General features: G+C 70.4%; 42 protein-coding genes (2 of these 42 cut by a window edge). 23 read left to right on the top strand and 19 right to left on the bottom strand.

What is annotated here, in order from left to right; translation table 11 throughout:
- Positions 1 to 761: the 5' portion of an exodeoxyribonuclease VII large subunit gene (gene xseA, locus JX575_RS14950; protein WP_241005188.1), read on the bottom strand. It extends 493 nt beyond the left edge of the window; only the first 761 of its 1,254 coding nucleotides appear in the window; its start codon is at positions 759 to 761; the stop codon falls past the left edge of the window.
- Between the two features lie 70 nt (positions 762 to 831).
- Between xseA and JX575_RS14945 the strand changes: the two genes are divergently transcribed.
- Positions 832 to 1,830, top strand: a complete 999-nt coding sequence (locus JX575_RS14945; RefSeq protein ID WP_186340535.1) for a 4-hydroxy-3-methylbut-2-enyl diphosphate reductase — start codon at positions 832 to 834, stop codon at positions 1,828 to 1,830.
- A 13-nt stretch (positions 1,831 to 1,843) separates the two neighbouring features.
- On the top strand, positions 1,844 to 2,467 hold the full coding sequence (locus tag JX575_RS14940) for an L-threonylcarbamoyladenylate synthase (protein WP_186340536.1): 624 nt from the start codon (positions 1,844 to 1,846) through the stop codon (positions 2,465 to 2,467).
- Between the two features lie 15 nt (positions 2,468 to 2,482).
- On the opposite strand, the gene JX575_RS14935 is transcribed toward JX575_RS14940, so the two are convergent.
- From JX575_RS14935 to JX575_RS14925, 3 genes are read right to left on the bottom strand one after another with little or no spacing between them, the layout of a single operon-like run.
- Positions 2,483 to 2,923: a DUF6542 domain-containing protein gene (locus tag JX575_RS14935; protein WP_186340537.1), complete on the bottom strand. Its 441-nt coding sequence runs from the start codon at positions 2,921 to 2,923 to the stop codon at positions 2,483 to 2,485.
- Between the two features lie 22 nt (positions 2,924 to 2,945).
- Positions 2,946 to 4,124: a DNA recombination protein RmuC gene (locus JX575_RS14930; RefSeq protein ID WP_186340538.1), complete on the bottom strand. Its 1,179-nt coding sequence runs from the start codon at positions 4,122 to 4,124 to the stop codon at positions 2,946 to 2,948.
- Between the two features lie 52 nt (positions 4,125 to 4,176).
- Positions 4,177 to 5,175, bottom strand: a complete 999-nt coding sequence (locus JX575_RS14925) for a helix-turn-helix domain-containing protein (RefSeq protein ID WP_186340539.1) — start codon at positions 5,173 to 5,175, stop codon at positions 4,177 to 4,179.
- Positions 5,176 to 5,247: 72 nt separating this feature from the next.
- Between JX575_RS14925 and JX575_RS14920 the strand changes: the two genes are divergently transcribed.
- The gene (locus tag JX575_RS14920) at positions 5,248 to 6,561 is read left to right on the top strand and encodes an MFS transporter (protein WP_241005187.1); all 1,314 of its coding nucleotides are present in this window, start codon (positions 5,248 to 5,250) and stop codon (positions 6,559 to 6,561) included.
- Positions 6,562 to 6,574: 13 nt separating this feature from the next.
- On the opposite strand, the gene JX575_RS14915 is transcribed toward JX575_RS14920, so the two are convergent.
- Positions 6,575 to 7,354, bottom strand: coding sequence for an exodeoxyribonuclease III (locus JX575_RS14915; RefSeq protein WP_186340541.1), 780 nt, complete (start codon positions 7,352 to 7,354; stop codon positions 6,575 to 6,577).
- 397 nt (positions 7,355 to 7,751) lie between these two features.
- On the opposite strand from JX575_RS14915, the gene JX575_RS14910 reads away from it, so the two are divergent.
- On the top strand, positions 7,752 to 9,557 hold the full coding sequence (locus JX575_RS14910) for an acyl-CoA dehydrogenase (RefSeq protein WP_222129516.1): 1,806 nt from the start codon (positions 7,752 to 7,754) through the stop codon (positions 9,555 to 9,557).
- Here the strand turns inward: JX575_RS14910 and JX575_RS14905 are convergent.
- Together JX575_RS14905 and JX575_RS14900 are read right to left on the bottom strand one after the other, a co-directional pair.
- On the bottom strand, positions 9,554 to 11,152 hold the full coding sequence (locus tag JX575_RS14905) for a PH domain-containing protein (protein WP_186340542.1): 1,599 nt from the start codon (positions 11,150 to 11,152) through the stop codon (positions 9,554 to 9,556). The genes JX575_RS14910 and JX575_RS14905 overlap by 4 nt on opposite strands.
- The gene (locus JX575_RS14900; protein ID WP_186340543.1) at positions 11,149 to 11,652 is read right to left on the bottom strand and encodes a PH domain-containing protein; all 504 of its coding nucleotides are present in this window, start codon (positions 11,650 to 11,652) and stop codon (positions 11,149 to 11,151) included. Before JX575_RS14900 ends, JX575_RS14905 begins: the two co-directional genes overlap by 4 nt.
- A 186-nt stretch (positions 11,653 to 11,838) precedes the next feature.
- Here JX575_RS14900 and JX575_RS14895 point away from each other — a divergent pair, with 186 nt between their 5' ends.
- The 3 genes from JX575_RS14895 to JX575_RS14885 all read left to right on the top strand — a co-directional run bounded on the left by JX575_RS14895 (position 11,839) and on the right by JX575_RS14885 (position 16,909).
- Positions 11,839 to 12,675 (top strand): M57 family metalloprotease, encoded by an 837-nt coding sequence (locus tag JX575_RS14895; RefSeq protein WP_186340544.1) that lies wholly within the window; start codon positions 11,839 to 11,841, stop codon positions 12,673 to 12,675.
- A 109-nt stretch (positions 12,676 to 12,784) separates the two neighbouring features.
- On the top strand, positions 12,785 to 13,861 hold the full coding sequence (ychF, locus tag JX575_RS14890) for a redox-regulated ATPase YchF (protein WP_186340545.1): 1,077 nt from the start codon (positions 12,785 to 12,787) through the stop codon (positions 13,859 to 13,861).
- A 255-nt stretch (positions 13,862 to 14,116) separates the two neighbouring features.
- The gene (locus tag JX575_RS14885) at positions 14,117 to 16,909 is read left to right on the top strand and encodes a DUF4365 domain-containing protein (RefSeq protein ID WP_241005455.1); all 2,793 of its coding nucleotides are present in this window, start codon (positions 14,117 to 14,119) and stop codon (positions 16,907 to 16,909) included.
- An 89-nt stretch (positions 16,910 to 16,998) separates the two neighbouring features.
- Here the strand turns inward: JX575_RS14885 and JX575_RS19700 are convergent, their stop codons facing one another.
- The 7 genes from JX575_RS19700 to JX575_RS14850 all read right to left on the bottom strand — a co-directional run bounded on the left by JX575_RS19700 (position 16,999) and on the right by JX575_RS14850 (position 25,885).
- Positions 16,999 to 17,613 carry a site-specific integrase gene (locus JX575_RS19700; protein WP_241005186.1) on the bottom strand — a complete coding sequence of 205 codons (615 nt, stop codon included), beginning with the start codon at positions 17,611 to 17,613 and terminating at the stop codon, positions 16,999 to 17,001.
- 564 nt (positions 17,614 to 18,177) lie between these two features.
- A complete protein-coding gene (locus JX575_RS14875; RefSeq protein ID WP_186340547.1) occupies positions 18,178 to 18,408 on the bottom strand; it encodes a helix-turn-helix domain-containing protein in 231 nt (76 codons plus the stop codon).
- Between the two features lie 1,353 nt (positions 18,409 to 19,761).
- Positions 19,762 to 21,579: a MobF family relaxase gene (mobF, locus tag JX575_RS14870; RefSeq protein WP_241005185.1), complete on the bottom strand. Its 1,818-nt coding sequence runs from the start codon at positions 21,577 to 21,579 to the stop codon at positions 19,762 to 19,764.
- A gap of 550 nt (positions 21,580 to 22,129) precedes the next feature.
- Complete coding sequence (locus JX575_RS14865) at positions 22,130 to 23,503, bottom strand: hypothetical protein (RefSeq protein WP_186340548.1); 1,374 nt, start codon at positions 23,501 to 23,503, stop codon at positions 22,130 to 22,132.
- Between the two features lie 506 nt (positions 23,504 to 24,009).
- Positions 24,010 to 24,285 (bottom strand): hypothetical protein, encoded by a 276-nt coding sequence (locus tag JX575_RS14860; protein WP_186340549.1) that lies wholly within the window; start codon positions 24,283 to 24,285, stop codon positions 24,010 to 24,012.
- 161 nt (positions 24,286 to 24,446) lie between these two features.
- Complete coding sequence (locus tag JX575_RS14855; RefSeq protein WP_186340550.1) at positions 24,447 to 25,304, bottom strand: nucleotidyl transferase AbiEii/AbiGii toxin family protein; 858 nt, start codon at positions 25,302 to 25,304, stop codon at positions 24,447 to 24,449.
- Positions 25,301 to 25,885 (bottom strand): type IV toxin-antitoxin system AbiEi family antitoxin domain-containing protein, encoded by a 585-nt coding sequence (locus tag JX575_RS14850; RefSeq protein WP_186340551.1) that lies wholly within the window; start codon positions 25,883 to 25,885, stop codon positions 25,301 to 25,303. Before JX575_RS14850 ends, JX575_RS14855 begins: the two co-directional genes overlap by 4 nt.
- A 394-nt stretch (positions 25,886 to 26,279) precedes the next feature.
- Here JX575_RS14850 and JX575_RS14845 point away from each other — a divergent pair, with 394 nt between their 5' ends.
- The 3 genes from JX575_RS14845 to JX575_RS14835 all read left to right on the top strand — a co-directional run bounded on the left by JX575_RS14845 (position 26,280) and on the right by JX575_RS14835 (position 28,458).
- A complete protein-coding gene (locus JX575_RS14845) occupies positions 26,280 to 26,780 on the top strand; it encodes a hypothetical protein (RefSeq protein WP_186340552.1) in 501 nt (166 codons plus the stop codon).
- A gap of 426 nt (positions 26,781 to 27,206) precedes the next feature.
- On the top strand, positions 27,207 to 27,812 hold the full coding sequence (locus JX575_RS14840) for an ATP-binding protein (protein WP_206054411.1): 606 nt from the start codon (positions 27,207 to 27,209) through the stop codon (positions 27,810 to 27,812).
- Between the two features lie 124 nt (positions 27,813 to 27,936).
- Positions 27,937 to 28,458: a hypothetical protein gene (locus JX575_RS14835; RefSeq protein WP_206054410.1), complete on the top strand. Its 522-nt coding sequence runs from the start codon at positions 27,937 to 27,939 to the stop codon at positions 28,456 to 28,458.
- Between the two features lie 697 nt (positions 28,459 to 29,155).
- Here the strand turns inward: JX575_RS14835 and JX575_RS14830 are convergent.
- Positions 29,156 to 29,839 (bottom strand): GntR family transcriptional regulator, encoded by a 684-nt coding sequence (locus JX575_RS14830; protein ID WP_186340553.1) that lies wholly within the window; start codon positions 29,837 to 29,839, stop codon positions 29,156 to 29,158.
- Between the two features lie 114 nt (positions 29,840 to 29,953).
- Between JX575_RS14830 and JX575_RS14825 the strand changes: the two genes are divergently transcribed.
- The 6 genes from JX575_RS14825 to JX575_RS14800 all read left to right on the top strand — a co-directional run bounded on the left by JX575_RS14825 (position 29,954) and on the right by JX575_RS14800 (position 38,547).
- Complete coding sequence (locus JX575_RS14825; RefSeq protein ID WP_186340554.1) at positions 29,954 to 30,946, top strand: tripartite tricarboxylate transporter substrate-binding protein; 993 nt, start codon at positions 29,954 to 29,956, stop codon at positions 30,944 to 30,946.
- Positions 30,943 to 31,467: a tripartite tricarboxylate transporter TctB family protein gene (locus JX575_RS14820; protein ID WP_186340555.1), complete on the top strand. Its 525-nt coding sequence runs from the start codon at positions 30,943 to 30,945 to the stop codon at positions 31,465 to 31,467. The genes JX575_RS14825 and JX575_RS14820 overlap by 4 nt, the downstream gene beginning before the upstream one ends.
- 1 nt (position 31,468) lies before the next feature.
- Positions 31,469 to 32,968, top strand: coding sequence for a tripartite tricarboxylate transporter permease (locus JX575_RS14815; RefSeq protein ID WP_186340556.1), 1,500 nt, complete (start codon positions 31,469 to 31,471; stop codon positions 32,966 to 32,968).
- 90 nt (positions 32,969 to 33,058) lie between these two features.
- Complete coding sequence (locus JX575_RS14810; protein WP_186340557.1) at positions 33,059 to 34,225, top strand: mandelate racemase/muconate lactonizing enzyme family protein; 1,167 nt, start codon at positions 33,059 to 33,061, stop codon at positions 34,223 to 34,225.
- A 256-nt stretch (positions 34,226 to 34,481) separates the two neighbouring features.
- Positions 34,482 to 35,495 (top strand): LacI family DNA-binding transcriptional regulator, encoded by a 1,014-nt coding sequence (locus tag JX575_RS14805; RefSeq protein ID WP_206054409.1) that lies wholly within the window; start codon positions 34,482 to 34,484, stop codon positions 35,493 to 35,495.
- A gap of 445 nt (positions 35,496 to 35,940) precedes the next feature.
- On the top strand, positions 35,941 to 38,547 hold the full coding sequence (locus JX575_RS14800; RefSeq protein ID WP_186340558.1) for a family 43 glycosylhydrolase: 2,607 nt from the start codon (positions 35,941 to 35,943) through the stop codon (positions 38,545 to 38,547).
- Positions 38,548 to 38,635: 88 nt separating this feature from the next.
- Here JX575_RS14800 and JX575_RS14795 read toward each other — a convergent pair whose 3' ends face one another.
- The 4 genes from JX575_RS14795 to JX575_RS14780 all read right to left on the bottom strand — a co-directional run bounded on the left by JX575_RS14795 (position 38,636) and on the right by JX575_RS14780 (position 50,473).
- Complete coding sequence (locus JX575_RS14795; RefSeq protein ID WP_241005184.1) at positions 38,636 to 40,696, bottom strand: MDR family MFS transporter; 2,061 nt, start codon at positions 40,694 to 40,696, stop codon at positions 38,636 to 38,638.
- 360 nt (positions 40,697 to 41,056) lie between these two features.
- Positions 41,057 to 46,192 (bottom strand): hypothetical protein, encoded by a 5,136-nt coding sequence (locus tag JX575_RS14790; RefSeq protein WP_186340559.1) that lies wholly within the window; start codon positions 46,190 to 46,192, stop codon positions 41,057 to 41,059.
- 4 nt (positions 46,193 to 46,196) lie between these two features.
- Entirely contained in the window at positions 46,197 to 49,103 is a 2,907-nt protein-coding gene (locus JX575_RS14785; RefSeq protein ID WP_186340560.1) for a hypothetical protein, read from the bottom strand.
- 215 nt (positions 49,104 to 49,318) lie between these two features.
- Entirely contained in the window at positions 49,319 to 50,473 is a 1,155-nt protein-coding gene (locus JX575_RS14780) for an ROK family transcriptional regulator (RefSeq protein ID WP_241005183.1), read from the bottom strand.
- A 155-nt stretch (positions 50,474 to 50,628) separates the two neighbouring features.
- Between JX575_RS14780 and JX575_RS14775 the strand changes: the two genes are divergently transcribed.
- The 7 genes in view from JX575_RS14775 to JX575_RS14745 are tightly spaced (at most 7 nt apart) and all read left to right on the top strand, a layout consistent with a single transcriptional unit that may run on beyond the window.
- A complete protein-coding gene (locus tag JX575_RS14775) occupies positions 50,629 to 52,023 on the top strand; it encodes an extracellular solute-binding protein (protein WP_186340561.1) in 1,395 nt (464 codons plus the stop codon).
- A gap of 2 nt (positions 52,024 to 52,025) precedes the next feature.
- Positions 52,026 to 53,039 carry a sugar ABC transporter permease gene (locus JX575_RS14770; RefSeq protein ID WP_186340562.1) on the top strand — a complete coding sequence of 338 codons (1,014 nt, stop codon included), beginning with the start codon at positions 52,026 to 52,028 and terminating at the stop codon, positions 53,037 to 53,039.
- The gene (locus JX575_RS14765; protein WP_186340563.1) at positions 53,036 to 53,911 is read left to right on the top strand and encodes a carbohydrate ABC transporter permease; all 876 of its coding nucleotides are present in this window, start codon (positions 53,036 to 53,038) and stop codon (positions 53,909 to 53,911) included. The genes JX575_RS14770 and JX575_RS14765 overlap by 4 nt, the downstream gene beginning before the upstream one ends.
- 7 nt (positions 53,912 to 53,918) lie before the next feature.
- Positions 53,919 to 54,983: a zinc-binding alcohol dehydrogenase gene (locus JX575_RS14760; protein WP_186340564.1), complete on the top strand. Its 1,065-nt coding sequence runs from the start codon at positions 53,919 to 53,921 to the stop codon at positions 54,981 to 54,983.
- Positions 54,980 to 56,068 carry a Gfo/Idh/MocA family oxidoreductase gene (locus JX575_RS14755; protein ID WP_186340565.1) on the top strand — a complete coding sequence of 363 codons (1,089 nt, stop codon included), beginning with the start codon at positions 54,980 to 54,982 and terminating at the stop codon, positions 56,066 to 56,068. Before JX575_RS14760 ends, JX575_RS14755 begins: the two co-directional genes overlap by 4 nt.
- A complete protein-coding gene (locus JX575_RS14750) occupies positions 56,065 to 57,426 on the top strand; it encodes a glycoside hydrolase family 36 protein (RefSeq protein ID WP_186340566.1) in 1,362 nt (453 codons plus the stop codon). The genes JX575_RS14755 and JX575_RS14750 overlap by 4 nt, the downstream gene beginning before the upstream one ends.
- Positions 57,423 to 57,671: the start of a sugar phosphorylase gene (locus tag JX575_RS14745; protein WP_186340567.1), read on the top strand. It continues 1,443 nt past the right edge of the window; only the first 249 of its 1,692 coding nucleotides appear in the window; its start codon is at positions 57,423 to 57,425; the stop codon falls past the right edge of the window. The genes JX575_RS14750 and JX575_RS14745 overlap by 4 nt, the downstream gene beginning before the upstream one ends.

Below are 57,671 nucleotides of genomic sequence, written 5' to 3'. Positions count from 1 at the left end.
GCGACGAGGTCGAGGAGCGGCTGGTCGGGCTCGTGGCCGATGGCGGACACCACCGGCGTACGCATGCGGTGGACCGCGCGGAGGACCGCCTCGTCGGAGAAGGGGAGCAGGTCCTCGATGGAGCCGCCGCCGCGGGCGACGACGACCACGTCGACGTCGGGATGGCGCTCGAGCCGCTCCAGCGCCTCGATGACCTCGGTGGCGGAGCGGGTGCCTTGCATGGCGGCGTGGACCACCTCGAACCGCACCGCCGGCCACCGGCGCCGCGCGTTGTCGAGGACGTCGCGCTCGGCGGCGCTGTTGGGCGCGGTGACCAGGCCGACGCAGCCCGGCAGGAACGGCAGGTCGCGCTTGAGCTCGGGCGCGAAGAGGCCCTCGGCGGCCAGGAGCTGGCGGCGCCGCTCGAGGCGGGCCAGCAGCTCGCCGATGCCGACCATGCGGATCTCGCGGGCGGCCAGGGAGAACGAGCCGCGGTTGGCGTAGAAGGTGGGCCGGGCGTGCACGACGACGCTCGCGCCCTCGACGAGGGGCGGGTTCATCGAGTCGAACAGCGAGCGCGCGCACGTGAGGGTGACCGAGATGTCGGCGACGGTGTCGCGAAGCGTCATGAAGACGGTGTTGACGCCCGGGCGCCGGTTGACCTGCGCGATCTGGCCCTCGACCCACACGCCGCCGAGCCGGTCGATCCACTGGGCGACGGCGTTGGCGACGGCCCGCACGGGGGCCGGTGACTCGGCCGTGGCGTCGCGGAGTGAGGGCACGCGGCGAGGATAGGGGAGGGCCCGGACACGGCCGGGCGGGCGGGCCTCGCGCGGCCCGTAGACTCGGCGCATGACGACCGACCTCGGCCTTCCTCCCGTCCTCGATCCCGAGACCGCGAAGAACGTGCTGCTCGCTGCGCCCCGCGGCTACTGCGCCGGCGTCGACCGGGCCGTCATCACCGTCGAGAAGGCGCTCGACCTCTACGGCGCCCCGGTCTACGTCCGCAAGCAGATCGTGCACAACAAGCACGTGGTGGCCAACCTGGAGGCGCGCGGCGCGATCTTCGTCGAGGAGCTCGACGAGGTCCCCGAGGGCCGCACGGTCGTCTTCTCCGCCCACGGCGTCTCGCCCGCCGTGCACACCCAGGCGGCCGAGCGCGGCCTCAAGACCATCGACGCGACCTGCCCGCTGGTGACGAAGGTGCACCACGAGGCCAAGCGGTTCGCCTCCGACGACTACGACATCCTGCTGATCGGCCACGCCGGCCACGAGGAGGTCGAGGGCACCGCCGGGGAGGCGCCCGACCACATCCAGCTGGTCGAGAGCCCCGCCGACGTGGCCCGCATCGAGGTCCGTGACCCGGCACGGGTCGCCTGGCTCTCGCAGACCACGCTCAGCGTCGACGAGACCCTCGAGACGGTCGCCGCCATCCGCGAGCGGTTCCCGCTGCTGCTCGACCCGCCGAGCGACGACATCTGCTACGCCACCCAGAACCGCCAGCTCGCCATCAAGGAGATCTCCGCGGCCGCCGACCTGGTGATCGTGGTCGGCTCGCGCAACTCCTCCAACTCCGTGCGGCTCGTCGAGGTCGCGCTCGAGGCCGGCGCCAAGGCCTCCTACCTCGTCGACGACCACACCGAGATCGACGAGGCGTGGCTCGACGGGGTCGAGACCGTGTCGGTCACCTCCGGCGCCTCGGTGCCCGAGGACCTCGTCGAGGGCGTGCTCGCCTTCCTCTCCGAGCGGGGCTTCCCCGACGCGCGGGCGGTCCACTCGGCCGAGGAGTCGCTGATCTTCGCGCTGCCCCCCGAGCTGCGGCGCGACCTCCGCGCGGCGCAGCGGGCCTGACCGGAGCGACGAGATGGCCCGCTACCTCGACATCCACCCGGACAACCCGCAGCCGCGGCTGGTCAGGCAGGTCGTCGAGGCGCTGCGCGACGACCAGCTCATCGCCTACCCGACCGACTCCGGCTACGCCCTCGGGGCCCGGCTCGGCAACCGCGACGGTCGCGACCGGATCCTGCGCATCCGCGACCTCGACGAACGCCACCACTTCACGCTGATGTGCAAGGACTTCTCCCAGCTCGGCCAGTTCGTCCACGTCGACAACTCCGCGTTCCGGGCGATCAAGGCGGCCACGCCGGGCCCCTACACGTTCATCCTCCCCGCCACCGGCGAGGTGCCCAAGCGGCTGATGCACCCCAAGAAGCGCACCGTCGGCGTGCGCATCCCCCAGCACCCGCTCGTCTGCGCGCTGCTCGAGGAGCTCGGTGAGCCGATCCTCACCAGCACCCTGATCCTGCCCGGCGAGACCGAGGCGCGCACGATGGGCTGGGAGATCAAGGAGGACCTCGACCACGTCGTCGACGTGGTCGTCGAGTCGGGCGAGGTCACCGCCGAGCCGACCACCGTCATCGACTGGTCGGGGCCCGAGCCCGTCGTCGTACGCCGCGGGGCGGGCGACCCGGAGCGCTTCGAGGCCTGAGCGGGCGGGCGCCGCTCAGCCGGGCGACTGCCCGAGCTCGCGCTCGAGCTCGGAGGCGAGGTGGCCCCTGCGGTGCAGGCGCCAGCCGAGCCAGCCCAGGCACACCGCGTAGGCGGCGAACAGGGCGATGCCGTGGGTCGCGACCCCGGAGACGACCGCCTGCAGGACGCTGTCGCGGGGGTCGGCGAGGGCGCCGCGGTCGACGAGCGCGACGAACCCGAACACGGCGAGCATGAGCACGGGCGGCAGCAGTGCGACCAGGTAGAAGTCCTGGCGGCGCACCAGCGCGGCCAGGCCCAGGCACAGCGCCACGAAGCACAGGTCGAAGAACATCGTCAGTCGCCCGGCCACGAGCACGTCGAGGGCCACGGCGCTCAGCGCGAGGGCCACCCCGAGGCACACCACCTGCCGGCCCGGCTCCCGCCCGACCTGCCAGAACGCGCCGGCCCGTGTCACGAGGCTCAACCTAGGACCGATCTCAGGCGCCCCGCGCGCGGCGCGCCGCGTCGGGGACCGAGCCGGGCACGGGGCCGGACGGCTGCTCGTCGAGCAGGTCGTCGAGGGTGGGGTCGCCGGTGGCCCCGGGGACGTCGTCGAGGACCGTCAGCTCGGGGGCGGCGGCCGAGCGCGGCACCGTCTCGACCTGGCGCGGGCCGTCGAGCTGCTCGGTGGTCACGCCCAGGTCGGCGAAGCGACGGGCCGAGACCAGCACGCGGCCCTCGAGCGAGCCCATCGCCTGGTTGTAGGCGACGACGCTGGCGTTGAGCGAGCGGCCCACCCGGTCGAGGTGACCGGCCATCGAGGCGAGGCGGGCGTGCAGCTCCTGCCCGAGTCGCTGCACCTGCGCGGCCTGCGCGTTGAGCACCTCGTGCTGCCAGCCCTGGGCGACCGTGCGCAGCAGGGCGATCAGGGTGGAGGGGGTGGCCAGCACGACGTTGCGCGCCGCCGCCTGCTCGACCAGGTCGGGCACCGCCTGCAGCGCCGCCTGGAGGATCGCCTCACCGGGCAGGAACAGCACGACGAACTCCGGGGTGCCGGCCAGCGCCTCCCAGTATCGTCGCGAGCCGAGGTCGGCGACGTGCGTGCGGACGTGCTGGCCGAGGCGGGCCAGGGCCCGGTCCTGCTCGTCGGGGTCGTCGGCGGCGGTGAGATCGAGGAAGGCGGCCAGCGGCGCCTTGGCGTCGACCGCGATGGTGCGTCCGCCCGCGAGGGTGACGACGAGGTCGGGACGCAGCCGGCCGTCGTCGACGCGCACCTGCTCGGCGAAGTCGCAGTGGTCGACCAGCCCGGCCAGCTCGACCGTGCGGCGCAGGTGGAGCTCACCCCACTGCCCGCGCACCTGCGGCTTGCGCAGCGCGGTCGCGAGCGTCGTCGTCTCGCGGCGCAGCGTCTCGGTGGACCGGCGCATGTCGGCGACCTGCTCGTGCAGCTGGGCCTGCCATGCCGTGCGGTCGTGGGCGAGGTCGCTGAGCTGGTCCTGGAGGCGCTCGAGCCCGTCCTGGACGACCGCGTGGTCGGCCACCCGCTGCTGGAGCGCCGCGATGGCGGGGTCGTCGGCAGGACGGCTGCGCGACCACAGCACACCGATGACGGCGCCCAGGGCCAGGCCGACGGCGAGGACGGTCGCCAGGGTGAGCACGAGGGGGAAGGTGTCCATGGCCCCAGCATGGACCGCGGCACCGACACCCCCGCCGAGGTCGGGCCCGCGCTCAGGCGTCCGTCGTCGCGGGAGGTGCGCCTCGGAACGTGCGCCGGTAGGCCGAGGGCGAGACCCCGACGCTGGCCCGGAGGTGCTGGCGGAGCGAGGCCGCGGTGCCCATCCCGGCGCGGGACGCCACCTCGTCGACGCCGAGGTCGCTCGCCTCGAGCAGGTGCAGGGCGTGCCGGACGCGCTGCTGGGTCACCCAGGCGCCGGGCGACTGGCCGGTCTCCTCCCGGAAGCGGCGGGTGAAGGTGCGCACGCTCATCGACGCGTGCTCGGCCAGCGTCGCGACGTCGAGGCGCTGGTCGAGGTGCGCCTCGGCCCACGCGCGCGCAGCAGCGGTGGTCTCGTCCGCGCGCTGCGGGACGGTGCGCTCGATGTACTGCGCCTGCCCGCCGTCGCGCCAGGGCGGCACCACCATGTGGCGCGCGACGGCGTTGGCCACGGCGGTGCCGTGGTCGCGGCGCACGAGGTGCAGGCACAGGTCGATGCCGGCGCTCAGCCCGGCGGAGGTGAGCACCCGCCCGTCGTCGGTGAACAGCACGTCCTCGTCGACCGCGACGCCCGGGTGCAGCCGGCGGAAGTCGGCCGCGTACTTCCAGTGCGTGGTCGCGCGGTGGCCGTCGAGCACGCCGGCCGCGGCCAGCACGAACGCCCCCGTGCAGATCGAGACCCAGCGCGCGTCGGCGGGCACCGTGGCGAGGGCCGCGCGCAGGTCGTCGGGAAGCGTCCCGTCGCGGCGCGGGCCCGCGAGCTGGGTGCCGGGGACGATCACGGTCTGCGCGGTGGCGAGGGCCTCGGGCCCGGCCGAAGGGGCGATGGCGTAGCCGCGGGTGGCTCGCACGGGAGCGCCGTCGAGGCTCACCACCTGGACGTCGTAGAGCGGGCGTCCAGCGGCGTCGTACGCCTCGCCGAGCACCTGGGGCGGGATGGTGAGGTCGTAGCCGATGACCGGTGCGACCGCGAGCACCACGACACGGTGCGGCTCGCAGGCCCGGGACGTCATGGCCGAATCCTTTCACATGTTGGCATTCGGGCCACTCGTGAGCGTGGCCGCGGTGCCTCGAGAATGGTGCGCGTGACCACGACGACCCCTCCCGAGCCCGCCGTCGAGCGCCCACCGCGCCTGCACTGGGCGTGGGTGGTGGCGGGTGTCGCGTTCGTGACGCTGGTGGGCGCGGCCGCCTTCCGCTCGGTGCCCGGCGTGCTGCTCGACCCGCTGCACGAGGAGTTCGGCTGGTCGCACGGGCTGATCGGCTCGGCGGTCTCGCTCAACCTCATGCTCTTCGGCCTGATGTCGCCGTTCGCGGCCGCGCTGATGGACCGGTTCGGCGTCCGACCGGTCGTCACCTTCGCGCTGCTGACGGTCGCCCTCGGCAGCGGCCTGACCGTCTTCATGACCGAGCCCTGGCAGCTCATCCTCTGCTGGGGCCTGCTCGTCGGCCTGGGCACCGGCTCGATGTCGATGGCCTTCGTCGCGACGATCACCAGCCGCTGGTTCGTCGCGCGTCGCGGGCTGGTCAGCGGCATCCTCACCGCGGGCAACGCCACCGGGCAGCTGATCTTCCTGCCCGTCGTGGCCTGGCTCGCGACCCACCACGGCTGGCGCACCGCCGCGCTGCTGGCCGCCGCGGCCGCGCTCGCCGTCGTGCCCCTGGTCCTGCTCCTGCTGCGCAACCACCCGGCCGACCTCGGCCTGCGGGCCTTCGGTGCCACCGACGCCGAGCCCGGACCGCCGCCCCACCAGCAGGTCGGCTCGAGCGCCGGCCGCGCCCTCGGGGTGCTGCGCGACGCGGCGCGCAGTCGTACGTTCTGGCTGCTGTGCGGCGGGTTCGCGATCTGCGGGATGACCACCAACGGCCTCATCGCGACCCACTTCGTGCCGGCCGCCCACGACCACGGCATGCCGGCCACCACCGCCGCCTCACTGCTCGCCGTGGTGGGCATCTTCGACGTCGTGGGCACGATCGCCTCGGGGTGGCTCACCGACAAGGTCGACCCGCGGCTGCTGCTGGTCGGCTACTACGCCCTGCGCGGTGTCGGTCTGATGGTGCTGCCCGCGCTGATGGCCCCGCACGTCGCGCCCAGCATGTGGGTCTTCATCATCGTCTACGGCCTCGACTGGGTGGCGACCGTGCCGCCGACCGTGGCGCTGTGCCGCGAGTGGTTCGGCGCGGCCGCCGGCCCGATCGTCTTCGGCTGGGTCTTCGCCAGCCACCAGGTCGGCGCCGCCGTCGCCGCGACCAGCGCGGGCGTGGTGCGCGACCTCACCGGGGCCTACGACCCCGCGTTCTATGCCGCGGCCGGCCTCTGCGCGGTCGCCGCGGTGATGTCGTACGCCATCCGGCGCACGCCGCAGCCGGCCGCACAGCCGTCCGCCGGCGTGATGTGACGCTCGGGCCGGGTCAGGCCAGGTCCACGACCACCGGCGCGTGGTCGGACGGTGAGCCGGTGCCCTGGGCGGGGTCGCGCTCGTCGCGGTCGACGAACGCGCCGGTCACCCGGGAGGCGAGTGCGGGGGAGGCGAGCACGAAGTCGATCTTGAGCCCGCGGTCGCGCTCGAAGCGCTGGCGGTAGTAGTCCCAGTAGGTGTAGCCGGGGTCGTGGGCGCGGGTCACCTCGGCGTAGCCGTCGTCGAGGAACGCCTGGAAGGCGGCCCGCTCGGGCGGGGTGACGTGGGTGGACTTGGCGAACTGCTTGACGTCGAAGACGTCGTCGTCGGTGGGGCAGACGTTCCAGTCGCCGACCAGCGCCGTCTCGCCGTCGAGCCAGCCGCTCGCGGCGGCCCGCAGGCGGGCCAGCCAGTCGAGCTTGTAGACGTAGTGCGGGTCGTCGGGCTTGCGGCCGTTGGGGACGTAGAGCGACCAGATCCGCACGCCGCCGCAGGTGGCGCCGATGGCCCGCGACTCGGCCGCCAGCGGGTCGCCGTAGCCCGGCATGTCGGGGAAGCCGACCTCGACGTCGTCGAGTCCGACGCGCGAGAGCAGCGCGACGCCGTTCCACTGGTTCACCCCCGCGACGGCGACGTCGTAGCCGAGTGCCTGCAGGCCCATGAGGGGCAGCTGGTCCTCGCGTGCCTTGGTCTCTTGCAGGGCCAGCACGTCGATGTCGTGGCGCTGGACGAACGCCTCGACGCGATCGATGCGGGAGCGGAGTGAGTTGACGTTCCAGGTCGCGATGCGCACGGCCCCACCCTAAGGAGGGGCTTTACAGGGCGCGATCCGTGGGGGACGTTCGTAGGTGGGCACCTTTCTCGGGCACTCGTGCACCGGCTCTCCGCCGGCCCCCGGACCACCTCCGACGCTGCGCGACCTCCGAGACGGCGAGTGCCACCCCCTCACGAGAGAAGAGCAGCATGCAGCGCAGTCGGCTCGGCGCGACCGCCCTCGGCACCTCGCGCCGCATCTCGAGCCACCTCAGCACGACGGCGACGGACCGCCAGCGGCCGTGACCGGCTCCTGACCCGCCCCGGACGCCTCGTCTGAGGACCAGGCGGCGAACGCCCCTTCTGTCCCGAGCGGAGGGGGCGTTCGTCCTGTCCGGACGACCTCTGCGCGGGGCCCTGCGGGGTAGCGTCGGCGCGTGCCCCCGTCGACGTCCACGATCCTCTCCGCGCGCGACCTCGAGTTCATGCTGTACGAGTGGCTCGACGTGGAGCGGCTGGGCGAGCGGCCCCGGTTCGCCGAGCACGACCGCGAGACCTACGACGCCCTGCTCGCGCTGTGCGAGCAGCTCGCCACCGACCACTTCGCCCCGCACTACCGCAGGAGCGACACCGAGGAGCCGGCCTTCGACGGTGAGCGCGTGCGGCTGATCCCCGAGATCGGCGCGGCCCTCGACGCGTTCGCCCGCGCCGACCTGCTCACCCTGAGCCTGGACGAGGAGGTCGGCGGCCAGCAGGTCCCGCAGGTGGTGAACGCGGCGTGCATGGCGTGGTTCACCGCGGCCAACATCGGCACCGCGGCCTACGCCTTCCTCACCGTCGCCAACGCCGGACTGCTGCTGGCCCACGGCTCGCCCGCGCAGGTCGACCGCTTCGTCCGGCCGATGCTCGAGGGGCGCTTCTTCGGCACGATGACGCTCTCGGAGCCGCAGGCCGGCTCCAGCCTCGGCGACGTGGTCACCCGCGCGGTGCCCGCCGACGACGGCACCTACCGGATCTTCGGCACCAAGATGTGGATCTCCGGCGGCGACCACGAGATGGGCGACACGATCGTCCACCTCGTCCTGGCCAGGCTGCCGGACGCCCCGCCCGGCTCGCGCGGGATCTCGCTGTTCATCGTCCCCAAGCACCTCGTCGGCGAGGACGGCTCGATCGGCGAGCGCAACGACGTGGCGCTCGCCGGCATCAACCACAAGCTCGGCAACCGCGGCACGGTCAACACCGCGCCCGTCTTCGGCGGCGGCGCCTTCACACCCGGCGGGGCGCCGGGAGCCGTCGGCCACCTCGTCGGGGAGCCCGGCAGGGGACTGTCCGCGATGTTCCACATGATGAACGCCGCCCGCCTCGGGGTCGGGATGTCCGCGGCGACCACCGCCTACACCGCCTACCTCAAGTCGCTCGACTACGCCCGCTCCCGCCCGCAGGGCCGCCGGCTGACGGCGGCCGACCCGGCGTCGCCCCAGGTGCCGATCATCGAGCACGCCGACGTGCGCCGGATGCTGCTCGCCCAGAAGGCGTACGCCGAGGGCGCGCTGGCGCTCAACCTCTACTGCTCGCGGCTGCTCGACCTGCAGGCCACCGCGCGCGACGAGCGCGAGCGCACCGAGACGGCACACCTGCTCGACCTGCTCACCCCGATCGCGAAGTCGTGGCCGGCGCAGTGGGGCCAGGAGGGCTGCAGCCTCGCGATCCAGGTGCTCGGCGGAGCGGGCTACACCCGCGACCACGACGTCGAGGCGCACTGGCGCGACCAGCGGCTCAACCCGATCCACGAGGGCACGCACGGCATCCAGGCCCTCGACCTGCTCGGGCGCAAGGTGCTCGGCGGCGGGGGCGCGTCGCTGGCGACCCTCGCGGCCCGGGTCGGCGACACCGTCGCCCGCGCGCGCGACCTCGGCGGCGAGCCGGCGGCCCACGCCGACGCCCTCGCGGCGGCGCTCGACCGGCTGGGCGCGGTCACCGCGGCCCTCGCCGGGCTCGGCGACGCGGAGCGGACGATGGCCAACGCCACGGTCTACCTCGAGGCCGCCGGGCACGTCGTGGTCGCGTGGATGTGGCTCGACCAGCTCGTCGCGGTCGGCGACCGGCAGGGCGACTTCTACGACGGCAAGCGGGCCGCGGCCCGGTTCTTCCACCGCTGGGAGCTGCCGAAGGTGGGCCCGATGCTCGATCTCCTCGCGAGCGGCGACACGACCACGCTGGACATGCGCGGCGACTGGTTCTAGGCCGGAGCCGGCTCCACGAACGGGGTCAGCAGCCCGGGAGTGGCCCGGTCGGCCAGTGCCACGGCGACGTCGAGGCGTACGTCGCGCACGACCACCCGCTCGGTGCCGGCCGCCGTGGTGGCGGTCAGGTCGGCGAGGCCGATGCGACGCTGCCACCACGACTGCGAGACCACCCAGCCGATGATGCCGTCGGTCTCGAGGACGGTGCGGACGCGGGCGAGGGTGCCGCTGCCGGCGACCAGGTGGTCGGTGGTGAGGGCGTGCCCGAGGTGACGGTACGACGACTCGCCGGCCGCCGCGGCGATCGCCAGCAGGACGACGGCGATGCCCGCCAGCCACGACCAGCCGAGGTCGAACCACCACCAGCCGACGGCCAGCAGCGCGATGACCTCCAGAGCGTGGCGGAGCTGACGGAACCAGGCGCGGCGGTGGGCCGCGGGCCCGTGGTCCACGAGCGGGCCGGTGAGGGGGCCGGGACGGTCGAGCACGGCCTCGCCCACCGCGACGGCGACGTCGCGGGGGCACGGCGGCAGGACCTGGGTGACCCCGTTCTCGACGCCGGTCGCCAGGGTGGCGAGCTCGGCGCCACCGACCAGGCGCATCAGCGCCGGCTCGGTCATCTCGACCCCGCGGACCTTCGCCTCCTCGACCGTGATCGAGCGGGTGGTGACGAGCCCGGACGTGAGGTGGAGCGAGCCCTGCTCGCGGACCAGGCGGAAGCCCCACCACTGCAGGACGTAGCCGGCGACCGAGACGACCAGCCACAGCACGGTGCCGCCCACCGCGACCGCCAGCACGATGGCGAGCACCGCGAACTGGGTGAGCCACTGCCACACCGACGTGGCCGTGTCCTCGTTCCAGATGGGCAGGTCGTCGGCGAACTGGGACAGCACGCCCAGGCCGCCGAGCAGCAGCACCAGCCGCCCGAGGCTGAAGGGGGCGAAGCGCAGCCAGGACCAGTCGATCGCGGCGAGCGCGACAGGTGGTGCCAGGGGCGTGAACGACAGCGCGGCGGGAGGCGTGGCGGGAGGCGCGGCCGTCGGGGCGCCGGCCTGGTCGACCGGCGCTCCGTCGGGAGCGGGGCCAGCGGCGGGGGTGGCGACGGGGGTGGCGACGGGGGCGTGGGGCGGTTGGGCCGACCCGTCCGCGGCGCGGCGCCTCAGCAGCGTCGTACGCAGAGCGTGGGCGTCGGCGGCGGCCAGGGCGTCGAGGGTCATGCGGTCGTCGTCGACGCCCGTGCCGATCTGGACCTTCTGCAGCCCGAGGATGCGGTGGAGCAGCGAGGCCTCGAGGTCGACGCTGCGCACCCGGTCGAGGGGCGCGGTCGAGGTGGTCTTGTTGAGGATGCCCCGGCGCACCTGCAGCTGGGTGTCGGTGAGGCGGTAGTAGGTGGTGAGCCAGGGCAGCGCGCCGAGGACCAGCGGCCCGAGCACCGCGAGGGGGATGATGATCGGCCAGAACCTCGTGTCGCTGCGGCTGATGCCCACCAGCGCGACGGCGACGGGCACGATCGCCTGGCCGACGGCCTTGACGGGGTCGAGCAGCAGCTTGCGCGGGCTGAGCCGGACCCAGCCCTCGCCGGGGGCGGGGATCACGTCGCGTCGCCCTCCGTCGCGGCGGTGATCTCGGTCAGCCGGGCGACCACCTCGCGGGCGGTCTCGGCGTCGAGGCAGTCGACGGTGATCGGTCCGGCCGCGGACGCGGTGGTGACGGTGAGCGAAGCGAGGCCGAACAGCCGCATGAGCGCACCCTGCCGCGAGTCCACGGTCTGCACCCGGCTGATGGGCGCGATGCGCGTCTCGCGACCGATCCACCCCGAGCGGGTGTGCACCGCGGTGTCGGTGACCTCCCAGCGGTGCACGCGGTAGCGGATGCGCGGCATGAGCGCGACGTGGAGCACCGCTGCGACCGCGAGCAGGAGCACGACGAGGCCCGCCCAGCCCGGCACGCCCGGGACGAGCAGCCACACGAGCGCGGCGCCCACGACGACCACGGTGTCGCCCATCAGTGCGCCCACGGTCCAGAACGGGATCGCTCGCGGCGAGACCCGGTTGGCCGGCGCGCGCAGCACCGGTGTAGCCCCCACGTCAGTCATGCGCTGAGTGTTGCAGGTCCACCTGGCCCGGCGAACTTGTGCAAGCGGGGGCGGCACGGGCCGCGGGCGTGGTATTGCAAGTTCCTGCAGTGCACACACCTGCGGCCCGGGTGTGCTTCCCGGGCGACGTGCGCCGGGTGTGGTCTGGAGGGACTCCATCCACTCCCTGCCCCAGAGGACGCACCCATGTCGAACAGCAGGATCACCAGGACCGCCACCGCGGTCCTCGCCGCCGCAGCGGTCGCCGTCACCCTCGGCTCGCCCGCCACCGCAGCCCCGGCCCGGGACCAGGTCCCCTCCTTCGAGGAGTTCCAGGCCGCCACCTACGTCGACGCCGGCGGCCAGTACGTCGTCAACGGTGACGAGACGATCGTCAACACCAAGGAGCTCGTCGCCTACTACGACGAGATGGTCGCCGCCTACGAGCACGAGGTCGAGGGCGGCCCGTCGAGCGAGCTGATCATCAACCGGGTCTACGGTCGCGACGACCGGTGGTCGGCGACCCAGGCACGCAACCTCACCTACTGCGTGTCGAACTCCTTCGGCACGCAGAAGTCCACCATCGTCAACGCGATGGCCAGTGGTGCCGCCCAGTGGGAGGCCGCCTCGTCGGGGGTCAACTTCACCTACGTCTCCTCGGCCGACAGCAACTGCCGCACCTCCAACAACGCGGTGCTGTTCTCCGTGGAGCCGACCACCACCACCCAGTACATCGCCCGCGCGTTCTTCCCCAGCAGCCCCGACAGCCAGCGCAACGTGCTGGTCAACGCCAGGTCGCTGGTGAGCAGCGGCTCCTGGACGCCGGCCAACATCATGGCCCACGAGCTCGGGCACACCCTCGGCTTCCGCCACGAGCACACGCGGCCCGAGGCCCGCACCTGCTTCGAGGACAACAACTGGCGCCCGCTGACCCCGTACGACTCGGCGTCGATCATGCACTACCCGCAGTGCAACGGGTCCTCGAGCAACCTGTCGATGACCAACACCGACCGCACCGGCGTCCGCGCCGTCTACGGGTCCTGACCTGCGCTGAGCACCGCACCGAGGAGGGCCCGGCCGAGCGGCCGGGCCCTCTCTCGTCGCCCCGCCTCGTTTCGCCCCGGCGCGCCGCGCGCCCGTAGACTTCCCGCCCGTGGCTCTCACCATCGGCATCGTCGGTCTCCCCAACGCGGGCAAGTCGACCCTCTTCAACGCTCTGACCAAGAACGACGTGCTCGCGGCCAACTACCCGTTCGCCACGATCGAGCCCAACGTCGGCGTCGTCGGGGTGCCGGACGAGCGGCTGCCCCGCCTGGCGGAGGTCTTCGGGTCGGCCCGGATCCTGCCGGCCACGGTCGAGTTCGTCGACATCGCCGGCATCGTGCGCGGCGCCTCGCAGGGGGAGGGCCTGGGCAACAAGTTCCTCGCCCACATCCGCGAGTCGGCCGCGATCTGCCAGGTCACCCGCGTCTTCCGCGACGAGGACGTGACGCACGTCGACGGCGAGGTCAACCCCGCCAACGACATCTCCACCATCCAGACCGAGCTGATCCTCGCCGACCTCGAGACCGTCGAGCGGGCGATCGCCCGGCTGGAGAAGGAGTCGCGCAAGGTCAAGGAGCTCGTCGCCAACCTGGAGGCGGCCAGGGCCGCCAAGGAGGCGCTCGAGGCCGGCACCCCGATCATCGCCACCGACATCGACCGGTCGCTGCTGCGCGAGCTTTCGCTGCTGACCGCCAAGCCGTTCATCTACGTCTTCAACTGCGACGCCGACGAGCTCGCCGACGAGGAGCTCAAGGACCGGATGCGCGAGATCGTCGCGCCTGCCGAGGCGATCTTCCTCGACGCCAAGTTCGAGGCCGACCTGGCCGAGATGGACGACGACGAGATGGCGCACGAGATGCTCGCCGAGATGGGCATCACCGAGTCGGGCCTCGACCAGCTCGCCCGCGTCGGCTTCGACACCCTGGGCCTGCAGACCTACCTGACGGCCGGCCCCAAGGAGACCAGGGCCTGGACCATCCCCAAGGGCGCCACCGCCCCCGAGGCCGCCGGTGTCATCCACACCGACTTCCAGAAGGGCTTCATCAAGGCCGAGGTCGTCTCCTTCGACGACCTGATGGCCGCCGGCTCCATGCTCAAGGCCCGCGAGGCCGGCAAGGTGCGCATGGAGGGCAAGGACTACGTGATGGCCGACGGCGACGTGGTGGAGTTCCGCTTCAACGTGTGAATCAGCGCGTTTGTGCAGGTGAGAGGGGGTACAGGCCCTCCCAGTCCGCAGAGAGTCCGCAAGAATTTCAACGTGATGGCTTGATCTGGCAGCCGGACGGCCTCTCTCCGGACCCCACCGCTGCCAGTTGACCCGCCCATGACGTACTCCTTGGCGGCTGACATGACGCAGCGATCAGGCGCGACCAAACCCGCCCCTGGGGTGGGTATTCGCAGCCGACGCACGCGATGCTGCTTGACTGGGGACGTGGCCAAAATGCGCGCACCCAAGAACGAAGCGACTGGCACCTCGGGCCAATCGTTTGTAAAAGGTGAATTCGAGGAGTTGGGATGGGGTGCCGTCCCCAACCCGGAGCACGACCTCGGTACGGACCTGTGGCTGATGGCTAGAGACGAGAACCGATTCGACTTGGGTGCGCTGGTCGGGGCTCAAGTCAAGACCGGAGACTCCTACTTCAAGAGCGCGAAGACGGACGAAGGATCTGGCGAAGTCGTTGGCTGGTGGTATGCCGAGGAGGACGACAGTCACTTTGACTATTGGAGTGAGCACACCACCCCGCACATCCTGGTGCTGCGTGACACGAAGTCGAAGACCTCGTACTGGGTCCAGGTGACCTCGGATGCGATTCAGTCCACGGGCAAAGGAAACAAGATCCTGGTTCCTGCTTCACAGACGGTCGATGAAAGCAGTCGAGACGCTCTTACCGCTGTAGCTACAAGTCCTTCCAGGGTGCTCAGCCTGGATGGCAGCGCTTGGGGATCCAGTTGGAAAGTGCCCCAGTCTGACCGGCTGAGGTACGCGCTGATGGCGCCTAGGCTGGTTGCACCGCATCCCAACAAGGACCAAGTGTTTCCGGATGCAACAGAAGCCCTGGCGATGCTGATGCAGGGCCGTTTCAGCGAGTTGCGGGACGTTGCGTCAGCCGCCGCCCGCGAGGCATCCGAGAGCGTCTCTGATGTCAACTCCTGGCTCTGGGACCTGTTTGACGCCATCTGGAGTTGGGCTGTATCGGGCGACCTATCCAAGATCGAAGCTCTGCCCGAAACAGCGGATGAGCACTACGTCGTGGCGGGAGCAGTCGCGAGCGCAGCGGCCCTGATCGAATACGGGCGACCGGAAGACGCTCTCGCTGCCGTGCGTGGAGTCGAGTCTCGAGAAGGGCTCGGCACGATCGATATCGCATGGCTCAAGAGCCATGAGGCGCGCTGCCTGGTCGAGCTAGGCCATTTGGAGGAGGGTCGGGACCTCGCTCTCGAAGTCCAAAAACTTCGAGCCGTAGCTCCAAACGATCCCACCGCTGGGGCGCTTGTCGCCGTAACTACTACGCTCGTATTCGACATGAGCGGTTTTGGCATGGGCGATATCGGCGAACTTATCCAGTCCATCGACACGTCTACCCGCTGGTGGCGTTCACAGACCATAGCCAATGGGCTCGAGAAGCATTTCGATGAACAGTTCAAGACATGGGGTCGTGACTCGAGTGTCACCTGGGCCGCTGCCGACACAGTGTGGACGAGTCTTCGCTCGGCAACACTTCTGGCCGGTTTGAGTGCGGATCACGGTGGCTGGCGAAACGCTATGTCGTTGCTGGCGCGCCGAGAACTAATGAAGGCGAGCGCGACGGACACCACGGTCTTGTTGGAGTCGTTGACGGACTTGGTCCGGGCGGGTGCCAAGAAGGAGTTGGTGCTAGCGGTTCGCAAGTTGAGCGACGACGGTCCTGTTGACCCGCTCGTCACCCTCACGGGCCGGCTCGAACTGGAGTCGACTCCGAGGTCGTGTCTTGCTTCGGCGCTTGCATTCGTGCGCTACGCAGGCGACTTCGCCGAAGTAGCGGACGCCGACCGACACGCAACCTGGCTGCTCTCGTCACTTGCGAATCCTGACGAGCTGCGTCAGCGGATGAAGCCGACCTTCTTGATTGAAACTGACTTGCTTCAGTCTCTCGGTGGATTGATGCGAAGCATGTCCGCGACGATGAAGCGTCGAGTCATGGACCACCTGGTAAGTCTTCCGGTCATTGAAGACCAAAGTCTCGCAAGCGGTTACGGACGCATAGTGGCTCTCGTAGGTGACGATCAATGGTCAGCAGAAGATCTCACGCGGCTATCTGCACGAACCAACGACAACTGCGAACTTCAGGACGACATTGATGGCGTCCTCGCAACCAACAGGCCGGACTTTAGGACCGGCCTTCTTGCGAAGATCAAGCAGGGTGATCTCACCGCCCTAGGAAACTTCGGTAAGGTCACTGACCTTCCAAAAGACGCCGCCGAGGCGGCGATTTCCCATCTGGCGACTTCCATCGACAATCAGGTGAAGCAAGCCCGGAGCGGGATGCATGGCTTAGGCGGACCTGATCTCGGACACGCACTCGTTGTCCTGAACGCCTGGCACCGCGATGTTGCACGGTGGGACGCCGTAGAGGCGCTGCTGACCGAGCCAAACGCCCACCAGAGCCACATTCTGGGCACCATAGGTGCTCTCGGCAAGATCGCAAAGCAGGTCCCCGAGGAGGAGAAGCACCGCCTCAGGCCCGTTCTCGAAGCCATCACGCAGCGGCCCGCGTATGAGCGCGATACGGCCTTCATCCCGACCAACTCGAGCCCGCAATCATCCGCCAAGCTTGCGCTTCTTCGCCTCTTTCCGGACGAAGTGACGGATTCCACGATGCAGGGCTTACTTGCCGGATCATCCAGCGACAGGGAGGTGGCCGCCACCATCGCAGGCGAGAGGTCGGTGACGGGTGACCGCAACCTGCTCTTCTCCCTGGCGACGGACCCTGACCCTCGGGTGCGCGTCGCGGCGATCGTGAGCCTGACAAGGCGGGTTGCCAGCGAGGATGCTCCTTCCGAAACGTCGGCGATGATCTGCGAATTGGTTGACCGCGGAGGACCTCTCACGGCCAAGCAGGTGAGTGGGTACCTGCTCGACATGCCGGAGAATGAGGCGCGCAGCGTCTTGTTGGGGTCTCTCGCCGACCATGCCTCGTCTCTTGTACGGGCCCGGGTGGCGGCCGGCAGGGCAAACGACGGGTTGCTCGACTAAGCCGCCGACCCGCGCAGCCGGATGTCGGCTCGAGTGTCGCGCCACCGGCTCACGCCTTGGGATGTACGTCTGCGATCCGAGCCGACGGGTCATTGAGCCGCACTCGCCTCCGACTTGGCCAGGGCCGCGGTTGGGTCGCCGAGCGAGGCGGACATGATCGACTCTGCTGCCTTCCTCGTGCGGTCCTCGGCGGTTGGCCAGAGGTGGGCGTAGGTGTTGAGGGTCGTCGTTGCCTTCGCGTGGCCGAGCGAGCGCTGCACGGTCACAACGTCGCACCCGGCCGCGATGAGCCCGGAGGCATAGAAGTGCCGCAGGTCGTGGAGCTTGATGCCTGACAGCCCGGCGTCGCGCAGCGTCTTGCGCCACCAGTAGCCGACGGTGTTCTGGTGCGGTGGCTCGTCACCCTCGCCAGCGAAGAACCACCGAGCCGTGCCGGTGGTGCCGTGGGCCGAGACGTGCTCGGCAAGCACCTCGACCAGGCTGTTGGCGAGGTAGACGACGCGCTCCGAGCCGTACTTCGGCGCCCGTACGTCGATCTCTCCGCCGTTGACGCGCTGCACCTGGCGGGACACCTTGAGCGACTTGCGGAGGAAGTCGACGTCGCCGAGCTGGACCCCCGCGGCCTCGCCCAGGCGCAGGCCGGCGAAGGCGCAGGGCGATGAACGGCTGGAACCGCTCGTCAGCCACAGCCATGAGCTGCCCAACCTCCTCAGGGGTGGGGATCGACATGGCCACGTCCGCGCGACGGCCGCGGGGGAGGCGGACGCCGTCGGTCGGGTCGGAGCCGATCACCCGGTCCTTCACCGCGGCGCGGAACACCGACCTGACGTTGACGTACCGCGTCTTGATCGTGCCGGGGGCGAGTCCGGCGGCGTTCATCTGCTTGATCCAAGTCTCGACGTCCGAGCGCCGAACCTGCTTCATGGGCTTCCCCGCAAACGGCACGGATCTGGCCGCCAGCGACATCGCGAGGATGGTGCCGGGTGCCCAGACCTGGCGGGCCGACCACTCGCCGAAGAACGCCGCGAACGTGATCCGTCCGGCCTTGGGATCGGCGTACGTGCCGGTGACCACCGCGGAGGTGACCTGGTCCAGCCACTGCTGGGCGTCGATCTTGCGGTCGAAGTGCCGCGAGTGCTCCTTGCCGGCCTCGTCGCGGTACCGCGCCCGCCACCGGCCGTTGGCTCGCTTGGCGACGTTTCCCGCCATGGTGATGCTCCTTCCAGGATCGCTCCATCGTCTCTCTGAGGTCCGACGGTGGGGCAGGGTCAGCTGCGGTTCTGGGGACGGTTGGTCTGCTCGTTGAGCCAGAGGATGAGGTCGGCGCGCCAGTAGCGGACGTGACGGCCGACCTTGAAGCTGCGGGGTCCGGCGCCGAGGTGGCGCCAGTAGCGCAGCGTCCCCTCGGGCACGCGGAGGTAGCGGCACGCTTCCTGGAGGGTGAGCATGTCGTCGCCGGGGTTCTGGCGGGGTCGTGGGGCGTTGAGTTGTGCGGTCATGGCGGCCTCCTTGTGGCTGGGTTCCCGGCGTCGTTCGTCGCCGGTCGTGATGGGTGGGTGTCTGTCGTCGAGAGGTACGCGCCCTACGGTGCGCCCTAGGGGGCACCAATTCGCGCCCGTCCTGGCCCCGCCCGTCCTCGGGACGGGCGCCCCCGTCAGGTGGCGTTTTCGCAGGTCAGGCGGCGCCCGTCCGAAAGTTCAAGAACTCATCGGGTGCTCCTCGCTGGTTGTCGTCGCGAACGACCTGTACGTGTTGATCAGCATGGGGCGGCAGGTTCCCCGGAATCGGGGGAACCTGAGGGGGATACCTGCCAGGGGACCTGTGTTTCCGCAGGTCAACAGGTATCCCTAAGTCGTTTCCCCGCGGACTTGTGGAGGTGTTGATTCACGCCGATCAGCGTGGCGAGGGGCGTTACCGGAATGCGGTAACAACGGAGGGGAACGCGAGGGGGAACGCTGCGTTCGTGCAGGTCAACGGCGTTCCCTAAGTCGTTGGCTGCACCCGCCTCTCAGAGGCCGATTCCGGAGGGCCGTGAGATGGGCGGCCGGTACTCCGGGACCGGGAGTCGTGGCGTGGGAGGCGCTACGGCGGCCGCGCCGTACCGGTCGATCGAGTCGACGGCGAGCCGTCGGGCGTGGGCGGGGCCCAGGTCGGCGCGGTCGCGGCTGAAGACATCGACCCACCCCTTCCGTGCGTCCTCGAGCGTCTCGGCGACAAGGTGGGCAGTGTTGGATTCGCGGCCGCGCGTCATCGCGACGTACGCCGCGGCGGCACCGGTGGTGTCGCCGAGGGCGACGTGGGCGTTGTCGACGGTCTCGCCCTGGGATCCGTGGACTGTGGTGGTAGGCGAGCTCGACGAACCGGGTCGCGTACTCCGCCGGGATCTCGCGATCGCGCCCGCGGCCGTGAAGGATCAGGTGGCCGTCCTCGCCGATTCTGGCGACCGTCCAGTTCTGGCGGTTCGCGACCCCGAGATCATGGTCGTTGCGGCGGGTAGCGACGCGGTCCCCGACCCCGACCCGTTCGCCTCGAGCGGTCACCAGGGACGGGTCTACGTCGGCCGAGTTGCCCGTGGCGGGGTCGGCGCGACGCTGGTCGCGGATCGCGGCATTGAGGCTGGCCACTTGCTCGCGGGTGTCGGCGACGACGAGGCCGCCGGCCGCTCCCGCCTCGGCGAGGGCGGCGGTGCGTTCGCTGTCGCTGGGGTGGATGACGATCGACCCGCGGCGATACAACGCGTCGAAGACGGCGACAGGGTCGTCGCCGGTGCGCATGCGCAGGGAGAGCGCGGCGTAGCCGGGGTCGGAGAACCGGTGCACCTTCTCAAGGGTCACGACCGCGGTCGGGTGGGTTCAGGCAAGGGCGTGGTCCATGACGCCGCCGCGTCCGACTGCTGGGAGCTGGTGCCGGTCGCCGACGAGCGCGACCCGCGCCCCGGCCTCGTCGGCAATGCACACGAGCGCGCGGGCGGTGTCCTGGTCCAGCATTCCCGCCTCGTCGACCAGCAACAGGTCCCCGGGTCGCAGCCGGGCAGCCGGGCCTGGGGTGGTGTCGGGGCGCCGTGCCCAGTGCCCGTCGTAGTCCCAGCGCCAACCGTGCTGGTGGATCAGCCAGGCGGCCGAGTGCCCGTCGGCGCCGGTCTCCGCGGCCGCAACCTCGGCCGCCTTCAACGTCGGCGTCACAACCACCAACCGGTGTCCCTGCCGTGCCAACACGGTCTGCGCCGACCTCAGCGCGGTGGTCTTGCCGGCACCGGCCGCGCCCTCCACGACCACCAGCTGGCCGCTACCAGCAAGGACGCCGACGACCGCGGCCTGGGTGGGGTCGACGCGCGTCAGCCCTCGCCCCTGCAGCCAGACCCGTCTGGCGGGCTTCTCGGCGCGGTGGGCGAGACGATGCATGAGGTCCGCCTCGACGTTCACCACGTGCTGGGAGGTCAGCGACCGGACATGTTCGGGCACGTCGGGTGAGGCGAGCAGCCGAACACAGCGTGCGGCGGCGCGGGCGGTCACGTCCTCGGCGAGCTCGACGCGCGCCGCGGGCTCCGCGACCAGGTTGGCCTGGGCCAGCAGGACCTCGACCCTGCCGCGGATGTCGGCGGGGTTCCACGCCGACCGCTTCGCTCCGAGCCGGGAGATCACCCAGTCCGCCGCCCCGTCCCGGTCGATCCAGCCCAGCTGGGTCGACTCCAGCACGGCTGGGGCGGCCGGGTCGCGGTAGCCCAAGGCGCGCAGCTCGTCGTTCCAACGCGCCACCAGCGCCGCGCCATCGGTGGGGACGACCTTGTCCGGCCGCGCATCGGCCCACGCCCGCCGATCCCACACCTCACGCAACCGCGGCCCAGGCTCCTCACCCGGATGCTCGCGCCGCCACTCCGCCTCGTACCGATCGATGTTGCGGTGGATCTGACCGGTCCGTGCGCTAAACGCCCCGACGTACGGCGCGAGCTGCTCGATCGCCCCAGTCTCGGCGTCCAGGGTGAAGCCGTGCGCGGCGAGGACCGCCCGGAACTCCGGGTCGGTGGCGACCGCGGCGTGCCCGATGCCGTTGATCGCCTCGATCATGTCGCGCACCCCCGCTGAATGGAGGCCACGCCAGGCGCCGCCGGCGAAGACCCGGGCGTTGACCTGGAGGTGCAGATGCCGATGCGGGTCACCGGCCCGCGACGTGTAGTGCCGAATCACCGCGGCCTCGATCCGCTCGACCGGCACCTGCACCTGTCGGCCACGCGGCCCGACCCGGGTAGTCGCGTGCTGGGCGACCCAACCGATGACCTGTTTCGCCGCGCGGTCCTGGGCCGCGTCGAGCGCCTCCGAGATCTCGGGGTGGAGCGCCGCGGCCAGCGACCAGGTCTTCGGGCCGTTGACGGTGACCTCGACGAACCGCAGCGCGTTCGCGTCATCGCGGACCCGACCCTTCTTGCGGCCGGTGTCGACGTCGCCCCCGGCGACCCACTGCTCGTAGGTGTCGCCGTCCATTCCGGCGACGTGTGAGACGCCGTCGGGGGTGGCGACCATCCGTTGCGCGACGCCGCTGCCCTCGGCGAGGTAGTAATCGTCGGCGGGCGGACGGTCACGTTCGACATAGGCACGCGCAGCGTTCGCCGCGCCGCGGTAGAACTTTACCCCGCCGTGCACCCGGACCACCGCCTCCACGACGTCCGTCGACAACCAACGGACCCCTAGAAATGCCGCGTGGGCCGCCCGATCACGGGCGACCCATCTACGAACCTTCGTAGCATGCGTGCCGCTTGGAGGGGAGGGTGTGAGAAGAGCCGGGAAGTAGTAGGTGGGAGCAGATTTTGGGGGTCGTGGAGAGTCAATGGTTGTCAATTGGGCGGGCAGATGGGGGCAGGCAGAAAGGTGAAAGTGGAGACGAGGATGGAGACCAAGCTGGCCGTCGACGATGAATCCCTTCACAAGCCGAGCAAGGAGCTTGGCGCAGACCATGTCCCGCGGCCCATTGCGGGACTCGCCACGGTCGGGACTTACTGGACGCTCGACTGGCGACATGACCCTCTGGGCCGCGAGCGTCCCGCTCTGGGTCGCCTTGCGGGACAGTGCGCGTGCGATGCGCGTGAGCCGAGACCTGTGTCCTTCCGGCCCAGATAGACACGACCCGGGGCTGCCTCGCTCAAACACCTGTGTTCTGTCGCATCGCCCTTAGTAGGTCCGCGTCAATAGGAGAGACGTCGCGATCCAGCGTGAGCGGCTGCACGGCTCAAGGGGCAGGTGATCCTGACTGCCACGGCACTGCGTATGCCTGAGTGGCCCAGCCACCGGGTCGGTACGGCACGTAATGGCCGGTGAACCCGATCCGGTGCAGGATGAGCAAGTCCAGGTACTCCCGGCACAAGAGCCACGCCTCAGACAGTGCATTCTCGATCCGGTACGGCTCCGATGGGTCTTTGGGATGAACCAGCCGGTTCCGTACCCACGTCACCGCCTGCGGTCCCGTCTGCTTGTCCGCAGGGACTAGCGCCCTGAGAGCGGTGAACTCTGGCGGGATCGTGGTGGGTATCCGGGCGGCGTCGAGGAAGTTGTGCAACTTCGTCTCTGTGGGAACACCCTTGTACGTCCTCGCAGTCTCGGTCCCTTCCAGGACATGGGTGACCCAGGCGAGGTACTCGATGCCGGCTTGCGCCAGCATCACCTTCCCCTCGATCGCCGCCCGGTCACTGCTGGCGCTGATGGAGTGGAACGAGGAGAGCCGCACGGCGTCCTTGAGTTGGGGGTCCAGCCAGTGACCCAGGAACGCTGAGCACAGCTCGGTCAGGTCCTGGGACCGGTGGGTGGACCACCAGTGGAAGACCGAGATCGGTGGACTGCACCTCCAGTTGGCCCACTCCTCCCACACCCGTCGGCCACCGGAGTCGTAGCCGACGGGCAAGGCGACCCCAACCCAGGTGCCCAAGGCGAACGAGACAGCGGCTTCCAAGGCCGCTAGGACCTCGCTCGCCTCCGCCACCGTGAACGTGCCGGTGTCGTGTTCCAGCTTCCCGACGTGGGTCATGGTGGAACGCGTCGTGGTCTTGGCCCGTTTCATCGCGTCGCTGTGGTCGGGTCGTTGGTCGAGGGTGAGCCGCCATCCGTGCGCCGCGAACTCCCAGCGGCCGGCGTAGACCATGTTGCGCACCCTCAGCGGGGCCGTGTGATGGAACGAGGGCATGTTGAACCAGTGCGTCATCACGTACGACAGGTCCGGCTCGTCAGCACCGCTCGGTTCATCCGGCCCGATTGCCCCGACTTCCGCGGACGCCTCGTTGGAGAGTGTCGGTGCCGTGAATCGGATGTCGGCGTGCTGGATGTAGCCGCTACCGGCGCTGTTGGTTACTCCCGCTGGCGCATCGAACTTTGACCCATCGGCACGCTGGAATCGCAGGCGGACCGGTTCGTCCCACGGCACTTCGTCGTCCAACTCCCACCGCACGTCGAGCCCATCCACTACACGCACAACAACTCGGCCGTTTCCACTAGAAGTCGCGCGTGTGCCAACGACGTCCATGAGCCCGTCGTAGAGGACTACAGCCTCCTCCGGGTCGCTGGACTGAAACGGGTACACCCCTTCGAGTGGGGAATCGAAGTTGTCTTCCATCCAGGTGTCCCTCTCCAGTTCACGACCTTCTGGCGTGACGTCGGTGGCGGTCGGATTGCGGGGCGACGAGGTGGCGGCTGGAGAGCCCGGAGACTGCGGTCCGTTGAGCAGGCGGGCGCGATCGGCGTTAGAGGTGGCTCGGCCCCACAAGGCTACGAGCCCTCCTCGAAGAGCCCCGAGTGTCTCGAGAGCCCGTGCCGGCCACTTCATACCGGTGGGGAGCTGGGGATGCGGACGACCGTGTCCGCTGGGCGGGGCAACTGGTGGCCGGAGATTTCCGGGACGCTGCAGCGCGCGCGATGCGCTGGATCGTCTCCTAGGCGAACTGCCGTGGGTGTGCACGCAGGCGCCCGCACCCGAGGGGCCGGCCTCGTTCCGTGTGATGAAGCGCAGCAACGTCTTGGCGCTTCACAGAGCGCTGTGGGGTCTGCAGATCGCAACGGGCGCGCGTCGACAACATGGGGCATAGCTCGGAGTTTCGTCATCGCAGGCAGTGAGGCACGCATTCAGCCGGTGACAGCGAGGATGGCGAGGGCGCGGGCCCTCAGCTCTGCGTAGTCGCTGAGAGCCAATTCGCGGTGCCCGGGCTCAGTATATAAGTCGACCGAGGCCACCAGGGAACCGCCCATCGGTCGCCAAGACTGTTCGTGCCAAGTGCGGTCGGTCGTCACGATGATGGGCTCGTCGATGTCGTCGAACTGGTATGCGGTGATGTCGATGATGACGTCGTCTTGCTCGAGCCAAGCGTGCGTGCGTCCCGTTTCGTTGATGCCCGAGGTCACGATCCATGGTCCGTGCCCGAGTTCGCGGAGAAGTTCGCCGAGGAGGTCGCAGACGTACGCGCAGGTGCCTAGCGGGTACTTCGTCAGCTTGTGTGAGAGGCCTCCGCGTATCAGTGCCTTGTGAGCAGCGAGCGTTACGCGCTGAACGTTCGTCTGCATGACTACTGCTCGGTGGCCAGCTGGTGGATGTACTCGTTGACCCACACCACGGCTTCGTCGAGACCTCGGACGTCCAACCCTTCCGCGGCTTCCTCGTAGAGCGCCGGCCAGTCCAGCCCGGCCTCAAGAGTCGGCGGCCACTCGTGGCTCTGCCGAAACCGGAACAAACGCTCGCATGTGTCCCGGACCTGGTCGGGGTCTGCTGTTGGGATGAGGAGCTGGAGGTCGACCAGGTCGTGAGCGCGGCTGCTGCCTCGTTCGGTGCAGGCGTGGATCTTCTGGCTGATCTGGTGGTGCAGCGGCAGCACCCGGACCGGGTCGGGCCGGGGCATGCCGAGCGCGGCGAAGATCTCCAGGACCTCCTCTGACATCTCGGTCTCGGGCGGCTCGTCGGTGGTCGCTTCGAGCTCGTCGTAGCCGATCTCCAGGTCGACGCTCATGAACCCCTTGCCGTGGTACTCGAGGCGCACCCTGACCGGCTGCATGACGTACGAGTGCGGGATCCGCTCCAGCAACTCCTCAGGTGCGCGCTGCTCGCCGGCGACAGCGACGCCTGTGAAGTCGCCCCAGCCTTCGGCCAGGCGCTGGTTGAGCTCGCTGATGAAGTCTTCCCGCTCTCCACGGAACGCCGTGTCGAGATCCGGCGTCTCCCGGGTGACCTCGTCGCCGAAACGCAGCTTCATGCCGGTCCCACCCTTGACCGCGGAGTCGGGGAGCATCTGCGCCACGATGACGTTTCCGACGAGCGACTGGATGCGCCTGACGGTGGCGTTACGGTTCTTCGCGACCGCGTCGATGGCGCCGCGCAGCTTATTGACGCTCACGGGGGCCGCAGGTCCGGAAGGTGCCTGGTCGCTCACGCGCTGCTCCTCTGCCGTTTCGTGGCTCGAGCTCTGCTGCCCCGATGGACGGCCTGGATGGCCTGGTCAGCGTCGGCCGGGCTGATGAGGCCACGGGCGCGGGCCTGCTCGGCCGCCGCTACCAGGCGTTCGGTCATCACGCGGCCGGCGCTGGCCTCCAAGGCGGCGGAGATGGACATGGCGGGGATGCCGTCGATGGGCTGCCGGTCGCCGGCTGGGACGCGTTTGCGGACCAGTTCGACGATGCGCGGGAGACCCTTGCGCACGCGGCTCGGGGACGGGACGGCGACCTTGATGCGGCGCAGGTTGATCTGCGCCAGGTCGTGGGCCGCCAGCACCGACTCGTCGGCCAGAACAGCGCCGGGACCGACCAGGGCGACGGCCTCGGCGAACTCGTCGAGGGGGCCTCGCGGGACCTCGGTCATCCGGTACACGCCCGATCCTCGGCGCTCGAGAGCGCCGCGCTCAGCCAGCTGTCGAACCGCGACCGCGGGGACGCCTGCCGCCTCGGCGTCCGCGATCGTCACGATGCCGTGCGTGTCGAACGCCAACTCGCGCAGAGTCTGCCGGTACGTGGTCACTTGAAGCCTCCAATAGCCAAAACCGTAGCGGAAACGCTACGGTTTTGGATAGTCATGGTCGTCAGTGCCGTGCCGGAGCCGAGAAGGCGATTCGGCAGAACTCCCCGTCACGAGGCGCGTAGCCGTGCGGTCCAGAGCCTGTCGTCGGAACGTACATCCGACAACCGTGGATGGAGCCAGGCGTCGGCGCCTCCCGTCAGACTGGCAGTTATGAAATATGACCGACTTGGTGGCCGTTGTCTCCGGCGTGACAGCCGTCTTCAGCGCGGCAGCCGCGTTCGGCTGATGGTCCGCAGCCAAGAGAGCGAACGCAGCAGCCGACGTCATGCGGGGCATCGAGGAGACTCGGCACCATCAGGAGCTCATGCCGAGGTTCTCCGTCACCCTCGGCCCCATGGCCTCTGGAACCAGGTTCATCAACCTGGATGTGGAACTGGTGGAACCGATCGAGTTGCAGCGACTGGAGTCCCTCTCAATCCGGATCCGCGACGACCGTCCAGGTCGCGCTGACGAGATCGACTACGAGAGTCCTCGTCACCAGGCGCAGATGCTCGACACGGTCCGCAGCCAGGTGTGGGGCCCGTTCCGGTTCACGCCCGGCGTAGGACCGAAGGTGGGGTCCGTCTGGAACCCCGCGGACCAGGCCGGTCGTCAGTGCGACGTCAGCACTCCGCTCGAAGTCGGCGAAGCGCTCCGGTTTCAGCTGGAACCGACCCGCTCGCCGTGGTTGGTGGACACCCTGGGAGGCGTTGCCTCCGATGCGCGCGACGCTGAATGGCGCCACCTGGTGGGAGACAACATTCGTCTAACAATCACTGCCAGAGCGGCCGGCTCCGAGCCATGGGTCATCCCCCTGGAGCTAAGTGCTGGCACGCCGACCGTCGCCTTCCGGTAGCCCCTCTAGCGGGCTGGGTCGGGCTCGCGCAACAGGCCCGCGGTCGAGTTCCAGTAACGCCCGCTCGTGGTCTCGACTTCTGTTCCTCCGCCAAGTGTCACTCGCTGTGCCGAACGGTAGTCCGGATTGCCCTGTTGGCCGGAGATCTCCATGGTGTGCACGAACGAGTCGAGACGGACGTCTGCATCTCCCGCGCGAACAGTGCGTCATTCCGTCGCTGACGCGGTTGCCGGGCCGTCCCGCAAGCGGATCCCTGAGCGAAGTGAGTCCTGTCTGTGGATGAGTGGACCAACGCGTAGCGGCTCTGATCGGTCACGCGAGGCTGAAGGCCAGCAACATAGGGGAATCACGCCACGACTGCGGCCACTTCCGCATGCGGCTCCCTTTTGCCGGATCTATGTCGTCGGGCGTCCCTACGCTGGGGGCATGACCTTCACAGCGCTTCACCGCGCGCTCGGAGCCTCCCCGGCACCGTTGACGAACGAGTTGCTCGATGCTGCGGTGACCGGCGGCCTGGCGGAGACGAACGACTTGGATTGGAAGTCTGAGCTGCCGCCGGCGAAGGGACTTCCGCAGACGGACTTCCCGAAGGATGTCGCCGCGATGGCCAACAGCGGTGGAGGACTGATCGTCTACGGCGTTCGCGAGTCGCAGAAGGCCGCGACGGAGCGGATCGACGTCGGCGAGTTCGACGAGGCATATGAGCGTTCCCTACGGAGCGCCGCGATCACCGCCATCTCCCCACCCGTGTTCGGCCTGAATGTGCACCGCCTCGGAGACGAGGGCGAGCGTGCCGTCGTGGTGGAGGTCCCAGCGAGCATCGACGGACCCCACCTGGTCTATAGGAACGACTACTTCGGTGCGCCCGTTCGCAACGACTCAGACACTGCATGGATGAAGGAACGCCAGATCGAGGCGATGTATCGCGCGCGGCTCGACGAACGGCGTCACGCACTGAGGTGCTGGACAACCTCTTCGCCGAAGCGGCCGGCGGCCGCGACACCGACCAGCGAGCATGGCTCATCGCCGTAGCCCATCCCCGTGTTCCCCGATTCCACGATCGGCTCTCCCGTGACGAGGCGCGCGACGTGCTGTCGAAGACCGAGAATCTAGCCCTGACCTACGCAGGTCGGGGCGGGGTGCACCCGCTGGAAGCGTGGACCGGAGCAACCCCCGACCGGGCCTACGCCGCTGGGTCGCCGTCAATACCGCCACCGGGGAGCGGTCGATGTGGAAGGAGGCGTGGCTGAGCATCCACCACGACGGGTCGACCACCCTCGCGGCCGCGGTCGGCGGGCACCGCATGACGAGCGACGGCTACTTCGAAGGGTCGCAAGTGCAATCGACAGCGATCGAATGCGGCATCGCGGATCTCATGGCCCTGATTCGCGCGACTGCAGAGGCCACGGACAACGACGAGTACAACGTGCGGGTCGGGATCGAGTGGGCCGGCGAGCAACCCCTGACGATCCTGACAACGGACAGCTCCGGCTTCACCTACGACGGCGTCTCCACCCCGATGCATCGATACACGCCTGTCGAGACCACCGTTAACGCGGTCGAGCCGGCACTGGACTACTACTGGCTTGTCCACGACCTTGCCCAGGACTGCGTGAACCAAGGCGGCATATCCAACGTGCGGATGATCCAGCCCCCCGAGCGCAATAACCAGCAGTAGTCGGATGGTGCTACACCCAACCGAGGGCTGCCGCGGAAGAGTGCCATGTCCTGGGCGCACGAGCTCCTGGTTCACGGCCAACAACTTCTTACGTGACCTGCTGAGTCTCGTCCTAGGCCGCTTGGCGCCATATCGGTCTCATTCGAGGGCGGGGGATTCTCCTGGACAGCAGGGCCGTCGACGCACCTACGCTTTGCGGCATGGAACCAGAACGGGACGATCGGTCTGCCGCGGCCGAGCGGCTCAGGTCCGCGGGGCAGCGGCTCGACGCGAGGCTGCGGCTCTCCGACTCTGAGGTCGAAACGATGGCTGCCGAGTTCGACCAGATGCGGAAGGGCTCCGAACCTCCAGCAGTCCGCAAATAGTCCGCAAGAAGTCCGGCGGAGACCGATTCTCGCCGACGACGTCCAATGGTCCCGCGCATGCGTTTCCGCAGGTCAGACAGTGTTTTCCGGTATGGTTCGGCGATGACCAATAACCATCAAAACCCCCGGTTTTCGTTCCGCTTCAACGTGTGACCGCCCGGCCCCGGCGCGTCGTACAGGTGGAAGTCCCGTGTAGGCGCCCGCCGGGCGTGCGGACCCGACCCCCGCGCGACTTCGTCCTGTCCGACGCGCCGCGGCGTCCCTCACGTCACGTGGACGCTCGGCTTGGAGCAAGCTCGCTGAGCGGCCGCACCAACAGTGACGTCCGCGGGCTACACGGTGGCCGCGACGTCCGTCCGGCCTTCGTGGGCGTCGAGTGCCGCAGCGGTGAGGCTGTTGGCTATGTGCGAGCAGGTCAGGGACCGGGCAGCGTCGGCATCCCCCTCGGTCACCAGCTCCACGAGGCGGTGGTGCTCCTCGAAGTCGCGCGTGCGGGGTTCGCCTCCCGACGGGAGCTCGAGACCGGCTCGACGGTAGCGGTCCGACTTGTCCCACAAGTCGTTCAGCATGCGGATCATGACCATGTTGTGCGAGGCGGTGTAGAGCGCCTGGTGGACCTCACGGTGCGCGGCCAACGCCACCTCGCCCCACTGTCGCGTGACTGGGAGCAAGCTCTCCAGGGCGGCGTTCATGCGGGCGATGTCTGCGTCCGTGCGGCGTACGGCCGCCAGTGCCATGGCGGCGGGTTCGAGTGCCTGTCGGGTCTCGAACAGCTGTCGCGCCTCCTCGAAGTCCATCGCTGCCACCCGGGCGTTGCGATGCCCTTCGAGAAGGACGAGCCCCTCGCCGCTGAGACGACGGATGGCCTCGCGCAGTGGGGTGATGCTGATGCCCATCGACGCGGCGAGCTCGTACTGGGCTAGAGCCGACCCCGCCTCCAGTGAACCGTCCAGGATCTGCTGGCGGATCTGGGCATAGGCGACGTCCGCCTTGCTCGTGAAGGTGTAGGTGGTCACACGAACAAGGATGCCACATGTTTCTTATAAGTCGGGGTTGCTATGTGGCGTCCGTCACTCGTAGGGTGACCCGACATGCATCTTATAAGGTGCGAGGCACCCGAAGGAGCAACCATGCATTTGCGTATCCCTCTCATCTCCGTGGCCAGCGTTGCCGTCCTGTCACTCGCGGCCTGCGGTGGCGGCGACGCCGATCCTGCGGCCTACCCCGAGTCCGAGATCACGTTTGTGGTGCCGTTCTCCGCCGGCGGACCGACCGACACCGTCACCCGGCTGATCGCTGAGCCGATGGCGGAGGAGCTCGGCCAGCAGATCGTCGTGCAGAACGTCGAGGGTGCTGGCGGCACCGTGGCAGCCGGACAGGTTTCCGGCGAGGCCGGTGACGGTTATCAGGTGCTCATCCACCACATCGGCATGTCCACGGCGCCGGCCCTCTACCCCGACCTGGACTACAGCCCGCTCGAGGACTTCAAGACCGTTGGCCTGATCACCGAGCTGCCGATGACGATCGTGGCCCGCGCTGACTTCGAGCCTGAGACGCTCGAGGAGCTCTTGGCCTATGTCGAGGAGAACGCGGACACGGTGACCATCGCCAACGCCGGCGTGGGTGCCGCCTCGCAGCTGTGCGGACTGCTCATCGAGCAGGCGGTCGGGGTTGACCTCACCGAGGTGCCCTATGACGGCACCGGTCCGGCCTTGACCGACCTCATCGGCGGTCAGGTCGACTTCATGTGCGACCAGACCCCCAACACCGTTGCGCAGATCGAGTCGGGCGACATCAAGGCCTACGCCGTGACGACCCCGGAGCGCATCGAGGCTCTGCCCGACCTGCCCACCACCGCCGAGGCCGGTCTTGATGGCGTCGAGGTCGCTTCCTTCCACGGGCTCTACGTCCCCTCCGACACCCCCGACGAGGTCGTCGAGAAGCTCACCGCCGCGCTGAAGGTCGCGCTGGCTGACCAGAACGTCATCGACAGCTTCGCGGATCTCGGCACCGCGGCGGTGGCCGAGGACCAGGCGACTCCCGAGGCGCTCACGGCCAAGCTCGAGGAGCAGCTCGAGCTGTGGACCCCGATCATCGAGGCCTCCGGGGTCACGGGCGGATGAGCACTGTGCCTGCGGCGCCCGGCGACTCCGCCGGGCGTTCGGGTGCGGAGCGTTCCGGACCGTCCTTTCCGGACCTGATGGCCGGCGGCACGTTCGTCGTCCTCGGTCTCGCGTTCGCCATTGGCGGGTCGCGGTACGACATCGGCAGCGCGCTGCGGATGGGCTCGGGCTACGTCCCGCTCGTCCTCGGGACCATCCTGGCCCTGCTCGGGGCCGTGATCGTGGTCGCGTCGTTCCGCGGCGTCGACCCGACCGTGGCCAACGCCGACCGCGGAGACATCCCTTGGCGTCGCATGGGCCTGCTCCTGGCTGCGGTGATGTTCTTCGGGTTCACGGTGAAGGGTCTCGGGCTCGGCCCGAGCCTGCTCGTCACGACCTTCCTCGCGGCTCTGGCCGGGCACGGCACCCGCCCCTACCGGGCCACGATCATCGCCACAGGCCTCACCGTGGTGTGCCTGATCGTCTTCGTGGCACTTCTGCAGCTGCGGCTGTCCGTCATCGGTGACTGGCTGGGAGGCTGAGATGGACGGCATCCTTCTGGGGTTCGAGGTCGCCCTCCAGCCCTCCAACATCCTGATCTGCCTGCTGGGTGTCACGCTCGGCACCGCCGTCGGCGTGCTACCCGGCATCGGACCGACCGCCACGGTTGCGCTGCTGCTCCCGATCACCTTCTCCTTCGATCCGGTCGCCTCGCTGATCATGCTGGCGGGCATCTACTACGGCGCCCAGTACGGCGGCTCCACCACGGCGATCCTGCTGAACCTGCCAGGAGAATCGTCCTCGGTCGTGACGGCCCTCGACGGCCACCAGATGGCCAAACAGGGACGGGCCGGGGTGGCTCTGGCCACCGCCGCGCTCGGCTCGTTCTTCGCCGGCACGGTGGCGACGGTGGTGGTCGCGCTCTTCGCGCCACCCTTGGCGCAGGCGGCCCTCGAGTTCGGGCCAGCGGACTACTTCAGCATCGTGGTCCTGGGCCTGCTCGCCTCGATCGCCCTGGCCAGCGGGTCAGCGGTCAAGGCGCTGGCCATGATCGTGCTGGGCCTGCTGCTCGGCACCATCGGCCAGGACCAGTTCACCGGCGTCCCGCGCTTCACCTTCGGGGTCCGCGAGCTCTACGGCGGGCTGGACTTCGTGTCGCTCGCAGTCGGCCTCTTCGGCATCGCCGAGATCATCCGCAACCTCGAGCAGCAGCACAACCCCAGCCTGGTCACCAGGAAGGTGCAGGGCCTCTGGCTCACGCGCAAGGACTTCCGGCGCATCCGGATGCCCGTCCTGCGTGGCACCACGCTGGGGTCACTGCTGGGCGTGCTGCCCGGGGGCGGACACGTCCTGGCCAGCTTCACGTCGTACTCGCTCGAGAAGCGGGTCTCCAAGACCCCCGAGGCGTTCGGCAAGGGCGCCATCGAAGGTGTGGCGGCGCCGGAGTCGGCCAACAACGCGGCCGCGCAGACGTCCTTCATCCCGCTGCTCACCCTGGGCCTGCCGGCCCACCCGGTGATGGCGCTGTTGGTGGGTGCCTTCATCATCCAGGGCATCACGCCGGGACCGAACGTGATCAACGACGAGCCTGAGCTCTTCTGGGGCCTGATCGCATCGTTCTGGATCGGCAACGTCCTGCTCGTGATGCTCAACCTGCCGCTGATCGGCCTGTGGGTGCGGATGCTGAGCGTGCCCTACAGCGTGCTCTTCCCGGCGATCGTCGCCTTCGCATCGATCGGCTGCTACTCGCTGGGCCTCAATGCGTGGGACGTCTTCGCCGTCGCGGCGGCCGGGCTGCTCGGCTACTTCCTCATCCGCTGGGGCTGCGAGGCCGCTCCGCTGCTGCTGGGCTTCGTGCTCGGACCACTCCTCGAGGAGAACCTCCGCCGGGCGATGATCATCTCCCGGGGCGACCCGTCGGTGTTCGTCACCCGTCCGATCTCGGCCACGCTGCTGGCACTCACCCTGATCATCGTGGTGGTTTCTCTACTCCCGTCCGTACGCCGCAAGCGTGAGGTCGTGTTCCAGGGCGAGGACGACTAGCGCGCCCACGTCCACGCTCTGACGCCTCGTCGGGGCGTCTACCCGGTCTCTCATCCTGCCGTCTTACAAGTTGCGAGAAAGGTTTTGTTGATGCGCATCGTCTCCGCCCATGAGGGGGTCATCCCCATCAGCTCGTCGATGAGCAACGCCTTCATCGACTTCTCCACGATGGACTGCTCGATCCTGGCGTTGGTCAGCGACGTCATCGTCGACGGAAAGCCGCTGGTCGGCTACGGCTTCAACTCCAACGGCCGCTACTCGGCCGGCGAGATCCTGCGGCGCCGCATCCTGCCCCGCCTGATGGACGCTCCGGAAGGCGCCATCCTCGACGAGGGGGGAGACCTGTCTCCCTCTCGAGCGTGGGACACGATGATGCGCAACGAGAAGCCGGGCGGCCACGGCGAACGCTCGGTCGCCGTGGGGGTGGTCGACATGGCGTTGCACGACCTGGCCGCCAAGATCGCCGGCGTGCCGCTCTACCGGTGGATCTCCGACCACTATGGCGACGGGGATCCGGACGACTCCGTCTTCGTCTATGCCGCAGGCGGTTACTACGCTCCGGGCAAGAGCGATGGCCATCTCCAGGACGAGATGCGCCGCTTCCTCGCCGCGGGATACGACGTCGTCAAGATGAAGATCGGCGGAGCCCCCCTCGCGGACGACCTGCGGCGGATCGAGGCCGTCTTGGAAGTCCTCGACGGAGACGGCTCACGGCTCGCCGTGGACGTCAACGGCCGCTTCGACCTCGACACCGCCCTCGAGTATGCGAAGGCCCTCGATCCCTACGGCTTGTTCTGGTACGAGGAGGTCGGCGACCCACTTGACTACCGGCTCAACGCGACCCTCTCCGAGCACTACGAGAACCCGATCGCGACCGGGGAGAACCTCTTCTCGTTGCAGGACGCGCGCAACCTCGTGAGGTACGGCGGCATGCGGCCGGACCGCGACTACATCCAGGTCGACCCGGCGCTCAGCTACGGGCTCGTCGAGTACCGACGGATCCAGGACATGCTCGCCCAGCACGGCTGGTCGTCACGTCGTTGCATTCCCCATGGCGGCCACCAGTTCTCCCTGCACATCGCCGCCGCCCTCAAGCTCGGCGGCAACGAGTCCTACCCGGGGGAGTTCCAGCCCACCGGAGGCTTCGCCGACGACGCAGTCGTCGACGGCGGCCGCGTCGCACTCGACGACCGCCCCGGCATCGGCTTCGAGGGCAAGGCGAACTTCCTCAAGGTCCTCCGCGAGCTGCACGAGTAATGTCCCCATCGGCGTGAGGTGTCGAAGGCGGCCCACGGTTGGCTACGAGCGCACTGCCGCGGCCGTGCCTTGTCGTCGTGAGCTGTCAACGGTGATGGGTGACGCCGTGAGCTGCGTCTGACGCGCCGCGGCGGTGGCCGCCTCGAGGTGCTCCGCCCCCGCCTGCCTCGAACGTGATCGGCAGCGGTTCCTGCGCCTGCGGTCCTAGGATTCGCGCATGGGGGAGAGAGGCGCCCGGCAACGGGCGGGAACGCGCATGCCGAGCATGGCACAGGTCGCCGAGCGCGCCGGTGTCTCCCACCAGACGGTGTCGCGCGTCCTCAACGACGCCTCGTTGGTGAAGGAGGAGACCCGGCTCCGGGTCCTGGCCGCGATCGAGGAGCTCGGCTACCGCCGCAACTTCGCCGCGCGCCTTCTCGCGACCAACCGGTCCCGCCGCATCGGCATGGTGACCGCGCACCTCGCACTGCACGGGCCGAGCATGATCGCCCTCGGCGTGCAGGAGGCCGGCCACTCCGCGGGCTACGACGTCGCGTTGGTGGGACTGCCGGAGTTCTCGTCCGAGCTGCTCGACAACGCAGTCCAGCGCCTGCTCGACCAGGCGGTCGAGGCCATCGTCGTCGCGGTCGCGCACCGCGAGGCGGCCGAGATGACGCGCTCGCTGCAGCTCTCCATCCCCCTCGTGACGGTGCAGGGAGTGCGAGCCGGTGCGCCGCTGTCCGCCGGCATCGACCAGCACGCCGGGGCGGCGCTCGCCGTGGACCACCTGCTCGACCTCGGTCATCGCCGTGTGGCGCACGTCGCGGGACCGGCCGACTGGGTCGAGGCCGACCAGCGGCGCGCCGGCTGGCGACACGCCCACGAGGCGCGAGGGCTCCTGTCCGGACCGGAGCTGGTGGGCGACTGGTCGCCGGCCAGCGGCCACCGCGCCGGACTGCTCATCGCTGACGACCCGGACGTGACCGCGGTCTTCGCGAGCAACGACCAGATGGCACTCGGCCTGTTGAACGCGCTCCACGAGCGAGGGCGCAGGGTGCCCGACGACATCAGCGTCGTGGGGTTCGACGACGTGCCGGAGGCAGCGTTCTTCTGGCCGGCCCTCACCACCGTGGCGCAGGACTTCGCCGAGCTCGGCCGACGGGCGCTGGCGCTCGCTCTCGCGGCCGTACGCGGTGACGACGAGGCCACGATCGAGCCCATCGTGCCCATCGTGCCCACGCTGACCGTGCGACGCAGCACCGCGGCGCCAGCGGGCCGGCTCGGCGGGTAGGCCGCCGCAGCGCCCGTCGCGGAGGCCGTGCGCTCGCTCGAGACGCTCGCAGGTCCTGACGTTCGGCACTCCGCAGGTCGTCGATGTGCCGAGCCCCTTGCGGGAACGCATGTTAGCGCTAACACTGTGATCATCGTCACTGCGGCCCGAACTCGGAACGGGGAGATCGCGATGGTGCGCCAGGCCTTGGTCCGACTGTTCGCGGCAGGGCGGTCACGAGCGTGCGTGTTGCTGACTGGTGGTGCCGGGTCCGGGCACGCGGGGCCGGCGCGGGTCGTCCCGTTCGTCCACACCCTCGACGACCACCCTCGACGACCACCCTCGACGACCACCCTCGACGACCACGCCGCCACCGTCGCCGAACGGTCCGTACGGATCGTGCGATGAGCGCCACCAGTTCCGCCCCGGCCTCCCCGGTCGGGTCACCCCACCGAGAGCAGGACTCATGAAGCCAGGACGACTCACACGCGTGGCGGCGGCATTCGTCGCGGTCGCTGCGACCACCGCCACGGCCACGCTGGCCTCCACCGCGGTCATCGCCCAAGCCGCTCCCGTGGGCACCGAGGTGATCGTCAACGGCGGCGCCGAGGAGACCACGATCGCCCCGTGGCAGGCCCGCGGCGGTGGCACCGTGACGGTCACCCGCAACACCGACGACAAGGCCACGGGCACCGCCAGCCTCCTGGCGGCCGACCGCTCCAGCTCGGTGCAGGGCATCAGCCAGAGGGTCACCGTCGATCCCGGCTCGACCTACAGCGTGAGCGCGAAGATCAAGTACACCGACGCCGACCCCGTGCCGGCCTCGATGAAGTTCAACCTCACCGCGGACTACGGATCGAGCGCCGACGGCGCCCAGTACGTCGTCCTGGCGAGCTCGACCATCGCCCGAGGGAGCTGGGCGACCTTCTCCGGCTCGTTCACCATCCCCGCCGATCGTGCGGTCGGCAACTTCCAGGTCTACTTCGAGAACGACTTCGGCCTGACCGCCTACCCGGCCTCCTTCGGTCTGGACGACGTCAGCATCACGAAGACGGGGGAGGGCGCCACGCCGGTCACCCGCCCCGACCTCCTCGAACGCAACGACAACACCGAGGCGGGCTCCTTCGGTGCGTTCGCCAAGCTCCCCGGGACCACCGGCGTCGCCGCGCGCGGCAACCCGCTGGTGACGCAGAACTTCGGAGCCGATCCCTGGGCGTTCGAGTTCGACGGACGCGTCTACGTCTACACGACCAACGACACCCAGGAGTGGTCCGACTGGCTGACCAAGGGCGAGTCGAACAACTACGGCCTGATCAACCAGATCAACGTGTGGTCGAGCGCCGACATGGTCAACTGGACCAACCACGGCGGCATCAACGCGGCCGGGCCTGCGGGCCTGTCGGGCACCAGCGCCGGTCGTCCGGGCAACTCCTGGGCGCCTGCCGTGGTCGCGAAGGACACCGACGGTGACGGCGACGAAGAGGTCTTCCTCTACTTCGCCAACTCTGCTGGGGGCATCTGGGTGCTGAAGGGTGACAGCCCGGTCGGACCCTTCACCGCGCCGCGGCAGACCGCACTGGTCTCCTTCGACACTCCCGGTGTGCGCAACAACAGCAACCCCGATGCCGCCGACGTGTGGTGGCTCTTCGACCCGGCCGTCCTCGTCGACGACGACGGCAGCGGCTACCTCTACTTCGGTGGTGGCGTCCCGGAGGCCAACGGTCAGCAGGTCAACCCGGACTCACCCGGCACCGCCCGGGCCATCAAGCTGGGCGACGACATGGTGTCCCTGGCCGACGACGACGGTGACGGTGCCGTCGACCCGGCCGTCCTGGTCGACGCTCCCGCCGTCTTCGAGGACTCCGGCATCCACAAGGTCGGCGACACCTACTACTACTCCTACTGCACGAACTTCACCAACAACCGCGTGATCAACGGCAGGTCCCTGGGCCGCGGCAACATCCACTACATGAAGTCCGACAGCCCCCTGGGTCCGTGGACCGAGGACACCTACGTCGGTCCGGTGTTCCAGAACCAGTCGGCCTTCTTCGGCGTGGGCGGCAACAACCACCACGCGATCTTCTCCTTCGACGACCAGTGGTACCTGACCTACCACGCCGAGACGCTGGACCAGGCGCTGCAGAGCCCGAGCGGCACCAAGGGGTTCCGCAACGCCCACATCGACAGGATCTCCATCGCAGCCGACGGCACGATCACGCCGGCCACGGGGACCCGGACCGGTCCGGGGCAGCTGGCCGACCTCGACCCGTATGCGGGCCCGGTCTCCGCGGAGACGATCGCGTGGCAGGCGGGGACCCGGCAGGGCTTCGACGGGGACGGCTCCTTCGGCACGACGGTGCCGACCTCGATCCTGACCAGCATCGACAACGGTGACTGGACCTCGATCTCGAACGCCGACTTCGGCGCCCGCGGCGCCCAGTCACTGGTCGCCAAGGTGCGTGGGCGCAGCGGTGGGACGATCACCGTCAGCACCTCACCCGACCGTTCCGCCACCGCGGCGGTCCTGGGGAGCGTCGAGGTGCCGGCCGGCGACGGCTCCACGTGGAGCGACGTCACGGTCCCGATCACCGCCGGCGCACTGAACGGCGTGTCGGACGTGTACTTCTCGTACGCCGGTGCCGCCGGGACCAAGCTCTTCGACGTGGCGTCCTGGACCTTCACCGCCGTCTCGGCAACGACCCCGCCCACCACCCCGCCCACGGTCACCCCGCCGACGGTCACCCCTCCCGTGGTGGTGCCGCCGGTCGCCACACCTCCGGCCGTGACCCGCGTGGTGGTGCGGCTGCCCAGGTCCGCCCGCGGCAAGGCGGTGCGAGTCGGCACCAAGCTGGCGCTCAAGGTCACCCTGGACAACGTGCCGGTCGGCACCGTGTTCAAGGTCCGCGACGGGAAGAAGCTGGTGCGCGAGGTGACCTGGACCGGTGCACCGATGAGGGTCACGGTCAAGGTCAAGCGCACGGGCACGCACCGCTACTCCGTGGTCGTGCCCAGCTCCTCCGCGATCACCGGCGGGTCGGACAGCGTGAAGGTCAAGGCGCGCGCCAGGCGCTGACACGCAGCACGATCGCGCACCAGCGGAAGACCCGCAGGTCCCTCACGGGGCCTGCGGGTCTTCTCGTGCTGCGTCCCGGACGACAGCGTCACCGGCCCGCGCCGACCATGGGCTCCTCGGCCGGCGAGCCGTCCGCCTCGGCGCGCTCGACGACGACGCGTCGGACGACGGAGGAGATCGCGGTGCTGATCACCTCGGGCGACTTGTCGCTCGTCCCCTCCAGGTGGGCCTTGATCCACGCCGTGAGGTCGTCGCGCAGCCGGTCGACCGCGCCCCTGCCCCGGGCGGTCACGGTCAGGTCGTCGAGGTCGCCCTCGACGTACCCGGCGGCGATGACCTGGCGGAAGGGCGGCTCGAGCACCGCGGTGGGCAGGTTTCGGGACCGCGCCATCTGACCGACGTCGGCGCGATGTCCGGCGGCGGTGAGCCCGTAGACCTGGACGACCGCCCAGAGCCCGGCCGCGTCCAGGTCCTCCTCGGAGGACTGCAGGAGGTCCAGCACCCGGTCGCGGTGCCGACCGTAGAGCAGGTTCGTGATCCGGCGCGACAGCACCTCCTCGTTGTCCGGCGAGTGCGGGGCACCGAACCCGGCGCCGAGGTCCGGCGCGGCGTCGGCCACGTTGTCGGCGAGCTTGACCTGCGGCAGCACGAGCGCCAGGACGAAGGCGAGCACGGCGACCGGGACCGCCCAGAGGAACACCTGGGTCAGCGCCCCGGAGTAGGCGTCGACGATCGGAGCGATCACCCGTGCGGGGAGTGCGTGCAGCGCTTCCGGCGTCGCCCGGTCGGCGGCTGTGACGCTGGGTGACGTGGCGATCGCCTCGGGCAGCCGGTCCTGGAGGAAGTTGGCATAGAGGGTCCCGAAGATGGCCGCACCGAAGGCGCTGCCCATGGTGCGGAAGAAGGTGACGCCCGAGGTGGCGACTCCGAGGTCGCTGTACTGGACCGAGCCCTGCACGACGATCGTGAGGACCTGCATGCTCATGCCGATGCCGAGGCCCAGGACGAACAGGTAGAGCGAGGAGACCCCGAGGGGGGTCGACGGATCCATCCGGGAGAGCAGGAAGAGACCGAGAGCCATCACCAGGCTGCCGACGACCGGGAAGACCTTGTAGCGACCGGTCTTGCTGACGATGTTGCCGGCGGTGACCGAGGTGATCAGCAGGCCCACCACCAGCGGCAGCAGGCGGAACCCTGACTCGGTCGCCGAGACGCCCTCGACGTACTGGAAGAACGTGGGCAGGAACGTCATCGCGCCGAGCATCGTGAAACCGACGACGAAGCTCAGGGCGCAGCAGACGGTGAAGACCCTGGCACCGAACAGGCGCGGCGGCAGGATCGGGTCCGCCGCCCGTTGCTCGATGAGCACGAAGACGCCGAGGACCGCGACGCCGCCGACGAGGAGGCCGATGATCTGCCACGAGCTCCACGCGTACGTCGTGCCACCGAAGCTGGTCGCCAGGATCAGCATCGAGGCGCCCACGGCGACCGCGACCATGCCGGGGTAGTCGATGCGCGGCTTGGCCCCGCGGGCCACGTGGGGGATGGTCCAGCGTGTGGCGACGACCACGACGGCGGCGAGCGGGACGTTGACGTAGAAGCACCAACGCCAGCTGGCATTGTCCGTCAGCAGGCCGCCGACCAGCGGTCCGATCACGGTGGCGAGGCCGAAGACGGCGCCGAGCGCGCCCTGGAACTTGCCGCGCTCGCGAAGCGGGATGATGTCGGCGATGAGCGCGGTGGCCGTGACCGTGAGCCCGCCGGCGCCGATCCCCTGCAGCGCCCGGGAGCCGATCAGCCAGACCATGCCGTCGGCCAGGCCGCACAGCGCCGAGCCCAGGATGAAGACGATGACGCTGAGCTGGAAGACGAGCTTGCGGCCGAACTGGTCGCCGAGCTTTCCGGCCAGCACGGTGACCGTGGTCTGGGCGAGCAGGTAGGACGTGACCACCCAGGACACGTGCGTGCCGCCGCCGAGGTCGCCGACGATGGTCGGCAGTGCCGTGGACACGATCGTCCCGTCGAGCGCGGCCAGCAGCATGCCCAGGCCGATGGTCGCGAACGCCGCGATCCGGTGCCAGCCGGTGAGCGCCCGTGTGGCGACCGGCGCGGGCGCCGGTGTGGCGGTGGTGGCGGTGGTGGCGGACAAGGGGCCTCCTCCGGGTCGGGGCACCCACAGTGTTCAAGCCTCCGTCCGGTCAAGGAAGGGCCTTTGTGCCGGGGTCCCTGCGCCGCACGATCGGGCGGGCGTGCGCGACAGCGAAGCCCCGCGGCTGCGCGCCGGCGAAGGCGATCGCTCGTTGCCCGAGCGGAGCCCTGGTGGCGAGGGCCCGATCCCGCGACGCGGCTGGGGACGCGGGTCGGCTGGTGTGCCCTCGAGGTTCAGGCTGGGGCGTGGGGGCGTCCCGCCAGGCCCGGCGTGCAATCAGCCGGCTCGATGGCGAGCCGCGGATGCGCTGCATGGGGTGGTGCCGAGAAGCGTGCGCACTCGGTGGCGTGGGCGCGCAGGTCAGGACCACCACGTCCAGGACAGGGAGCGGTCCACCGTGTCGGTGAAGACCTCGACCTGGCCGGGGACGCGGCAGGTGACGGCGACGCGCGAGGCGGGGGCGCCGGCGGGCGGCGTACCTCGTCCGACCGGACGCCAGACCGGGTCGGCGTACGTCGCGCAGCGGACCGTGCCGTCGAGGCCCGGCACGTAGACCGCGTGGACGCCGGGGTCGGTGGTGACCCACCCCAGATCGGCGCGGGGGCGCGGCCGCCAGGCATCGTCGGTCCGGGTCGGCACCCAGACGACCGGGTCGGCGCCCGGGCGGCGTCCCAGGCTGACCTGACCCGCGGGACCGGAGGCGGCGAGCAGGAGGTCGCCAGCGACTCCGCCCGCGTCGAAGCGCGAGACCACGAAGCCCGGTCCGCCGAGGTTCTCCCAGCCTCCGGCCATCAGCACGACCCGGTCGCGGTGCCGGCCCCAGAGCGTGCCGTCGACCGAGCTCGCCACGACGTACCCTCCGACGACGGCGAGCGGCGACGCCGGGGCCAGGGTGAGGTCGACGGTCTCCAGCCGGAGCCACGGTCTCGCGTCCGCGCCGGGGGACCAGCCCGCGTTGACGTAGACCTCGCCGTCGGAACCGGTCAGGTGGAGGTCCACGATCCCGGAAAAGCTGTTGTCCACGGGAACCACGGTGATGGTCGTCGACGACCCCAGGGGCACCGGTGCCGGGAGGATCCCGGCGCCGTCGGTCAGTGGCGCCGGGTCGGACCAGGGCTCGGTCCAGCGGCCGGTCTGGTCGCTCACCCGGACGTGCAGCCCTGCCGGGTCGACGGCGAAGAGGAGCGTCCGGCCCGTCATGTCGGAGCTGGCGGCCCACGAGACCAGCCGCCGCCAGTCGGGCACGGCGCCTGCGCCGTCGTCCTCGTACCAGGCTCCCTGCGTCATCGCCGCCTTCGCGCGCTTGTGCCACAGACGACCCGCGTCGTCGACGACGAAGAGGTCGTGGTGTTCGAGCCACACCGCGCTCGCCGATGGCTGCCGCGCGAGCAGCCAGCGCCGCGACTCCACCCCGCCGGCGACCCGCTGCCAGGTGGCCCACCGGCCCACCCGTACGGCGAACGGCCGGGGTCCGCTGTCGCGCCGGTCGTCCTCGACATTGATGCCGCCGAACGGCACCGAGCACTCCTTCAGGGTCCAGTCACCCATGAGCGCCTTGAGCGTGAAGCGGGCCTTCCACTCGGGGTCGTCGCCGGAGTCCAGCAGCTCGCCGATCGCCTCGAAGGGTGCGGCGAGGAGGTCGGGGACGCCCTCGGTCAGCAGGTCCCACGGGTCCATGCCGGCCAGCGCGTCGGGGTCGGGGAAGGAGAGGTCCAGCGGGTTGCCGCCGGCGGCCGGGTGCAGCAGCGACAGGGTCATGTCCGGGCTACGCTCGACGGGACCGGCGAGGTGGAGCCACTCCGCGTCGTGGTCGGTCTCCTCCGACACCGGCCCGACGGCGGCGGTCTGGTAAGTGACGACCCTCTCTCCGCCGATGTCGACCGTGGCCAGCGCGGTGGTGAAGGGCTCCATCGCCTCCTCGCCGGTGCGTAGGAACACCACCAGGGCGATGATCTCGTCGGCCGCACCGGCGAGCAGACGTGGCTCGTCGACCCGCACCGGCGTGCGGTAGTCGCGCAGGTCGTGGAGCAGCGAGTGCCCGTTCCACTCCAGGCAGTAGCCCGGCTGGCCCCACTCGACGCGACCGCTGCGAACGAATGGGTTCTCGAACCGGGGGTAGAGATCGATGGCCAGCGGGTGGCCGTTGAGCTCGAACTCCGGGTCGTCGGTGTTGGTCACCCGCAGCCGGTCCGCGCCGCCCTCGGGCCGCGGCACGTCGTAGGTGCACTCGAGGTCGCCGGTGTCGTCGAGGTGCACCCTCGCCGAGGAGACCCGGTCCATGAACGCCTCGAAGCTGCCGTACTCCGAGCGGCTCCCGACCTGGACGATCCAGACGTTCTTGCCGTTGACATACCAGTCCCGGCCGGCGAACGGGTCGGGCCGGCCTTCCATCAGCTCTTCCTTCTCCTCCTCCTCGAGGCGCTTGGGGTAGGGGTCGTCGTCCTTGGAGAGCCATTCGGGACGCTGGTTGGAGAACACCCCGACGTAGCCCTCCTCGGGCTCGCCGGTGGTCCCCCCCGGCGTCGGGTGGCGCACCATGCCGAACACCCAGAAGCCCTTGGGGCCGATGTGCCCGATGTCGAGCAGCGCGAAGTCGGCGTCGTCGTAGGCCGATGTTCGACGCTCGACGACCCGGTCGAAGCCCTCCTGGGGGAACCACGCGTGTGACCCGCACTCGGCCAGGAAGTCCTGCACGGCGTGGAACTCCGACAGCATGATGACCGCGCCCCGGTGCGCGGCGATGCGGGGCGTCGCCCAGTAGCCGGTCCACCAGTCCGGGCCGTCGAGGCGGCCGAGCGGGTTGGTGCCCTCGAGGTACTCGTCCTCGAGGGCTACCGCGGCGATCCCGCCGGCGACCGCGCCCAGCGGCCCGAAGACCACGCCCCCGACGGCGGCGCCGCCGAGGAAGACCACGAGGTCCGAGATGTCGAGGCCCTCGAACCCCGCAGTGACGAAGACGTTGAGCGCACCGGAGAGCGTGGCCTGCTGGAGGCTGCTCTGGAAGTTGAGCTGGCCGGGGCGGAAGTTCTGGGCGCTCGACTGCATCGCGCCGGGGGAGCGGTAGGTCAGGATGTTGGCGCGCGTGCGAGTGGAGCCCTCGAGCACCACGGACAGATCGTCGGCCGTGTCCTCGTCGATCTCCGCGACGCGGTCCCCCCCGTCGCCGCTGACGAGGTCGGTCACCGGTCCGAGCAGGTCGCCCGGTCCGCCGGGCAGCGCGAAGTCCGTCGCCTTGGTGTAGCGCAGGACGTACTCGATCAGAGTGCGCACCATCCCGAACGCCTCGGCCTTCTCCAGCCCGAACTGGTGGACGAGCCGCAGCGTGTTGCGCACGACCTGCTTGTTGAAGAACGCCGACATGCCCCAGAAGAAGACGGTGTCGTCCTCCATCCGTCCGTAGTCCTCGTGCGTGCGGGCGATCTCGCGGTTGACCTCGTCGAGGTGCGGTTGGTGCAGCGCGCGCTTGACGGCGTAGCCCCGCAGCAAGGAGTCCTTGGTGACGGACTTCTGCGAGTAGGCGATGCCGTACTTCGCCGCCTCGTCGAAGGTGACCGACACCCGGGCGCGGTCGGTGAAGGGGTACGCCGGCGGGTGACTGCCGATCTCGAGGAGGACCTGCGGCACCTCGTAGGTCGAGGTGGCGAAGCTGGCGCCGATCTCGGAGCTGCCCTCGGCGAAGACGCCCTTCACCCCGAGCAGCATCTCGGTCACGTCGGTCAGCCCGTTGTCGAAGCCGTGGCTCTTGGACTTGAACTGGCTGCGGCCGCCGGCCGCACCCATGGAGCCGCGGTGGGAGAAGCGCAGGACGTCGAAGAGCATCAGGTCAACGGCCATCGTGGCCTTGGTGCGCACCTCCTCGTCCTTCGCGAAATCGACCAGGTTGAGCAGCGCCCACAGGTGCTCGCGGTAGTAGCCGGAGGAGTTGAACTCCATCCAGCCGAACATCAGTCGGTTGTTGAGCCACTTGAGGCAACGGGCGCGACCGCGGCGCCGCCGCTGCTCCCCGCTCTTCACGCTCTCGGCCACGGGCGCGCCGGGGATCACCCGGCCCGGCTGGAAGGCGTCGTCGAGCCAGAGCTGTCCGAGGAGGTACTCCGACGAGGCGAACATGATGTAGTGGTTCTCGGACCAGAACTCCATCTCCCGGTCGTTCTCGTCGCCGTAGCCGAGGTCGCGCTTGACCTTGTTGACCCGGTCGTTGTCGAGGGCGCGCGGTTGCTCGTCGAGCCAGAACTTGTAGGACTGCAAGCCCTGCTTGAGGATCTCGCCGGCGATCGGTGACCAGCTCGTGTCGGGCGCGCGGGGCTGGCTCGCGGTCTCCTCGAGGATCACGCGCAGCTTGGCCTCGCCGGTGCGCAGCCGGTCGCGCAGCGGGTGGTTGTCGCCGCACGCGGCGGCGCGGGCATTGAAGAAGCCGGTGAAGGTGTCGTCGGGCACCGCCCTGGTGCGCCAGGCGGGGGTCGGGCCGAAGGACGCCGGCAGCGGGCCGTAGCGATAGAGCAGCCGGACCAGCTGGCACAGGCCCATGTCCGAGTTGGGCTTCCAGCCGATGCACTCGCGCAGAGGGTCGTTGTAGACGCCCACCCAGTACTTCATCCGGGTCGACCACGGGTAGTCGCGCACCGGCCCCATGGCGGCTCCGTTGGTCGCGACCGACAGGTAGTGGAAGTCCTTGTCCTCCTGGTTGTCCGCCAGCCGGATGCCCTCGGTGAACCTCGCCCGCACGTAGTCGCCAGCCGGTCGGGTCGTACTGGCGGTCAGCATCATCGACACGAAGGCCCGGTACGCCGCCGGTGCCGCCCCGATGGGCGTCCCGTCCGAGGAATCGCCGGATGTCCCCGCGTACGGCGGCCGGACGCCGGCGATGCCACCGATCGCCACTGCGAGGTCGGTCTCGAACGACGCGACGTAGCCCTCCAGCGACCGCACCCACCCCTCGGTCTCGAGAGTGTTCTCGCCCTCGAGCGGGAAGAGCTCGGGGACCAGCCACGGCATCCGGCCAGCGGTCTCCGCCCGCGAGATCGCAACCCCCCGAGAGTCGCCGCGCGCCCGGGCCGACGTCGTGATCTTGGGCGGGTCGCGCGGATAGCCGTTGAGCGTCGGGAAGGGATCGTGGGCGGACCTGGAGGCGCTGGCCTCGAGCTCCGTGCGCAGCGCTGCGAGCCTTTCCGCCAGGCGGTGCGGCTCCCGGGCACCCAGGAAGTCTCCGACCCGGCCGAGCAGCGTGCCGCCGAAAGCGCCGTGGAGCTCCTCGTCCTCCTCGGTCCAGACCGACTCGCCGCTGTCGAGGTAGACCCGGTCGATGTCCTTGATGCCGACACTCGGTCCGGCAGCCGGGTCGCCGGTGAGGCCGGTCGACTCCGAGATCAGAGGGAGGCGGGTGTCGTCGGACGTCGGGCGGATGCCGCGGAAGGTGTCGAGGTTGAGGCGTCTCAGCTGGCTCTCGAAGAACCACGCCTTGCGACGCTCGAGCGCCTCACGCAGGTCGCCGGCCACGCGGTCACGGTTCCGGCGGCACGGCAGGCCCGGGTCCGCACGGCGTGGGGTCCCAGTGCGGCAGGTCGGCGTCTTCCTTCAGCAGGACCAGCGTGGTGGGCAGGGTGACCTTCCACTGCTGGACGCAGACCTCCTGGCCCGGCGCGAAGTTGGCGGCCTTGATCTCGTCGATGATCGAGAGGTAGTGGTCGCCGAACATGTCGGGCATCTCCTGGCCCATCCACACGTCGCCGGTCTCCTGGTAGTGCGCGAGGGCCGCCTCGAACCCCGGGCGGACGGGTACGACGACTCGCGCAGCGCCAGCCTTGAGGAAGGCCTCGAACATCGGGTCGGCATCCTGCATCAGCGCCAGCTCCTGCCACCGCTGGGGTCGCGCCCAGAAGTAGGGGTAGCAGGTGTACATGAGGTTCTCCCACTCGAAGGCACGCTCGAAGAAGGCGATGACAGCGCCCCACTCGCGCACCTGCAGCGGGTCCGGGAGCGCCGCCGCGGGAGGTGCCGGGGCAGGCGCAGGGGTCGGCAGCCACGCGGCCGGGTGCTCGCCGAGCAGCAGGAACACGAACGCCCGCTTGAGCTCCTCCAGCGCCACCTTCGGGTCGTGGGAGAGGCCGCCGGCGGCGATCTGGGCGCGGAACCCCGCGACGTACCTGGTCAGCTTGTCCTCGTAGTCGGCCAGCTGGCGCTGGTAGCCGCTGACGAGCGCGGCGTGGGTGCGCAGCTGCCACTGGGCGTACGACGCGTCCGTGCGCTGGCAGACCAGGGCGACCGAGTAGGCCAGCAGGACGAGTTGGTCGAAGCAGCGGGCCGTCACCGGGATCTCGCCGGTCTCGCCGGCCATCGTGAACGTCACGTTGAGTCCCGGGTTGCCCGCCCCGCCGAGCCGGTGGTAGTTGCTCGAACCGACGAACACCTCCAGCATGCGACCGGGTTCTTGCAACCAGGTGGCGTTGACGCGCTGCACGTAGCCGCTCAGCGCCTGGTAGTCGCCGGGGATCGCGAGCTTGAAGGCGGTCTGGTGCGGCATCTCCCGCTCGCCCCCGTAGGCGTTGACCTTGTGGCTCCCGTCGACGACCTCGGTGTGCGCGACGGTCCGCAGCAGGTCCGGCGGCGGGTTCACGGATCCGGACACGCCGTACTGCTGGGCGTACCACTGGTAGTTGGCCGCATCGATCCCGCTGGGTGCGGGGATGGAGTTGACGGGCTTGGACAGCTGGAACGCCTCGGGAGCGACGGCGGACTGCAGCGCCTGCACCAGGACGGCCGCCGGCTCCGGCACCACCACGTCGTACATCAGGCGCTTGCCGTAGTCGAGCACGCGCAGGCTGTACTCCTTGTCGACCCACTGGTAGATCCCGCGGATCTTCTCGGTGCCCTGGGAGTTGTCGAGCACGTGCTGCGCCCGCTCGGTGTAGCTGCGACCCTCGCGGCGGCCGCGCGTCGCGTGGACCTCCTGGGTGATGGTCTCCACCGACTTGTTGACCAAGGTCTGCGCGTAGGTGGACTTGCTGTTCTCGACGAGCTTGCCGTAGTCCGACGACGTCGTGCCGTCACCGGCCGTGCTGCTCTGGCGCCCGGACTCCTTCTGCACCTCCGAGGCCAGCTCGTGGTGCTCGGTGGACTGCTGGTCCCGCTCGCGCGACTCGCTGGTCGTGGTCTCGAGGGTCTCGAAGGTCTCCATGAACTCGTGCCGGCGGGTGCGGCGCCGCAGCAGCTCGCCCTCGAGCACGTTCTCGATGTGGGAGATGGCGCCGGGGGAGTAGCCGATCAGCTCCTGGCGGACCACCCGGAGGTTGCCGATCCCCACCGGGCGGGTGATCGCAATGCTGACGTCGGGCTCGTCGGCCGGCGGCTCGTCGGGCGCCTCGCCTGACAGGGTCGTCTTCGGACCGCCGGCAAACAGGCGCCCACCCACCCGGAACACCGGCGCCGCCGTGGTCACCTCCTGCGGCAGCAGCTGGTCGTTCAGGGTGACGAGGCGACGGGTGACCCGGTCGACCAGGAAGGGTAGCGGAGCCTGGTCGGGCTCGATGCCAAGGTCGCTCATGGCCGTCAGCTGGGCGTCGGAGAACCGCCGCCGTCCGCCGTCGTTCAGCCGGACCGTCGATGTGCCGAACCCGGCGGACTCCGTGGCCGTCTCGCCGTCCGGCCGGTCCGTACGCGCCTCGAGGCCGGCATCGACGGCGTCGGCGACCGTCACTCGGAGCTCATCGGGTCGCAACGTCACCAGCGCCTCCAAGGCTCCGGCGAGCGCGTCACGTTCGCCGCGCAGGGCCTCGCGGTCGCCGTCGTGGCCGGGCTGGTCCGTGTCGCGTGGTGGCGGCGGCTGCCGACGCACGGGCGTGCGCGCGGTGGCCGCCAGCGGCGCGGGAGGTATGCGGAGCGGCCGCGACAGCAGGCGGCGCATCTCGGTGCGGTCGGCGGGGACGGCCGCGTCGGTGGCGATCAGCTCCAAGAACGCGACAGCCCTCACCTGCCCCGCGATCCGCGCGGCGTCGACCCGGTCGAAGGCCGTCAGCAGCTTGACCGCGAGGGCGGCGTTCTGCAGCAGCTCGCGGTCGCGCTGGAAGTCGTCGCGGGCGACGACGTCCTGGGCCCGCACGCCGAAGAGGTCGGAGACCGCGCGGCGGGTGTTGGCGGGGTCGATCGTCTGGGTGCTGCGGAGCGCACCTCTGAGCTCCGTCAGCGGATCGCCCAGGCTTGCGGGCTCGGACGTCGGCGACGGGTAGTGCTCGTCCAGGTAGTCCCTCGCCAATGCCCGAACGCGCTCCCCGGGCGTCTGGTCACCGTTCGGGTCATCCTCGGTCGCCGCCGTCAGGGCCTGCTGGAAGTCGGAGTCGTTGGTGACGTCGATCGCGTCGGTCCTCGCGGGCGAGGCGAAGTCGTGCTCGATGAAACGGAACAGGTCGACCACCGGTCACCTCCAGACCGGCTGCGCACACGGGCGCCGCACTGACGACCCGGGCACAGTCACGCCTCATTGACTCTAAGGCCGCCCCCGAGGCCGGGTCGATATCCCGATCGCGGTATGTCTCGTCGCAGCCGCATCTGTCGCCGACGACGTTCCAACGGTCGCGCGGACGGCGTTTCCGCAGGTCAGGGGCGCGGGGCCGGGCGCGGGCCGGAGGCTCAGCGGCGGAGCTTCTGGTTGACGGCGCCCGGTGAGAACTCGTGGTCCACCACGAGCCGGGTCATGCCGACCACCGCCGCGTCCTCGCCGAGGCTGCCGCGCTGGAGCCGCATGTGGCGGGTGGCGCGGGGGAGCGCCATGGCGTAGAGGGTCTCGCGGATCCCGGCGAGCAGGGCGGTAGAGGACAGGTCGCCGCCGACGAGGACGACATCGGGGTTGACGACGCAGACCAGGCTGGCCATCACCTCGCCGATGCGCCGGCCGGCCTCCTGGGTGAGGCGGGCCGCGTCGGGGTTGCCGACGCGCAGCAGCTCGCCCACCTCGCGGCCGGACGCCGCCTCGACCCCCAGCTCGCGGAGCTGGCGCGCGACGGCGCGCCCGCTGGCGACCGCGGCCAGGCAGCCCTGCATCCCGCACTGGCAGCGGGCGTCGGACGCCGGGGAGACCCGGATGTGGCCGATGTCGCCGGCGCCCCCGTCGGAGCCGGTGTAGAGCCGGCCGCCGATCACGATCCCGGTGCCGACTCCGGTGGACACCTTGACCAGGCACAGCGCCCGCGCGTCGCCGTGGCCGGCGGCCAGCTCGCCCAGCGCAGCGGCGTCGGCGTCGTTGGCCACGTGCACGGGGACGCCGTGGATCCCCGCCTGCAGGTGCTCGCCCACCGGGTAGGCGTCCCAGCCGGGCATGATCGGCGGCTCGCTGGGACGACTCGAGCGCGGGTCGATGGGCCCCGGCAGGCTCAGGCCGAGCCCGCAGAGCTCGGTCGCGTCGACGCCGAGGTCGCCGAGGAGCTCGCCGGCGCGGGCGGCGATGAGGTCGAGGACGGAGGAGGGGCCCGCGTCGACGGCCACGTCGAGGTGGGCGTCGCCGATCACCGTGCCGCCCAGGTCGGTGACGGCGATGCGGGTGTGGGTGGTGTCCACCGCCGCGGCCAGCACCTTGGCCTGGTCGGTGTTGAACGCGAGCCGGCGGCGGTGCCGGCCGCCGGTCGACTCGGTGGTGGTGCCCTCGACGATCATGCCGGCGGCGAGCAGCGCGTCCACGCGCTGCGCGACCGTCATCCGCGAGAGGCCCGTGGCCTCCAGGACGTCGCCTCGGGTGGAGGCGTGGCCGTGCCGGATCAGGTCGAGGATGTCGCCGGGTCCGGTGGGCACGGGCGGGTCTCCTCCTCCTGCGACTGTCTGCGAGCGCCGCAGTTGCGTCGGCCATGATCCCACATGCGCAAGCGCTCAGCAGTAATTGCTTGACACCTAGACATGATAGGTCGATTGTGTGAGCAAAAGTGCGCGTGCTCACATCGGGAGGCTCCATGTCCACGTTCCGCCGGTCCCGATCTCGGGCAGCCGCCGTGCTCGCCACGACGCTGGTCGCCTCGCTGGCGGCCTGCGGCGGTGACGACGGGGACGGCGGCGGGGACGCCGACGCCCTCACCGTCTGGATCGTCGAGGACCTCCCCGACCGGGTGGCCGCCACCCAGGCGGTCGTCGACGACTTCGCCGCCGACAGCGGCGTCGACGTCGAGCTGGTCGCCGTCGCCGAGGACCAGTTCAACCAGGTGCTCACCTCCAACGCCGCCGCGGGCGACCTGCCCGACGTCATCGGCGCCCTCCCGCTGGGGCAGGTGCGCACCCTGTCGGCCAACGAGCTCGTCGACACCGCCGCGGTCGGCGAGGTGATCGACAACCTCGACGCCGCCACCTTCAGCGAGAGCGCCCTCGAGCTGACGGCCGACGGCGACTCGCAGCTCGCGGTGCCCAGCGAGTCGTGGGTGCAGCTGCTCGTCTACCGCAAGGACCTCTTCGACAAGGCCGGACTGGCTGCGCCGGAGACGTACGACGACGTGCTGGCCGCAGCGGAGGAGCTCGACAGCAGCGACGTGGCGGGCTTCGTGGGCGCCAACGTCGCCGGTGACGCCTTCACCGCGCAGACCTTCGAGGAGATCGGTCTCGGCAATGACTGCGAGATGGTCGACGACGCCGGCGAGGTCACCCTCGACAGCGACGAGTGCGTCGAGGCGCTGGAGTTCTACAACACCCTGCAGCAGGACTACTCGGTCAACGGCGCCCAGGACGTCGACACCACGCGTGCCTCCTACTTCGCGGGGCAGGCGGCCATGCTGATCTGGTCGAGCTTCATCCTCGACGAGCTGGCCGGCCTGCGCGACGACGCACTGCCCACCTGCGAGGAGTGCACGGGCGACAAGGCCTTCCTGGCCGAGAACAGCGGCGTGGTGACCGCGATCCAGGGGCCGTCGGGCTCGGAGCCGAAGACGTACGGCGAGGTCACGTCGTGGACGATCACGCCCGACTCGGCCGACTCGGCCACGCAGTTCGTCGAGTACATGATGACCGACGGCTACGAGCCCTGGATCGCGATCGCCCCCGAGGGCAAGATCCCGGTCCGCTCCGGTGACAGCGCCGGCGCCACCGACTACGCCGACGCCTGGGCGAAGATGAAGGTCGGCGTCGACACGAAGGCCCCGCTCTCGGACTTCTACGGCCCCGACGTCCTCGAGGCGCTGACGTCCGGCACCGACACCCTCCAGCGCTGGGCGATCCCGCAGGGACAGGGCGACCTGCTCGGCGCCATCCAGGGCGAGCAGCCGGTGGCCAACGCCGTCAACGAGGCGGCCAACGGCACGTCTCCCGACGAGGCCGCGAAGCAGGCGGCCGACGCGATCCGAGCGGTGCAGGACTCGCTGTGACGATGAGCGGGCCGGCCGCCCCGGCGACGGTCGCAGCGCCGGACCCGGACGGGAGCACCCCGACCGGCCGGCGCAACCGGCGGGTGCGCTCGGTCCGCGCGCGGGACGACCGGCGCACCGGCTACCTGCTGATCACCCCCACGGTCGTCATCGTCGCGACGATGGTGGTGCTGCCGATCCTCTGGACGATCTCCCTGGCGTTCCAGCGGGTGCGGCTGCTCAACCTCAGCACCACCGGTGTGGTCGGCGACTACAGCCTCGAGAACTTCCGCAACGTCCTGACCTCCCCGGGCTTCCTCGACGCGCTGGTCAACACCCTCGTCTACTCGGTGGGCGGCACGGTCTGCGCCATCGCGCTCGGGCTGGTCGCGGCGCTCGCGCTGCGCCGGCCGTTCCGGGGGCGCGGGCTCGCGCGGGCCTGCATGCTGCTGCCCTACGTCGCGCCCGTGGTGGCCGCGACCTTCGTGTGGGCCACGATGCTCAACCCGCAGTTCGGCGTGGCCAACCACTACGGCACCACCCTGCTGGGCTGGGACGAGCCGATCGCGTTCCTCAGCTCGGGCGAGCCCATCTCGCTGTTCGGCGCGGAGCTCCCGGTCAGCCAGGCGATGCTCAGCGTGGTGCTGTTCGAGGCGTGGCGCTCCTTCCCGTTCGCCTTCCTCTTCCTCACCGCGCGGCTCCAGGCCATCCCCGACACCCTCGACGAGGCGGCGATGATGGACGGCGCGAGCCCGAGCCAGCGGTTCCGCCACGTCGTGCTGCCGCAGCTGCTCCCGACCATCGCCGTGCTCACGGTGCTGCGCTTCATCTGGACGTTCAACAACTTCGACGACATCTACCTGCTCACCGGTGGCGGAGCCGGCACCCAGGTGGTCGCGGTGCGCGTCTACGACTACCTGATCAACCGCGGCGACATCGGTGCCGCGGCGGCCCAGGCGCTGGTGCTGGCCGCGATCCTGGCGGTGCTGGTGACCGCCTACCTCAGGCTCTTCGGCCGTTCGGAGGAGGTGGCATGAGCACGACCGGCCGCGACGCGGTCGAGCGCAGGCTGTGGGGCGTGCTCCGGCCGCTCACGATCGCGTTCCTCCTCCTGATCACGCTCTTCCCCTTCTACTACATGGTGCTCCTGTCGTTCCGTCCGCTCGAGAGCCTGCTCCAGGACCCCGGCGCGCTGTGGCCGGCCTCGGGCGAGATCGACCTCGGCACCTACCGCGACGTGCTCGCCTCGACCGAGGACGGGGGGCAGGGCTTCCTGACCTTCATCAAGAACAGCGCCCTCGTCGCCGTCGGCACCGTCGTGCTGAGCCTGCTCGTGGCCATCCCCGGTGCGTACGCGGTGAGTCGGCTCGACTTCTTCGGCCGGCGCCAGATCAGCGCGGTCTTCCTCGCGGTCTACTTCTTCCCCGCGATCCTGCTCGCCATCCCGCTGTTCGTGTTCTTCACCCGCATCGGGCAGCGCGGCACCCTCACCGGACTGCTCGTCGTCTACGTCGCCCAGGTGGCGGCGGTGTCGATCTACATGCTGCGCAACTACTTCGACACCATCCCGGCCAGCCTCGAGGAGGCGGCCGCCATCGACGGGTGCACGCGCCTGCAGGCGATGCGGCACGTGAGCCTGCCGCTCGCGCTGCCGGCGATCGCGTCCAACGCGCTGTTCGTCTTCATGATCGCGTGGAACGAGTTCCTCTTCGCCCTGCTCTTCCTCGTCGAGCGCCGGGATAACTGGACCGTCTCCCTCGGGCTGTCCCAGCTGGCCGGGAGCATCGAGGTGCCGACCACCGTGCTGATGGCGGGCTCGGTCATCCTGACCCTCCCGATCGTCGTCATGTTCTTCCTCAGCGAGCGGTGGCTGGCGGGCGGGCTGACCGCGGGCGCGGAGAAGGGCTGAGCCGGGGGTGCCCGAGGTCGTCTCGTTCACCGCGCCGGGGAACGTCGCGCTGGTTCCGTGTGACGCTGCGCCGCTCGTGCCCGGGTCGGTGCGGGTGCGCACCTGGTACTCCGGGATCTCGGCCGGCACCGAGCTGACGGCCTACCGGGGGTCCAACCCCTACCTCTCGCGCACATGGGACGCCGAGCGCCGACTGTTCGTGGAGGGGCAGCCGACCTTCGCCTACCCGGTCGTGGGCTGGGGCTACTCCGAGGTGGGCGAGGTCGTCGAGGTGGCCGACGACGTGCCCGAGGGCATGGCCGGCCCGGTCGTCGGCGACGTGGTCCACGGCATCTGGGGCCACCGCAGCGAGGCGGTCGTCCCCGCCGCGGCCGTGCGCGACCGGGTGTGGCGGGGTGGAGACGCCGTGTCGGGCACGTTCGCGCGGGTCGGGGCGATCGCGCTCAACGCCGTCCTCGCCGCCGACGTACGCCTCGGCGACCGCGTCGCGGTCTTCGGCCAGGGCGTCATCGGGCTGCTGGCGACCCGGGTCGCCGTCCTCAGTGGCGCGCAGGTGGTCGCCGTCGACGCCCTCGACCGGCGGCTCGACGCGGCCCGCGCCATGGGCGCCGGGGCCGTGGTGGCGGCCGACGCACCCGGTGGCGCCGGGGCGGTGGTCCGCGAGTGGTCGGGGGGCGGCGTCGACGCCGCGATCGAGCTCAGCGGCAGCGACCGGGCGCTGCACGAGGCGGTGCGGTCGGTGGTCGTCGACGGCACCGTCGTGGCCGCCGGCTTCTACCAGGGCGGCGCGGCCCACCTGCGGCTCGGCGAGGAGTTCCACCACAACCGGGTGCGGATCGTGGCGAGCCAGATCTCCGGCGTGCCGGGGGAGCTGCGGTCGCGGTGGGACCAGCCGCGACTGGTGCGGACGTTCATGGACCAGGTCCGGCAGGGACGGGTCGACGTACGGTCGCTGGTGACCGACGTGGTCGACGCCGCCGACGTGGCCACGATCTTCGCGCGCCTCGACCGAGGTGACCCCGACATCCTCCAGGCGGTGCTGCGCTTCCCGGCCGCCCCGGACGACCCATGAGCGCGCCGGCCGTGGGCGAGACCGGACCCCGGTTCCCCGCCGATCGGGGCGGCGTGGCGATCCTCGGCTGCGGCACCATCGCGCAGTCCGCCCACCTGCCCGCCTACGAGCAGTACGGCGTGGGGGTGGCCGGCGTGTGGAGCCGCAGCCCCGGCACCACGCGGACCGTGCGCGAGCGGTTCCCGTTCGTCGGCCGTGTCTACGACACGGCCGACGACCTGCTCGCCGACCCCGCCGTGCGGTTCGTCGACATCGCGACCGGCCCGGAGGGCCGGCTGGAGTGGATCGCGGCCGCGATCGCCGCCGGCAAGCACGTGCTCGCGCAGAAGCCGCTGACGCTGTCCGGCGACGACCTGCGCGCCCTGCCGGGCCTGCTCGCTGCCGCCGACGCGGCCGGTGTCCGGGTCGCGGTCAACCACAACGGGCGCTGGGCGCCGCCGTGGCGCGCGGCCACGCTGCTGCTGCGCGCGGGTGCGGTCGGCGACCTGGTCGGGGTCACCCACCTGCACGACAAGCCGCTTCCCCCACTGGCGGGGACGCCCTTCGACGACGTGCCGCACATGCTGCTCACCGACTACCTCCTGCACTGGGTGGACATCACCCGCACCTGGCTCCGCGACGGTGGCGCCGGCGAGGTGGTCTCGGTGCAGGCGGTGGACTCGCGGGTCCCCGGGCAGCCCGCCGACGCGCTCAACCCGTGGTCGGCGACGCTGTCCCTGGCCGCCCAGTCGGGCGCCTCCGCCGTCGTGCGGATCGCGGGGAACGCCGTCTCGGCCGAGCCCGGGTGCCCGTTCTGGGTGCACGGCACGACCGGCACCCTGCGCGGCAGCGTCCTGCTCGACTCCGACCGGCTCGAGCACGACGACGGCTCGTCGCGCCGTCCGATCCCGCTGCAGGGTGCGTGGTTCGTGGACGGGTTCGCGGCCGCGATGGGCGAGCTGATGTGCGCCGTGGCCGAGGGCCGCCAGCCGGAGAACAGCGCGGCCGACGCCTCCCGGTCCGTGGCGCTGGTGCTCGCCGCCCGCGAGTCCGCCGAGCGCGGCGGCGTCCCGGTCGCGCCGTCGTACCCCCTGGTGGCGCCGTGACGCGGGGCGGCGAGGTCGTCGGCGAGCTCGCGGTCGACCCGGTCCGCGGCCGCGTCTACGCCGAGGGCTGGCAGAGCTGGAGCCCCGCGACGTGGTCCCCGGTGACCGCGAGCCCCCGGCGTCCCGAGCACCACTGGCAGCACCTGATGCGCTTCCGCCCCGGCACCCCGGTCCACCGCGAGGCGTTCCAGGGCGAGGGCCTGCTGGTCGTCGACCCCGGGACCGGCGATCCGGCCCACTGCTACCGCGCCGCTGCGGGCCGCCACGACGTGCCGACCGTCCACGCCGTCCTCGAGCACGACCGGGTCGTCGTCCGCGCCACCGGCGACGTCGCCACGACCGAGCACGTCGACGGCGGTGAGGCCGCCCTGGCGGCGTACGGCGACGAGCTCGCCGCCGCCCGCGGCCCCCTCCCGAGCGGCGCGCCGCCGACGGTGTGGTGCTCCTGGTACCGCTACTTCGAGGAGGTCACCGCCGACGACGTCCGCGACAACCTCCACGCGATCGAGTCCCACGACCTGCCGGTCGACGTGGTCCAGGTCGACGACGGGTGGAGCGCCGGGCTGGGGGAGGGCCTGCTCCCGTCCGCGCGGTTCGGGTCGCTGGTCGGGCTCGTCGAGGAGATCCGCTCGACCGGCCGCCGCGCCGGTCTCTGGGCGGCCCCCTTCCTGGTGGGGGTCGAGACCACCCTCGCCCGCGACCACGCCGACTGGCTGGTCGGCCCGGCCGGACGCAACTGGGGCCAGGCGCTGGCCGGCCTCGACCTCACCCACCCCGGCGTGCAGGAGCTGCTGGTCGACGCGCTCGGACGACTGACCGCCCTCGGCATCGACTACCTCAAGCTCGACTTCCTCTACGGCGGCGCGGTGCCCGGCCGGCGCCACGACGACGTCGACGGCGTCACGGCCTACCGGAGGGGGCTGGAGCTGGTGCGGGACGCGGTCGGCCCGCACGTCTACCTGGTCGGCTGCGGCGCACCCCTGCTGCCGAGCGTCGGCCTGGTCGACGCCATGCGAGTCTCCCCGGACACCTTCCACGAGGGCGGCGAGGACGGCTCGACCGGCCTGCGCGGGCTCATGCCGATGGCCGCGCGGGCGTGGCAGCACGGCCGGCTGTGGGTCAACGACCCCGACTGCGTGGTCGCGCGCCCGACGTACGCGCACCGCGAGCGGTGGGCGGCGCTCGCCCGCGAGTACGGCGGCCTCCGCTCGTTCTCCGACCGGGTCGCCGAGCTCGACGGCTCGGGCCTGGCGATCGTGCGGCGGCTGCTGGCCGACACCGTCGACGCGGGCACCCCGTTCCCGCTCGAGCGCATCCGGTCCGGCGCCGAGGTGGCGCAGCGCGAGGTGACGAGGTGAGCGCCGACGGCCTCGCGGCCAGGATCTCGCCGCACCTGGCGCTGCTCTACCCCGGTCGCTCCGACGAGATCGGCGCCCGCCTGGTCGCCCTGGCGCAGCGGTACGCCGAGCTCCTCGCCGGGCGCGAGATCGCGCCGCTGACCCATCGGACGACCTACCTGATCACCTACGGCGACGGGATCCGCAGGCGCGGGGAGGCGCCGCTGCACACGCTCGGCCGGTTCCTGCACGACGCGGTCGGCGAC

Source organism: Nocardioides sp. zg-1228 (assembly GCF_017086465.1).
Classification (GTDB): Bacteria; Actinomycetota; Actinomycetes; order Propionibacteriales; family Nocardioidaceae; genus Nocardioides.
Note: the sequence above shows the minus strand (reverse complement) of the source record. Positions and strands in the feature narration are given on the sequence as shown.

Coding starts and splice junctions, on each gene's coding strand:
- JX575_RS14885 (WP_241005455.1), top strand. CDS start 14,117: ATGCGCGCACCCAAGAACGAAGCGACTGGCACCTCGGGCCAATCGTTT.
- JX575_RS14800 (WP_186340558.1), top strand. CDS start 35,941: ATGAAGCCAGGACGACTCACACGCGTGGCGGCGGCATTCGTCGCGGTC.
- JX575_RS14925 (WP_186340539.1), bottom strand. CDS start 5,175: ATGACGTCCCGGGCCTGCGAGCCGCACCGTGTCGTGGTGCTCGCGGTC.
- JX575_RS14845 (WP_186340552.1), top strand. CDS start 26,280: ATGGCCTCTGGAACCAGGTTCATCAACCTGGATGTGGAACTGGTGGAA.
- JX575_RS14940 (WP_186340536.1), top strand. CDS start 1,844: ATGGCCCGCTACCTCGACATCCACCCGGACAACCCGCAGCCGCGGCTG.
- JX575_RS14865 (WP_186340548.1), bottom strand. CDS start 23,503: ATGGAAGACAACTTCGATTCCCCACTCGAAGGGGTGTACCCGTTTCAG.
- JX575_RS14900 (WP_186340543.1), bottom strand. CDS start 11,652: ATGACTGACGTGGGGGCTACACCGGTGCTGCGCGCGCCGGCCAACCGG.
- JX575_RS14755 (WP_186340565.1), top strand. CDS start 54,980: ATGAGCGCGCCGGCCGTGGGCGAGACCGGACCCCGGTTCCCCGCCGAT.
- JX575_RS14840 (WP_206054411.1), top strand. CDS start 27,207: ATGACCTTCACAGCGCTTCACCGCGCGCTCGGAGCCTCCCCGGCACCG.
- JX575_RS14805 (WP_206054409.1), top strand. CDS start 34,482: ATGCCGAGCATGGCACAGGTCGCCGAGCGCGCCGGTGTCTCCCACCAG.
- JX575_RS14775 (WP_186340561.1), top strand. CDS start 50,629: ATGTCCACGTTCCGCCGGTCCCGATCTCGGGCAGCCGCCGTGCTCGCC.
- JX575_RS14815 (WP_186340556.1), top strand. CDS start 31,469: ATGGACGGCATCCTTCTGGGGTTCGAGGTCGCCCTCCAGCCCTCCAAC.
- JX575_RS14930 (WP_186340538.1), bottom strand. CDS start 4,124: ATGGACACCTTCCCCCTCGTGCTCACCCTGGCGACCGTCCTCGCCGTC.
- JX575_RS14895 (WP_186340544.1), top strand. CDS start 11,839: ATGTCGAACAGCAGGATCACCAGGACCGCCACCGCGGTCCTCGCCGCC.
- JX575_RS14770 (WP_186340562.1), top strand. CDS start 52,026: ATGAGCGGGCCGGCCGCCCCGGCGACGGTCGCAGCGCCGGACCCGGAC.
- JX575_RS14875 (WP_186340547.1), bottom strand. CDS start 18,408: ATGACCGCACAACTCAACGCCCCACGACCCCGCCAGAACCCCGGCGAC.
- JX575_RS14945 (WP_186340535.1), top strand. CDS start 832: ATGACGACCGACCTCGGCCTTCCTCCCGTCCTCGATCCCGAGACCGCG.
- JX575_RS14810 (WP_186340557.1), top strand. CDS start 33,059: ATGCGCATCGTCTCCGCCCATGAGGGGGTCATCCCCATCAGCTCGTCG.
- JX575_RS14820 (WP_186340555.1), top strand. CDS start 30,943: ATGAGCACTGTGCCTGCGGCGCCCGGCGACTCCGCCGGGCGTTCGGGT.
- JX575_RS14765 (WP_186340563.1), top strand. CDS start 53,036: ATGAGCACGACCGGCCGCGACGCGGTCGAGCGCAGGCTGTGGGGCGTG.
- JX575_RS14825 (WP_186340554.1), top strand. CDS start 29,954: ATGCATTTGCGTATCCCTCTCATCTCCGTGGCCAGCGTTGCCGTCCTG.